The organism is Neobacillus citreus, from assembly GCF_018343545.2.
Classification (GTDB): domain Bacteria; phylum Bacillota; class Bacilli; order Bacillales; family Cytobacillaceae; genus Neobacillus; species Neobacillus citreus.
On sequence record NZ_JAGYPE020000040.1, the window covers coordinates 1 to 53,006 of the forward strand.

Below are 53,006 nucleotides of genomic sequence, written 5' to 3' on the forward strand. Positions count from 1 at the left end.
TAAGCTAACCACTACTACTGCCTTCGTGGCTCGGGACTTACACCCTAGAGACTGCACCCATGCCGGGCGCACAAACAGAACTGAAGCGTATGTCACGCTTTACTTCCTCAGGTTGAGGAGGTTATGAAAGAGTTTAGTCAAATTCATTGTGGGATTATTGATGCAGGTGAGGTAACAGACATAGCCGGGCACTTTAGTATTTTTACAGTACCGGTTCTCCTGTTATTTGTCGAAGGAAAAGAATCCTTGAGAGAAGCAAGAATTGTTCATCTAGATCTCTTTCGGGAGAAAATAAAAAGAATTTATGAGTCAGTCCTAAACTAAGCTACTCAGTCTTCACTTAGGTTCATCAACCGTAATTATCACCCCATTACAGCAAAAGGAGAAAAATAGATGCAAATGCTTTATCGCTTTATATAACTGAAGTATAACCTAATAATTCTTTGTTCTTCAACTAAAACTCCGTTAGCTCAGCATTATTTATGATCAAGTTTTTATTAGCTCAAATTTAATGTCAATCCAATGTAATGGGGATTCACTTTACCTTATTTATTTTTTATTCATGATTTCTTAATTCAACTCAAAATGACGTGTATTAGCACACGTCATTTTTGTTTGTATCTATTTTATTTTTAGCTATTATCTGCCATTTCCTTCGATTAGTTAGTTAATCATTAGACAATTCTTCCGGCTTGTTTAATTGCTGTTGACGGTCATTTATACTACGGTTTGAAAAACTTGGGAGCGGGTTCTCTTCTTTCCGGACTCGTCTCTTCTCTAGCCATTCCCGAATACGTCTGCGCAACCTTGACCTCTTTTTCAACATATATCTCCCCTATCACCTTCATTTTTCCTTCGGCAATCCACCGGGTTAGCATCATTTGGGTTTCACTAGTAGTATATGTTTTCATTTTAACAGGTTAAGGGCAAATTTGTTAAATTTATTTGTATCTTCTTGTACGGTTTGTAAACTGCATGCACCTTGGTTTAACCGTCTTCGCTTTTTATTCAACGCTACAGCAAGCACCCATTAAATACCCATTTCGCCACATTAACCATTTTAACGGGTGTCATCAAAATTATTATGGGTGCTATGAAGTTAGGTCGTTTAAAAACTTATTGATAAAATTGCCGTTCATAACAAGCCTGGTGGACTTGAGAAAGTTGCTGGTCATTAATCATGGTAAAGAACACACTCATTTTTGAAGTGTGTTTTTTTATCCTCGTAAGATTGTAAACTAATATACTAAAACTATTGAATGGCATTCTAAAGTTAACATAATAAAATTATTGTTTACTAATCTATTTTGAAACATGGTCATCAAATACCTTTTGGAAAATGAAAGATTACATATTTTCTAGTCCACATTTCACTTGAAACCATTATTTCCCCTTGTTCATTTTGAAAAACAAAGCCCGAACCTAGTTGTTCTTTAAAAAACCAGCCTTTATCTTCCATTAATCTTTTTAAATTTTCATACGCTCTCCCTTGTTTCATTTCTGATACATACCATTGGTAACTGTCTTCCTCTGTGATTTTAACAATATTTCCATTCGATTTATTCACCTTATTTATCACTTCGGATTTTGAAATTGATCTGATCGGAAGAGAAGGATAATAAACATCCTTCAGATATATCAATAGGACTCCGAATAAAATTAATACAATAGTACCTGTCCTAACCCATTTCCCCATGAGGAACACCTACCTTAATACTGAGAGATGACAACTGATTAGGCCTATTTTACAACAACCAATAAGGCATTACCAATCATTTCCACATGATGATATAAGAATTGGCTATTAATCTACCGGACCACTGATCGGCGGCTATTTTTTTCCGAACTTTCTACTTAGTACGGACATTTACTCGGTTTTTTCACCGTTTTTGTCCGTAGGAATCCTTCTTACGGACAGTTCCTCTGCTTTTTTCACCCGCTTTGTCCGAAGGTGGTCTGAAAGGTGATGCATGAGAACCGTCCCCATGCATCACCTTTCATCAATGAAGCAATTGTCGTAACTCCTGTGCGATTCTGCGGTTTGTATCGATCACTTCTTCGACGATGCGTTTGCTTTCTGGGTCCAGGTCTCCCTTTACGAGTTCTTCCGAATATTCAACACCATATTGCTCCATTCCCTTTAAAGCATCCTGGATTATCCCTTCAGTTTCATCTGGGACGATCATCTTATGCATGTAGCTTTTTAGCTTGCCTGAGACTCCTTCACTATCTGCAGGAACTCCATGTAAATTTTGAATCCGTTCGGCTAGAACTTCGGCCGATTGCTTCGCCTCTTGCTGCAGGGACTGAAACTTCTGCTTTATCGCTGTTTCCTCCAGCTTTTGGATATGATGTTCAAAAGCGTGAATTCCCATATAGGTTCCTCTTAATAATGTGTTTAATTCCTCAATGACTACCTCTTCTTTGTCCATTCGTTTCACATCCTCAAGGTTTATTATGAAGCGTGTGAGAGGTTTTATCCTATCTTTTGTTGTTTCGAATTAAACCATAAAAATATTATTATGTCAGCATAATTCCATGCTTGTCCATTTCACTCATATTCCTTCTATCATAGCATGTACTATCCCTTAGAGATAAGGAGGTGATTCATTTTGTCTGACGGATATGGAATGGGCACATCTTTTGCGTTAATCGTAGTGCTTTTCGTCCTCTTGATTATCGTTGGTACACAGTTTATGATGGGGTACTAAGCTTACAATCAAAATTGTAACGACTCATTTTATGGATAGAAGCGTCAAAAGGCGCTTCTATTTTCTATATATTAAAAAAGTGTCAACAAAATTCGATATACCTAAAAGCAGTTAGAAAAATGGGTTCTGCTCTCCGGTGTGTTAAGGCGTTAAATGACTAAAGGACTGACCTATAGATCATTAACATTATTGACTTTCCGTTCGAAACAGCACCGATTCCCTTCCTTGTCCCTTTAACAACACGCGATTCTCTGCTTCTATTAATTGTATTTGCTTAAAATAACAGATTTCCTCACAGAGTTTGCAGTCGACGCAATTTGCTGGTATTAGCTTGATCTGCGTGGCGCCATTTTCTGTTTCTTGGACAAGTGCGTTGGTAGGACAGAGAATGGAACAGGCTCCGCACAAAGTGCAATCAGACAAGATCATTGGCACCCGAACATTCTTTTCTGTTTGTAGGTCTTTATTCTTGATAAGTTGATTCAAAAACAAGTTTCGCTTCACCATATAGGGGTAGGTGGATTCTTTAAAAACTTTTTCCATCACACCGTTGGCTGCCACATTCCATTCTTTTCGAATGAGCGAAGCCGAATCGCTCTTGAGCTTTTCCTGGTACGGTTTAATTTCAGCGCAGCCGAGAGTTTCTTTCACTGCCAGCTTATGAACGTCCTTCCATTCCCTCCATATGGAATGAAATAAGGATCGCTTGCTCTTATCCAGCCCTTCTAATTCTGTTGACTTCTTCAAGGCCAAAGCCAAATCCATACACTTGCCGCTCATCCTTTCTGCAGCAGCCAATTCTCTTTGCCACAACTCTTCTCCCTGTTTTATTTCACACCTATCGCATCCCCCATCAGGAAGGTGAATCGACAGATTGTCACATTCCTCAAGAAAGGTAAGCCAGGCTTCTCGTGGTATGCTGCCGAGGCAGGGAACAGCGACTGCTGCCACACATTCCTCTTTAATGGAATGTCTTTGGCAATGCAAATAAACGTGTTCGCTTTCTTTGCATGTGTGCAAAACCGTTTCAACCAAATGGTGGAGAGAATGCCGATTGGAGGAAAGTGCGCTTGTTGGACAAACCGTTGTACATAATCCACATTCTAAACAGGAATCGGTAATCTCGAGTGTATCCTTCGTAAACGTGATGCAGTTTGTTGGACAAGAGTCAACACACTGCCGGCATGTACTTTTAGGCGATATCAATCGAGTACAAAGATTTGCTTCAATCATAAGCGTTGTTGTATTTTTCTCAATTGCCTTTGCCCAGGTCATCAGATTCATTCCAAACCAGCCTCCTCTCTAGCTTATAAAACAATCTAAACCTACAAGTGAACATGATGCATGAGAACCGTCCCCATGCATCACTTACCTACAAATGAACGGCCGTTTCGTAAAATTGAAAGCGGGCCAAGAACTCACTAATTAATAGGAGCAAAAACACCACGGAATAGGTGATGCCCGTCTGCTTTTGTTTGCCGATTGAGTTGATTGCAAGAATGGCAAACGCAATGACAAACGTGAACAGCCGCAGCCAAAAAATAAACTGACCTGTCATTAATCGCAGGCTCTCACCCGCTTGCGGCAGGCCGCCTTGAAGCCCCGAGAAATAGAGCAGCATCACAATTGCCGCTGCAATGAAGCCAAATAGGACAAATGTGGTGATCTTCATCGACAGCTCTCCACGAATCAGTAAAAACAACCCAACAAATAATGGTCCTAAAAGAATAGAAGTTAAAAAGAACATCATCATGGTCGTCATCCCGTTCCAAGCTGGAATCACTGGAATCATATAAATTTTGGCTGAAGAGAAAATCGCGATTCCGCCGAGGATTGCCGCGATTGCACCACTTATGCCGCGCCAGGTCGACACATCTTTAAACCAAAACCAGGTGTACAGGAGGCTTAGGCCAACAAAGGCACCGTAAAAGGTTACCTCACGGCTAAGCCATGAGACCTTGATATTTAAAATTGCCCGATAGGCTGCAAATGGATGGCCTAAATGAAACATAGAGACTAGGACTGCCACCCCGCCAATCACCACAAGTGAAAGCGAAATAAGCAATCCGGTTTTCCATTGGATCGTGTTCTTCCAGTCCATCCACCAAAGCGTCACAATCCCGCCGACGGCTAGTTGTGATAATACAGTAAAGATCACGAGTGGCAGCTCATGCATTACGATGACCTCCTTGTTTGTTTGCCTGGCTTTGGCAAAATAAACTGTGTCGTTGGATGGGTAATCGAAGGGTCGGCAAAGGTCGGCACGATGCTAACACCATTTGCCGGCTGGACCTCATTATAATCGACGATTTGAATCGCCTCCAACGGACATTTTTCTACACAGATGGGCAATTGGCCCACATCTAAACGTTCATGGCACATGCTGCATTTGTCCATTTTTCTTTTAACCGGATTGTACACAGGAACCTTATATGGACAGGCCTTGCCGCACATTTGGCAGCCAATGCACAGCTCCTGATTGTGGACGACAATTCCGTCCTCCCGCTTCGTATAGGCACCAACCGGGCAAGCCTTTTTACAGGCTGGGTCCTCACAGTGATTGCAGGCGGTGGACACAAATGCCCGGACAGGCGTACCGACAATGTCCTCCGGCAATTCCGTTACCCGGCGCCGCCGCATCTCCGGTTCAAGCTGATAAAAACTTTTACACGATATTTCACAAGCGTGACAGCCGATGCAGCGCTCAATATTTACTAAAAACCCTAGCTTTTTCGCCATGGTTGCTCCCCCTTACGCTTTTTCAATATTGACAAAGTTGTCGTGAAAGGCAATTCCGCGCTGCCCTTTTTGATATTCACCCATATCTTCCGCCAACGCCTTTACCGTAAAATTCTCCGTATAATTGACACCCTTCCACCAGCCTTCATACATGACAACCGTATCTGGCGGTACCATCTTTGTTATCTTAGCAGGCAATGTCATATGGCCAGTTTCGTTTATGATTTTGACAATATCGTCGTTCTGAATTCCCTTTTTCCTCGCCAATTCGGGATGGATCTCAAGGAATGGATGATCCTGAATCGCCATCAGCCAATCTTGATGCTGAAATTGGCTGTGAATCCCAAATTTCCAGTGCGGCGACATACAGCGAATCGGATATTCCTTGGGCGCTTTATACTCTTCTGTAAATACAGGAAGCGGGTGATGGCCATATTCAACTGCTTTTTTTGAAAAAAATTCATATTTGCCGGATGGTGTTCGAAACTTTAAGTCCTCCCAGGCTACCGTAATTTTTTCATTTGCTTTTGCCGTACCTCCTTTTTTCCTGAGGTCTTCCCAGCTGTCAATGTTAAACAGCTCTTTTATTTCATCATTGAACTCTTTTTCGACCCAATCCTTAGGGTCGCCGGAGGTTGGAAATGTACACGAGCCCGAACTTAACTGGTTTAATTTTTCCGATAGACCCATGGCAATTTCCAAGTCACTCTTTGCTTCATATAGTGGTTTGATCGCTTGTTCGTTGACATTCATCCAATAGTGCCAGTAGCTGACATTGATCCCGACCGACTCAAACGGGGTGGTGACCGGCAGGACGATGTCGGAATATTCAACGGTTTGCGTCATATATAAATCAGCGGTCACGATTAAATCCATTTGATCAAACGCTTTTTTCACTACGGTTGGTTCCGGATCTTGGGCTAACGGGTTGCGGCAGGCAATCCACATCATCTTAATCGGCGGATCATTGGCTGCTAAAACCTGGGCCCCGAAATTGTTCATATTCACATAACGGTCCTCTTCTCCGCCGCTTCCTTCTGGTGCACCAAAGCCCATCGTGTAGTAATTGAAACCCCATGTTTCTTCGCCAATATAGTTGACACCGCCGCCTCGTTTGCCAATGTTTCCGGTAATCGCAGCAAGGGCATCGATCGCCCGGACCATAGCGCCGCCATTGACGTGACGCTGCATCCCGAAACCAATCCAAATGTTGGCTGGTTTGGCTGTCGCATATTCACGTGCCAAGCGTTCAATCACTGGCTGTGGAACACCCGTTTTTTCCGCCGCCCATTCAACCGTAATATTCTTGTTTACATAAGCGAAGAATTCCGAGAAACCAATTGAATTCGCGGCAACCCACTCCTTATCATACAATTGATGATCGAAGATATAGCGGATCATACCAAGTGCCAGAGCCCCATCTGTACTTGCTTTCACCTGGATATACTCATCGGCTTTTGAGGCTGTTTGCGTAATCAGCGGGTCTATGACGACCAGCTTTGTCCCGCGCTCCTTCGCCTGTTCAATAAAATACATCGAATGCGCCGAAGTCCAGGCAGGGTTTGCTCCCCAAAGGATGATATAGTTCGCGTCGAGAAATTGCTCCGGATCATTGTTATAGGCAGCGCCCATATCAAAGCCTTGGGCATCCGAACCGGCTGGGTCACATGGAGTCCCTTGAGCCCGGGTTGTATAGCCGATACTCGACAGCATTCCTTCGGTTGCATAGTTTAAAATATTGAAGTTGCCTGAATATTTATTTAGACAAATAGGAAGTGTGCTGCCGTATTCCTTTTTTATTTCCAGAATCTTTTTGGCAATAATGGTGTAAGCTTCATCCCAGCTAATCCGTTCCCAATTGCCGCTGCCCCGGCCCTTTTGCCGCATCGGATATTTAATCCGGTCGGGTGAATAAACCACACGAGGATACGTATTTCCCTTAACACACAGCCTCCCTTTCGTATAACTGTTGTTTTCGTTTCCAGTGATAAAGGTAATTCTGCCGTCCTCAACGGTTGTTAAAATCGAACAAGTATCATAGCAGTTGCGCGGACAAGCATTATAGAATTGCTGGACTTTTCCGTTTGCTTTGGCTGCCGCTTTCGAAACCAGCCCATTTGGCGCCTGACTGCCGGCGGCACCTAGTCCCAAAAGGGCTGTTAATGAAGCGGACCCCTTTAAGAAATTTCGGCGTGTAATCGATTCCGTTAACATATGACGGCCCCCTCTTCTTCCATTAATAATTTTTCCTGCTGTAAAAATCCTTTCAATAAATAGGCAAACGCCAACGTAATCGGATTTCGGCTGTGCTCCTCAATTTTGCAGCAGTGTATCTCGCACCATTTCAAAAGGTGATTTTTCAAGAACAAGTGCAGGACTTCCTTCTTCTCCTCAAATCTGATTAAATACAGAATAAATTCCAATTCAAATTGGAGATGATCATCAGGCATCTGCCCCTCCATGTCCACCTGCAGTCCTTCATGATAATAAAAGTTGCGAACCTTCAATGTCTCAGCCTGCATTACTGTGCCTTCAATGTTAAGATAACTAGACTCATAGGGCGACGCTAATAGTTTGTTAGGACCGACAAAAAGCCGGTTATAATCGTATTCTAATGTTTCCAGAGTTTGTTCGTTGATGTCAGCTAGCAGGTTTAACGCTTTTGTTCCCCATTCATTTTTCCTTATGGCTGGCTTGCTTGAAAGACAAGCTGCAACTGTTTGCCATTCACCAAGGGTTAATTTCATTAAGTCCCCCCTATAGTAATGCCAACAAAGCTGGTATATCTCGACTCTTTCATCCTGCCTGTCGATCCATTTTTCATTCATCGGATTCGCCCTCTTTTGTGGACATGATTTCTTGTTTAAGCTTGTTGAATTCCGCTTTTTCCTCTTCGGTTAATTTCATTTCCTCTTTCACGACTGGATGCGGATTACCCTTATAATTTTCATTAGGAGAAGATTGGATTTTCGCTTTTAGATCCTCATTTGCCTGCTCGCCGCACCCGGTTAGTGAACTAGCGATCATGACAGTAAGGAGGAGAAATAGAAACTTTTTCATCATCGATTTAACTCCCTTCAGGATGTTGAATTCAGCATACCATGTTCAGGAGTGAGCAAATGTAGAAGTGTCTACAAGCTTTCGAAGACGCTGGTGTAAAAAGAATGAAACCGATGCTTTTGTCACACCTTGCTCATATTTTCACAATATTTCCGACACATTTTTATAAAAAAAGTATTTATGAATCCAGCAAGCTTATTTGCGATTTTACGAGTTTTAATTGCGAATCCTAATCTTTTAAAAAAGAGCCAAAAAAAGAAAAGTATGGAATTCGATTCAACTACTGTTCTACAGTAACTGAAATCATCCATACTTTTTCAAGTGAGTTTTTCGATATTAACGTACAGATCATTAAGCGCATTCCCGTTTCCACCGGTGACCATTTTTCCCATGTCAGCAGGAATAAAGTCAATCAGCTGATTGATCAAAGGATGATTGGGATGAATGACAAGTGTATGATTCTCTACATCCTCGGAGTATTTGGCACGAATGGTAACTTGTCCATGAGAATTGAACAGCTTAATCAGTGAATTTGATTGAATCCCTTTTTCCATTGCAAGTGCAGGATGCAGATAGATACAAGGCTCCGGATTTATTTGCTTATAGGAATTTAGGTTTTGAAATTGTGAATTAATCCGGAACGGTTCATGATTTAATAGTAAGAGATATGGATATTTACTTGTTTTTTGCTCGTTTAATAGCGCCATCCCAAATGGTGAAAGCTGTTCGTTTTCCGCCCTTGTTGAGAAAAGCTCCATTTTTCCTGACGGCGTTTTGAAATCTAAGCTTTCCCATGCTGTTTTCGGGAGATTCACCCTTCGTGGACCGTTCAATAATTCACGCCAATTTTGAATTTGCAACGCTTGGTAAAATTCATCCGTAAATTCCTGGTCAATAAATTCCTCATCCGTTAGGTCGGTTGGAAAAGCACTGAAATTCTGCTCGTACTCATTTAACCGTTTGGAAAGCATTCGGGCAATTTCCAACTCACTTTTGCTTTCATAGTAAGGACTGATTGCCGGCTGATTAATACTGATCCAATGATGCCAATAACTCGCAACCACATCCCACTCCTCAAATTGAGTGGTCGCCGGCAAAACAAGATCGGAAAAGGCCGCGGTCTCGGTTAAAAAATGATCAAGCGTCACGATTAACTCCAATTCTTGCAGCGATTGCTTCAGCTGTTCGATATTTCCGCTTTGGGTGAGTAAATTTCTGCTCGTAATCCAAAGAAGTTTCACAGGAGGATTTTGTTGCTTCTGCAATTCATTCGCGAAATCATTAAAATCGAGCGGCCGGACCCCGGTCGATCTTTTTTTGTCTTTCGGTTCAGCTTTGAGAATGTTGTAGCTAAATTTCCAGGTCGCCCGTTGTCCAAATTGAACACCGCTTCCCTTCCTACCCAGATTCCCTGTGATTGCGGCAAGGGCATTGATGGCGCGAATATTCTGTCCGCCATTTTGGTGGCGCTGCATGCCAAACCCCACCCAAAAATAGGCCGGTTTATTTTTCGAAAGCACTTCTGCCAAGTATTGGATTGCCTCTATTGTTTGCCCGCATTGCTTGAGCGCCTCCTCCATGGAACTGTGCCTTAGGTATTCTGTTAATTCCGTCCAACCATGCGTATGGCGGCTGATAAAGTCAGCATCATACAAGTCATGCTCAAAAATGTACTTGGCAATCGCGAGTGCCAGCGCTCCATCACTCCGCGGCTTAATTTGAATATAAGTATCTGATTTCTTCGCCGTCTCCGTGTAAACTGGGTCAATCGTAATCACCTTCGCCCCTCGCTGCTTAGCCCCAAGGATATATGGCATCGAATGAATCGAGGTCCAAACAGGATTAATTCCCCACAAGATAATCGTTTTCGCATGATGAATATCTACCATATCTGATGTGTGATGTTCGCCGAAATCATAATAAAGGGCATCCATACCGGGTGCCCAGCATGGATTACCGATTGCCCGTGAGGTTTTCCCCAGCCCGTTAAAGAAGCCCTCCATCGCATGATGCAGGATGCCCATATTCCCGGAATATTTATTTAAGGCTAACGAAAGGTGTGAATCATAGTGCTGATAGAGCTCAATGATTTTTTCCGCTATGAGGTCGATTGCCTGAGTCCAAGAAATCCGCTGCCAATTCCCGCTTCCCCGCGGCACTTGTCGCATTGGATATTTCAGCCGGTCGGGATGGTAAACATGCTGCAAATAATTATACCCTTTGGCGCATAAGAGCCCGTTTGTATAACCATGCTTAGGATCACCGGAAACCTTGGTTAAACGGCCATTGACCGTATACCCCAGCATGCTGCAGGAACTATAGCAATTACGGGGACAAATATGGCGGGTAATCGTGTACGTCTTGTCCATGGGCAATCTCCTTTCTCGATAAATTGTTAAAAACTTGTACCAAGTTCCGCAATTCCTCTGTAATAAAACTATTTATACTTAGTATAAAGGGAAAACTTAATTATTTGAGGTTAAAAAGGTGATCATTTTATGAAACAACTTGGTTTTCTTGTCCATATTGAAAAATGTCTGGGATGTCGTTCCTGTGAATTCTCCTGTAAAAATGAACATGGCTATGAAGATACTTTTCGGAGAAAAATCCATGCTGTTGCGGGAGATGGCATAAAAGGGCACAGTTTTCACCATTTTTCAATGGCGTGCAACCATTGTGAAAATCCTGCCTGTCTTCCTGTTTGCCCGGAAAGCTGCATCAAAAAGAAGCCGAATGGGATTGTTTTGATCGATCAAACCAAGTGTTCTGGCTGCGGTAAGTGTGTAACCGCCTGTCCATTTGATGCGATCACCATTAACCCGATTACGAAAAAAGCAGATAAATGCAATATGTGCTACGAGCGCCAGATGAAAAACAAGACGCCCATTTGCGTCTCGGCCTGTCCGGTTAAAGCGATTGAAATCATAGATATTAACGATCCAAAAAATGCCCATTGTGAAAAAGCCGTCCATGGTTTCGAAATGAAAAAAGTCACCAGCCCTTCCATTCGCTTTCAAACACGAAAGGAAGAAATTCAGCATTTTTTTGTAGCTGTCGATGAAGGAGGAATCTAACATGTTAATTTTTCAGGAAATTATAAGCTCGACTCCTTTTGACAATGCGGAAATACTGGCGGGATGGAAGGGAAAGGACAGATATATCCTGCAGGCTGCTGCACCAACCGACTTGTTGGAAGAACCAAGCCTGTTACTGTTGTCAAAGTCCGGCGACGCCCATTTACTGTTGGCAGATTATCTTGAACATCCAAACATCCAAGGGATTCTTCTGTACGGGGCAGAAAATATACATCTATCTCCCACGATATTACAAATGGCTGAAACCATTGGTAAGCCTTTATTAGATGTATCTGTGTCAAATCCATACAGTTTGCAAAAAGCCATCACCGATTTACAGCAGCTTAAATCGATGGGATTGTTTCATTTGGTTTGGGAGCGTACTACGAATTATTGGCTTCAACTCGGGCAAAGAAGCGGATTGAACGGTCTTTTGGCAAGATTGGGTTCCATCATCGGCGAAGGAATACAGATGTTAAATGAACATTTTTATATCCGAAAATGGAATGGTGATGCTGACCCGGAGGAACAAAGAAAAGACCTTCAAGCAAGCTACTATCAGCAAGTAAAGTCACGGTCAGATGTACTATTCATGCTTAACAACGGCGCCGATGAGTATCTCCTCATGCGGCTGCAATCTGGGGAAATTCTTTATGGCTTTATGTTCATCCAAGTACGGCCTGGCATGATGCTTGACGTAACGATTGAACAGCTGACACATGCGATACCTGCGATTATTTCCATGTTAAAAAGTGAAAAAGCTGTTCTTCGTGCACATCAATCATACAAAGAACAATTTTTAACAAATCTTTTATATAACAATATTGAATCTGAGCAGACGTTAATCAATTTGGGCGGGCAATGGGGCTGGGACTTCACGAAACCAACTCAGTTAATGGTATTGCGCATGGATGTGGCCACCAACTTCACTGGTGGTACCATTGACCAAAACGAGATTATTAGTCACATACGCTCGATCGTCCAGGCCAATTTTCTCAACCTGATCGCCTTTCCCATCCAAGGGTTCATTGTCCTGATTATCTTTGATTCCCCTGCTGTGACGGGAATCAATCGGAAAGAATTTATGGTTTCATTGGCTGGAAAAATCCACCACAGTCTCGCACACTCCTTTCCGGGCATCGACTTCCAGATTGGCCTTGGCCGGCAGCATCCATCAAATATGGAATGTTTTCGAAGCTTTTATGAAGCGAAAGTTGCACTCGAGCTCGGGAAGTATGAAACGAAGCACCGTGCTGTTCTTCATTTTGAGGACATCGGTATCGCGAGGCTGCTGGCCAACATCCATAATGATATTTTACATGACTATTATCAAGAAACATTGGGTAAATTGATCGGAATGGATCAAGAAGAAGATTTTTACCTTGAAACAATCGAAACCTTCTTCACGAATAATGCAGATATCAATGCAACGGCGGAACAGCTGTATATTCATCCAAACACATTACGAAAGCGGATCAAAAAAATTGAATCCCTGCTAAATGTAGATTTCAATCTCTTGGATGACCTTGTCAAAATCGATGTCGCCTTAAAAATTATGAAAATGCTGAAATGAGTTTATCTAACCAAAGAGCGTGACAGTCCATTTAGCACAAAAGTTATGAAAAATTGCTGGTTGCCTTTAGTATTTTTATAGGATCCTTCCATTGATGAAAATCAATGGAAGGAGGTGATATGCCGTTTGTTAAGAGGAACATGCATAATAATTTGGGTCCCCATTCCTATTTCACTCGCTGCACGGATTTTCCCGCCATGTAATTCAATAATCCACTTGGCAATGGAAAGTCCAAGACCTGTACCTTCATATTTTCTAGTCCTCGCTTTATCACCTCGATAAAAGCGGTCAAATATCAAAGGCAAGTCTTCTTTAGAGATCCCTTCCCCTGTATCAGCAATGACAATGTGGGCATTAAATCCTTTTACATTACATTGAACGGTAATTTGCCCGTTTGCGGGAGTGTATTTCAATGCATTATCTAAAATAATCATAAATAATTGATAAAGCCTTTCCCTGTCTCCTAGAATTTCCACTGGACTCTGGATTTTAGAGATCAGCTTTATACCTTTTAACCTGGCCAATTCCGAAAAATCTTGAACCACTTTATTTAATAAGGTATCTAATTGAACTTTATTAACGATTATCTCAAGCTGATTGGAATCAGATCGTGCTAACGTAAGAAGTTCGGAAATCATTTTCGTCATATACTTAATTTCACTGATTGACTGTGAGATATTTTCACTTTCTTCTTCAATACTGCTTTTAGGGTGCCGAAACAAACGTTCCAAATTCAGCTTCATAACAGCAAGAGGTGTCCGTAATTCATGTGAGGCATCTGCAACAAACTGAGATTGTTTGTTCCAAGCCAATTGTATTGGCACCAATGCTCGATTGGCTAAAAAGAAACCTGCTAGAATGGCGACAACAACGCTTATTACACTTCCAAATTCAATAAAGACTAAAAGATGTTCCAACATTTCCCTTTCACGTTCCAAATTATAAATTAATTGTATTCTTTCAACATATTTTGTACTGCCATTGATACTTATTGAATGATGAATTGGAATGTTAATCGTTCGATAATAGAAACTTGCAATATGAACGGTACTTGGCGACTTTGAATTTTTCTCTTCTAACAGTTTATCTTTAGCCTTTTCAGAAATAATATTTTTAGGGATTTCAGCCTGAAGGATATCGTTTCTTCCCCAAAAAAGGAAAATCGTCCGTTGATCATCTTCATTTTCATCTGGTTTAATAAATTTAGACATATCACTTTTGTGCTCTCGGGTAATATGTGTTTTAGCATGTTGTAATGTTTCATCTATCTCCCGATATAAACGATATTCCATATAAAAATAAAGGAATGTTCCAAAACTGCCTAATATGATTAAGAGTACAACTGAATTTAATAAGACTAATCGCTGCCTCGTCTTTTCAAACATTTTATTCCTCCGTAAGCATATAGCCTACACCTCGTATGGTACGAATGATATCGCCATATCCAAAAGGTGCTAATTTCTTTCGTAAATAGTGGATATACACATCCACAACCGACTCTCCCGCATCAGATTCAATCCCCCAAACACGATCGTAAATTTGGTCACGCATGAGAATCTTTTCCTGATTTTGTATTAAATAATAAAGTAATTCATATTCTTTTTTGGTTAACTTTAACGTATTCTCCCCAATTGAACATTGCATTAGGTTCGTATCCAAAGTGATTTCACCATAGATAATTTTGCCCTCAAGGCCAATTTTTCCTGCACGCCTAAGGACAGATCTTACTCTTGCTAAAAATTCCTCAGTAGCAAAAGGCTTTACCAAATAATCATCTGCTCCGACATCTAAACCCTTTACTTTATCTGCAACACTATCTTTTGCAGTTAAAATGAGGGTTGGAACGTTCATCCCCTTCGCATGGAGCTCTTTAATAAGTGAAATTCCATCTAAACCCGGCAACATGAGGTCAATAATAAGTAAGTCATACATCCCAGATTGGGACATGAATAACCCTTCTTTTCCGTCTGCAGATTGATCCACTTCGTAACCTTCTTCTTCTAAGATTGTTGATACGATTCTTCGAAGAGCCGAATCATCCTCTATGACTAAAATGCGCATAATCTCACCTTATTCCTTGTTCTTAAAATGAAAACAATGATTTTAACTATATATTTTATCAAAGAAAGATTTAATTTTTCTTAGAAAATTTCTCGTTTTATGACTTCCCTACAAAAATTTTTATTGGAAAGAATTTTCATCTTTCTAAGAGAATTTTAAGATTGCCTCATTATACTAATGTTAATCATTAAAAACCAAAAAGAAAAATTTAGGAGGACTTTTAATGGCTAAAATGGATCGAAAGTGGGTCGTTTTGTGTTCAGCGGCTGTTGCTGCTGTTTACGCCACCGGTTATTTTTCTACGGAAGCTGAAGCGACGAAAACGACATTGAGACAACATGCCCCTATCAATATTCAAACAAAAGCAGATAACCCAAGTGTGGCTGAATCCAAAAATCAGCCAAAAAAATCATTATATAAAAATGGTACCTTTACGGGCATGGGAGAGAATAGACGCGGTTCGATTGAAGTCGCAGTAACAATCCAAAACGATAAAATTACGGATGTTGAAATAAGCGATTTTGCTATGCATTATTCTGAAAGTGATGTCGTCAGACTGCCTAATGAAGTTTTACAAAATCAAAATGCACAAGTATCGAATGTTTCAGGGGCAACATACAGTACCCAAGCTTTTCAAGACGCCGTACAAGACGCACTCTATCAAGCCCAAAATAGTTAGGAGAATAAATGAAAAAAGCGAAATTATTTATGGATACAGTTGTAGAAATACAGGTAGTGATGAATGGAACAGCATCCAAAGAGCTGGTTGAAACAAAAGTGGACAGGGCTTTTGAAGCGTTCCGGAAAGTAGAACAGGCCTGCAGCCGATTTAGTCCTGACAGTGAATTAATGACTGCCTTCCGGGTTATTGAAAAACCGGTACAAATCAGCCCGTATTTATTTGAACCTCTGAAGTTCGCGTTAGAAATGGCCAAATGGACGGATGGTGAATTTGATCCTGCCATTGGAAAAGTCATGGAGGAGCAAGGATATAACCGACATTATTTAACCGGTAAGTCTATAGAAACGCCTGCTGCCGATTCCACAGCTACATTTAGGGATATTATTTTAGATGAACAGGACCATACATTATTTTTAAACAAACCTCTTGTCATCGATTTAGGTGCGGTTGCTAAAGGGTTTGCCATCGATTTGGCTGCTAACGAACTAAGAGATTTTGAAGGTTTCATGGTTAATGCAGGAGGGGACCTGTTTGCCGGCGGAATGGATTGGAATGGACGCCCATGGAAGGTAGGAATTCAACATCCCTTAAAAAAAGATCAAATCATCGATGTGATTGAAATCTCGAATGAAGCGGTTTGTACCTCTGGAAGTTATGAACGAAAGAATGCCAACATTCCCGGGATGCATCACATTATCAATCCAAAAACGGGATATTCACCTAATGATTGCGTCAGTTCCACCATTATTGCGCCTTTTGCCATGCTGGCGGATGCCTTTTCGACAACCGCGTTTTTGTTTGGCCGTGAAAAAGGAAAGATATTAATCGAAAGCGCTGGCTTAAGGGGACTTTTCATTACACCTGATTTACAAATTGTGAAAGTCGGAGGAACACAAAATGACAGCAAAGAAATGGCTTAAAACACCAAAAGGTTATGTGACCCTGGCAATGATTATTTACCTGTTGATCGCCTCAATTGGGTCTAAAGATATAATGGGTATTAAAAATGCTTTCGTGGCTGTTTTCGTTTCGGTCATCGTGGACATTCTTTGTCGTACAGTGAAAAAAAGCAAATGGAGCATGCCGGATAGTGCCATTATTACAGGGTTAATTATATCCTTGATCATAAGTACAACGTCATCTGTAGGAGTCATTGCAGCAACGGCTGTTATGGCCATCTTGTCCAAGTATCTTCTGGTCTATAAGAAAAAGCCAATCTTTAATCCTGCGGCCATTGGTTTGCTTTTATCTGTCCTTTTCTTCCATTCTGGACAAAGCTGGTGGGGGGCCTTCGGAGATCTTCCCGCTTGGACGATTGCGTTTCTTTTAATTGGAGGATACGCCATTACTAACCGAGTCAATAAATATCCTCAGATTTTCGCGTTTTTTGGTACAACTTTTTTACTATTGCTCCTTATCGGTTATTTCAATATTGGAGGTGAAACGGATGCCCTCCGTCCACCTTTTATCAACGCAACTCTTTTCTTTGGCTTTTTTATGCTTACAGATCCGCCTACATCGCCGGCAAAAGATAAAGATCAAGTGATATTCGGAATCCTTACGGCGGTTGCGGGAACGCTCATTTATGGACTTTTTGGAGGATTGACTTATTTGTATTTTGGGTTAGTTATCGGAAATTTCTATTCCTTCCTCAAAAAACGCTCGTCTTCAAAGGCCTCATTGAGCCGTTCTAATGTAATAAAGAATAGAGGTTTGCAAACTTACAGATAAAGTGAACTAAATTAGTGGGAATTGTATTACCCCCACACTGATCAATAGGAACTAAGTTTAAAGGGGCTTTTGGGAAGCCCCTACCTATAAAGAAGGCACAAGTTTGTTTAATAAGCACAACACTTTTATTCACTCTATTTGTTCGTTAATTCCTTCAATGCCTGCTCTACAAATTTGTTCTCAATTACTTTGGACGTATCCAGCTTTTTATTAATACCGCCAACGGAATATAAAAAGTCAGCTTGTTCTTGGTGTGCTTTGCTAAATTCAGCTGTAGCCGGAGACAAAATAGGATCACTTTTTTTCAAAACCGTTTCAATGATTTTCACGTCAACCTTTTGTGATTGCGCGATCTCCTTTGCTACCTCGTCAAGGTTTTCGACGTAGTGCCTGCGGACCTCTTCATATGTTTTTAAAAATAAGACGGTTAAATCGGGATGTTCTTCGGTAAATTTTGTTCTGGCAATCAGAAAGCTAGGTGCATTAATATTCAAGTCCTCTCCGGTCGCTAGTTCTTTTGCTCCCGTTTGAAACACAGCTGTCGTCACATAAGGCTCCCACACAGACCAAGCATCAATGGAGCCATTATCCAATGCCGGTCGCGCTTCATCCGGCTGGAGCTGAATAATCTCGATATCTTTATCTGTTAAGCCGGCACGATCCAATGCCATGTATAAAAAGTTATAAGCACTGCTGCCTTTTGCGACAGCTATTTTCTTATTTTTTAAATCCTTTAATTCTTTAATGGAGCTTCCTTTCGGTACTAAAATAGAATTCCCCTTTCTCCCATCAGCTGTAACACCAATGGCCTTAAAATCGACATTCCCTGACTGCCCGGCAATGACTGGTGTACCTCCCACAGACCCAAAATCCAGCCGGCCTGAAGCCAATGCCTCAAAATGCGGCGGTCCGCTTGCAAACTCATTCCAGGTCACTTTTACTCCCTCTTTTTCAAATGCCTTTTCAAAGTATTTATGATCTCTTGCATAAGTGAGAATTCCTGTTTTCCCTTGAACCCCTATGTTCACAACAATTTCCTTATTCGGTGCCTTTGACGAAGTTTCAGAATTTGAAGACGACGCTGCGCAGCCGCTTAGTAAAAGTAAAAAAATTACGGCTAGTAAGCTATAATATCGAACTAATTTTTTGGACATGTAATTACCTCCGTTTAAACATATATGATTAGTCGGATTAAAACCAAAGGTTCCCCGTTACCCCTTGAAATTATCCTGCCATTTTAATAGTCTTTTTTCGAATACCTTCACAATGGAATCTGAAACTTTACCAAATACAGCAAAAATGATAATCCCTACAAACACGATCGATGTTTGCGAGAATTGCCGTGCGTCCATGATGAGATAGCCGATCCCTTCACTGGAGCCCATTAATTCGGCCGCAACCAGCGCCAGCCACGCAACGCCTATGGACAATCGCAATCCTAATAATATGTTTGGCAGCGCTGAAGGTAAAATCAATCGTGTAATCAGCTGCCAGCGATTAAACTCCAATACTTTTGCCACATCAAACAATTTTGAGTCTACAGTTCTGATGCCTAAAAATGTGTTCACATAGAGCGGGAAGAATGCCCCTTTTGCAATCAACAATATTTTCGAAACCTCGCCAAATCCGAACCACAGAATGAACAATGGAATCACCGCCAGTGTAGGTATGGTTCTCAGCATTTGGATGGTCGGATCTACCGTTTGTTCAATATTCTTTTTAAAACCAACCGCCACTCCGACCAACAGTCCGAGGGTCCCGCCTAATATGAATCCACCTAAAGCTCTCCATAAGCTAATTTTAAAATGCTCTATTAAATTACCAGTTAAAACTAAATCAATAAAGGTTGTAAGGATCGCGCTGGGTCTTGGCAATAATATCGGGGATATCAGGCCCCAAGCCCCTGTCAGTTCCCAAATGACCAAAATGACAATTGGAAAAATAAATCCTTTTAACATGATGGTTACCTTGCCTAGGTCTCTCTTACTTTTTAAAACTCTCTTTTTTGAGGAGTTTACTTTATCCAAAGATATCGCTGATTGGTTACTCATTTTTGAACCTCCTTTAAATTCCGGCGCTATCGATTAACTCTAACTCTTCCACTTTTTCGAATTCCCCTAACACGAGCTGCCGGAACTCTTGAAAGGATTTGGTTGACTTTTTCCGTGGAATTGGCAAATCGATGTTGATTATGTTTTGAATCGTACCAGGCCGTGCACTCATAATAATGACTTTGTTTCCCAAATATATCGCTTCATCAATATCATGTGTCACAAAGACCATCGACGTTTTCTCTTCCTTCCAAATATCCAAGAGCGCATCCTGCATATGCGACCTGGTAAACGCATCTAATGCGCCAAAGGGTTCATCCAGCAGGAGAATCTTTGGTTTTCTCAGTAAGGCTCTCGCGATCGAAACTCGCTGCGCCATACCGCCTGATAGTTCCTTTGGATACGCTTTTTCAAATCCCTCCAGCCTTACAAGCTTGATTAGCTTATCTACATTCTCTTTTACTTCGCTATCCGATAATGGCAGGCTTGCTGCAATATTCCTTTCCACCGTCAGCCAAGGAAACAGTCGAGGTTCTTGAAAAATAACCCCTTGCTTGATGCTTGCACCGGTCACCCTTTCTCCATCTAATTTGATTTCACCTGAATACTCTATATCCAACCCCGCCATTGCTTTTAGGAGAGTACTTTTTCCGCAGCCGCTTGGCCCGATAATCGTAATAAATTCACCTTTTTTGACATGTAAATCAATGTTGTTTAAAACATGCGTCACATCCCTTCCTTTTACAAAGGTTTTATTTAATTGGTTAATTTCTAATAGTGTCATAGTAGTCTCCTTTTATTTTTTCAAAATGATTAGCTGGTCTTAATAGGCCAAGGTGATCTCGTAATGTTCGTCCCGTATATTCTTCTCTGAAGAGTCCCCTGTTCTGTAGTTCTGGAATGACCAAATCAACAAAATCCTCCAAACCGCCTGGCAAATACGGCGGCATAATATTGAAGCCATCCGCTGCACCATTTTCAAACCATTCCTGCAGCTGGTCCGCGATTTGAACAGGTGTTCCTTTAATTTCTCGATGACCCCTGGCACCCGCCACCCGCTGGTATAATTGACGGATTGTTAAATTCTCTCGATCTCCTAAATCCTTGATAAGTTGGAATCTTGTTTTTGCTCCGTTTATATCGTTGATACCCGGTAATTCTGGCAGCGGCTCATCTACTGGATAACCCGACAAATCAAAGCTAATAAGAGATGACAACAGCCCTACTCCTACTTTTTCCGGTATTAATTCAATCAGTTGTTGTTTCTTTTCATTTGCTTCTTTCTCTGTCCTTCCGATGACAGGAAACACACCTGGCATGATTTTCAAAGATTCTTCCGTTCGGCCATATTTCTTTAACCGGCCTTTTACGTCCCTATAAAAAGCTTGTGCCTCACCGATGGTCTGCCAGGCAGTAAAAATCACTTCTGCCGTCTTTGCCGCAAGTTCCTTCCCAGCTTCCGAAGAGCCTGCTTGAATTATTACCGAATGGCCTTGGACTGGTCTTGATATATTTAATGGTCCTTTTATGGAAAACCAATTCCCTTTATGGTTTAAGCGATGCACAAGATTGGGATCGGCAAATCTAGCCGATTCTTTGTTAATTTGTAGAGCATCGTCCTCCCAGCTATCCCAAAGCTTTCTGACCACGTCCACAAATTCTTCGGCTCGTTCGTATCTCAAACCATGCTGTAAATGATGTTCCTTACTAAAATTCAGTGCTTCTTCCTCACTTGAGGATGTCACCACATTCCAGGCTGAACGCCCGCCGCTAAGATGATCAATGGTGGCAAACTTTCGTGCGAGATGAAAGGGTTCATTATAGGTTGTCGATGCTGTGGCCGCCAAGCCAATATGCTTAGTTACGGCTGCTAGTGCGGCGAGCAAGGTTAACGGATCGGGTCTTACATTGACGCTCTGCTCAATGCCGACGCCATTTCGGTCATTTACCGCATAACCATCTGCGAAAAAGATCATGTCAAATTTGCCGCGTTCTGCTGTTTCTGCCAGTTTCCTATATAAATCAAAAGATAGAATCTGTTCTGTTGGACTTTCAGGATGCCTCCAAGAAGCTACATGATGGCCTGGAATCATAAAAAATGCCCCTAAATTCATTTGACGCTTTTGATTATTCATTACAATCGTCTCCCTTATGTTTTTTTATATAAAAAGGCCTACCTTTGAATTTGTATAAGGCAGGCCTTCGTTTGTACGATCGGCGGGTTTTGTTATTTGGGGCTCTTCGTTCGGACAGTTCCTCTTCATTTTTCACCGGTTTTGTCCGAAGCGACCCTTGGTTCGGACACTTCCTCTGCTTTTTTCATCAGTTTTGTCCGTAGGAACCCTTCTCATGATTTTTAATGAAGTCATTTAGTTTTTTCATTAGTCCTCCATGACCAAATCTTAAAAATTTAGTTGATTCGGTTTTATTTTCCTGGTAGGCAAAATCCAGAAATGCTAATATAAAAATCCTTCTAGGTGCAATCTGAACAATACCATACTCGAAAAACCAATCGTCAATCATGTTATATACTCCGCGATTAACACGGTATTGGTGGTTGCATTTTTGAAAGAAGTGTAGGTCTGGAAGATTTAAAAAATGGTTTGTTATTAAATTGTAATTCTCGGCTGACAAAGGTAACTCCAGATTGTTTATGCTGTTCTTTTGCATTTAAATACCTCCTATTCTCATCAAATCCAGCCTAAACCAAGCTTTTGGTGCTGATATTTAATATAGTGGCTTCGCCGTTTTTCGGGATGGTCTTTGTTGTTGCGTGTTGTTTAGTCCAGGTAATTAATAAAAATAAATACAGGATTAAGATGACTAAAATGAATTTGTTTAAGTGTGATTTCATTTGTATACCTCCAAGAAAGTCTTTTTGGGTATCCAAAAATTTGTATTAATTAATGGCCACTATCTTCTCCAGCAATTCCAGTACTGCTGATGCCAGCCGTTCTTCGAGCTGCGGATCGACAAATTTGATTTCATCACCTGTATAGCTAACCTGTGCGTCCACAATATAAACTCCTTGTAGAATTTCCCGTGCGCCCAGAACTGAAAATAAAGGTTTAAATGCATATTCAAGCGTTAATAAATGAGCAGGGGTTCCACCCGATGCAATCGGCAGCACTGTCTTTCCCGCAAGGCCTTTCTCGGGAATCAAATCAAAAAAGCTTTTTAAAATTCCTGGGTAACTTGCTTTATAGACCGGACTTACCACAATAAGTGCATCCGATTCCTCTACCAACTTTTGGGCCCGCTTGATTTCTGAATGGTTAAACTGTGCGTGAAGCAATGCTTCTGCTGGCAGATTCCTTACTGACAGGTGCTCCACCTTTGTTCCCTTTTCATCCAGGATATTTTTAATAAATGCAGCAACGGCAGCGGTACGTGAAACGCTTGTTGGACTGCCCGAAATAATTAAAATGTTTGTCATCTTTATCTGCTCCCTCTTTTTAAAAATTTAAAAATAAAAAGGCCCCTAACTCTAATAATAGTTAAGGACCTTCAGATGCCTGATCGGTCATATTTATTATGCCATTTGATTAACCCTAGATTCGTATGTGGATGGCAGGTTTGTATAAATCGCCTATATTCATTCTCCAATTCCGTAAGTGATAATTCAAAAAGATGTTTATCAGCTTTCTTATATACGTTAAATGCAATCAATTTATCAATTAAACTTTGACGTCTTTGTTCCACCGCTTTCCTAAGAAGGTTCCCCACTTAAAACACCCCTTATATTTAGTTAATGAAGACAAAAAGGCCCTGCAATGTTTAATCATGTGATTTCAACATTGCAAGGCCTTCAGTAGACTGATCGAACCTTTATTATTCCGATTGGTTAACTTTGAATTATAATTTATCAGCATTTTCCATCATTGTCAACAACAAATTGATGCACGTGGACGGTTCTCGTGTCCCAAAATGTTAAAACCATCCACGGCGAGCTTTTTAGTCTAAACTAAAACTTTTTTATCATTGATTTTCTCAATATATGTTTGTGAATTCTTAATGATTTCATCCTTGTCATAATCCATGGATGCCACATGGTAAGAATGATAAAGTGTCACCACATCTTTTTGTGTAGACCCAATATGATTGAATATATAATCCGTGCACTCGTGAGGAACTACATGATCCTCGAGCGATTTAAAGCAAAGGATAGGCTGTTTGACCGTTGGGATGATATCAGGCGTTTTCTTCATGAGCGCTTGGAGTTCATGAATGGACTGAAGTGGAACTTTGTTATAGGTTATTTCATGAACACCTTTTAATCTTATATCCGGCGAACCTTCAGGAAGAAATCGTGGTTTTGATTTTCCAACCAAATATTCATAGTCTGGTAAACTTAAAGCAGCGTTTATCGTAACAATTCCCTGTATATCCGCATATTTATTTGCCAGCCAAAGTGCTAATGCCCCTCCCATCGATTGACCAATGACAAAGATCGTGGAGCAGCGTTCCTTTAAAAACTTGTAACCTGCTTCCAGAGCTGAAAACCAGTCATGATGCGTAGTATTCTCTATGTCCCGATAATGTGTTCCATGACCTGTTAACCTTGGGGCATAAACCGTGTAACCCAGTTTGGAAAATTCTTGTCCCAAGTATTGCACACTTTGAGGAGTGCCCATAAATCCATGGGAAATTAAGATACCCGTATCGTTCCCTTCTATAAAAAATGACTCCGCTCCAGCCAAAACAGGATATTGTTCTTTCATCCCGCGTCCCCTCCTTAAACGACCATTTCCATTTTTCTAATTAACAGGATTATAATTCATATTATTCCTACCTGTCAACTATGAATTATTCGAAATATGGGGACGGTTCTCGGGTCCCAAGATCATTTAAGCAGCCTTCCATGTGGAGCAAATACTTTTATCGCAACGGCTGACTATTGATTTGGCTAATCATGGTGTACTTACCCTAACTGGCGTTTAAATTGTTTACTGGCGAAGAAGTAAGCGATGACCAGGATGCCGACGCACCAGGCAAGTGCGATCCAGATATCGTTGCCAACAGGCCCTTTATACAAGAGGGCACGAATCGCATTCACGATTGAAGTCACGGGCTGGTTCTCAGCGAACGCACGGACAGTTTTAGGCATGGTTTCGGTGGGGACAAAGGCCGAACTGATAAACGGAAGGAAAATCAGCGGGTACGAGTAGGCAGTCGCCCCTTCCAAGGATCCTGCTGTCAATCCGGGAATGACCGCCAGCCATGTCAGCGCCAGCGTAAACAGCCCGAGTATCCCAGCCACCGCGAGCCAATCCAGGATATCAGCGCTGGTACGGAAGCCCATCAAGAGCGCGACGAGGATCACCACCACGACAGTAAGCGCATTGGAAACAAGCGAGGTCAACACGTGAGCCCATAATACCGACGAGCGCTTGATGGGCATGGTAATGAAACGAGCCATCAGCCCGCTTTTTACATCCGTAAACAGCCGCACGGAAGTGTATGCCACACCGGATGCAATAGCCATCAGCAAGATTCCCGGCAATAAATAATTGACGTAGTTGTCCGTGCTTGACTCTATTGCGCCGCCAAATACGTAGACAAACAGTAGCATCATCATAATTGGCATAATCGCCACCGTGATAATCGTATCCGGGCTGCGCAAGATGTTGCGCATTAAACGCCCTAGTAATACCCCTGTTTTGCTTTTCATTTACATCTCCTCCTTTTTGCCGATGATCGCGAGGAAAATTTCCTCCAGTGTCGGCTGCTTCTCGATGTACTCCACTTTCGCTGGCGGGAACATCTCTTTGAGTTCGGTAAGGGTACCGGTCTTGATGATTTTTCCGCCATGCAGGATGGCGATACGGTCTGCCAGTTGTTCGGCTTCCTCCAGGTACTGGGTTGTCAGCAAGATGGTCGTGCCGCCACCGGCAAGCTGCTTGACGGTATTCCAGACTTCAATCCGCGCTTCGGGGTCCAGCCCTGTTGTCGGTTCGTCGAGAAAAATGACTGCTGGCGTCCCGATTAAGCTCATGGAAATGTCAAGCCTGCGTTTCATCCCGCCTGAATATTTGTCCGCCCGGAGGTTGGCCGCATCGGTCAGGCTAAATCTTGCCAGCAAATTGTTGGCGACTTGAGCGGGATTAGAAACTCCCCGCAAATTGGCGATCATCATCAGGTTTTCCCTTCCTGTGAGCATGCCGTCTAAAGCTGCGAACTGCCCTGTAAGGCTGATGCTTTGGCGAACATGTTCCGGTTGACGCTGGACGTCATAGCCGCAAATACTTACTTCGCCGCCGTCGGGCTTCATCAACGTAGAGAGGATGTTGACCGTCGTCGTCTTACCCGCTCCATTTGAGCCCAGCAGTGCGAAAATTTCGCCACGCCTCACCTCAAAATCCACCCCCTTTAAGACTTCCTTATCTTTAAAGGATTTTTTTAACCCTTTTACAGAAATAGCTGTATTGCTCATACTTTTTTCCCCCTTATAAAAGCGCAGCAAGGCACAAGAATGCCTATACTCCCCTACTTAGTCTGACTGATATTCAGTATTACTTACTACCGTGTTAAAAATATAACTGAATAGTGAAGGTGAACACATTACATTTGTAACCAGCTATTCAGTCGGTATGATCTATTGAATTTTCTTTTATCCCAATCGCTTCATGATACTCTGATTCAAATCTTCACGATACTTTTCAACATAGGTTTTAGCGTTTGCCGCTAGTTCTTCGACAAAGGAAGCCATGTCGTCATCAGTGACGGTTTGCGCCGTTAGTGTCGATGCTAGGAAAATCCACTAGGATTTCGCCGTTAGCCACGACCAATCGTATCGTTCAACTTCTTGCGATACTTATCCTTCCAAGTTTGCTCATCCTTCACTAGCTCGTCGCAGAAAGCCGCCACGTCCTCTCCCGTAAGGTCGGTGACTTTCTTGCCTTCCGCTGCTCCTTCCTCGAAGAGGTCGAGAATACCTATAAAGATACGGCTGCTGTCCTTCCAGTCGGTAGGGCCACCACCAGCTGTCCACATATATTTTTGAATAGCTTTGTAAGCGTTGTGGTATTCACTTGGAAGTGCCTTCGCACGTGTCTCCATCGCTCTCCATTCCCGCTTGTCATCCAGACTTCCGATAATTTTTTCAAAAATATTCATTTTACTTCTCTCCTCTTGATTTTGTTAGTTTTGAGTTCGTTAATTTTACCTGAGACGAATTCCCATTTTTTCCAAAATATTTTAAGTTGCTCTTGACCTGCTGCGTTGAGTGTGTAAAATTTTCTCGGCGGTCCCATAGTGGATGGCTTTTTCTCAATGTCCACTAGATTGTTTTTCTCAAGCCTTATTGTAATCGTATAAACTGTGCCTTCAACCACATCAGTGAAGCCAAGTTCTCGCAGCCGTTGCGTGATTTCATATCCGTAAGTTTCGCCACGGCTGATGATTTCAAGCACACACCCCTCAAGCACCCCTTTCAGCATTTCCGTGATATTTTCCAATTTGTTACCTCCATGTATATTTTACTTATATTTTTTTCAGTACTCTGTAACACAGGTATTTTGTGTTACTGACTACTAGTATATAGTATTACTGAATAGAGCCGTTTGTCAATAAAACTTTTCGTCAAAAAAGCCCGTTTTTACGACTTCAAAGGTGCTTTTATCAAATTTGACAGCTTAGAGTAGTCGCAGAAGCAGCCCCTTCTTTTCGGAGCAGTTACAACTATTCAAATAAGTTTTCTCTCGTTAAAATCACTTAGAATAATCTTTTTGTTACAATAATCATTTATTCTACTATCTTCGCTTTTCATGCATATACTTCATCCATTTTCTCTGTTTATAACTACAAATAAAATACCCGAAAAAAGACACGACGGTTACTCCACAGGACATCTGCCATATAAGAGAGCTAATTGTATAAATACCTACTACAATTCCTGTGAATCCGATTAGTGTTAATTGAAATAACTGCTTTTTATGATTTTCATAAATAGTAAACTGAAACTGTCTTCTTTGCTCAATCTCTTTTAACAATTCTAATTTTTGAGGTGCATCTAAAAATTCCATAACAGAATGGAATATTTTAAAAATCGGTTGTAATTGAATCCATTGCCACACAAAGGACCATTTATTCCCTTGTTTCCCCAGCCACTCAATAAACACAGGTTTCAATAAATCAATTAGTTCAGAATCTGCTGTCAAATTTCGAATAATCCCTTCAATCGTTACAAAAGATCGGCCTAAAAAGACAAATCTTGTTGGGACTTGTATTGGCAAGGCTTGGAGTAAATCATTCATTTCCATTTTTAAAGCAAATATGTCCATTTCTTTTAATTGAGATGGCTGTATAGCGATCAATTCAGCTAATAAACGCTCAATTGTTCTTGACTCAGCTTCAGGCAGCAAAAATCCTAAATGGATCAAACAATCAACAGCTTTCGGATAATTTTTCGAAAGAATGCTTTGGATTAACCCTTGAAAATAAGCTGCATCCTGTTTAGAAATCTCCCCCACCATTCCAAAATCAAGCAAGATAATCTTACCTTCCTTTGATATTAAAACATTACCTGGATGTGGATCTGCATGAAAAATACCTGGTTCAAGCCATTGAGGAAGGAATACTTTGAAAAGCCTCTTGGCAAGCTCCTCTCGGCTTTCTGTTAATAGATTTAACCCCTTCATATCAGTGAGCTTTATACCTTCAATCCATTCCATTACAAGGACATTTGGGGTGCTAAGTTCTGGGTATACCGAAGGAATCTGCACGACATTCATATCCTTAAATCGTTCTCTAAAAAAAAGAATTGTGTCTAATTCCTTTGAGTAATCAAGTTCACGCTCAATCACTTGTTTAAGTTCTTTAAACAGAACTTTAAAATTAATGAACCCTTTTGGCATGGGAACAAAGTGATCAGCAAACCAAATGATAATGCTTAAAGTACGGAAATCTGTTTGAATCACCGAATCAATATTAGGGCGTTTTACTTTAATGGCAACCTCTGTTCCATTTTGCAGCACCCCCTTATATACTTCTCCTATCGATGCAGAAGCAATTGCCGTTTTTTCGATTGAGATAAAATTTTTATTTAGTGAATTCCCCCATTCCTTTTCAAGGATTTCCTTAATTTCAATCCAGTTTGATGGAGGAACATGGTCCGTAAGATCTTCAATTTGATGAATAAAAGCACTGGGTAATAAATCAGCACGGGTACTTAAAAACTGTCCGATTTTGATTAGCAGTCCCTCTAATTCAAATAGGGTTTTTCTAAATCGTTCTCCAATTTCACCCCATAGTATTTCCCACTTGTCTTTAGGTTTTCTTCGAATTTTATACCAATAGATTTGAAGGAAGATAATAAAGGCCATAAAAAGCAACTTTCTTGTTCGAGTTAACTTGTTTCTCGTTTTCATTAGCACCCCTCTTTTCTTATAACTATTTTGTTTTGACTTTATAGAAAAAAGCCTGTAACAAAAGGACATAAAAAATCCTATGGTGACAGGCTCCTCCAGAAAACACGCTATTTTATTACTTAAACTATATCATAATTATTGTTTGGATTTTTCCTTTTTTTGAACTTTTTAACAATATCTCTTTAAGCTTTCCGGCAAAATTGGTTTTAATTTAAGATTAAATTTTAAATTTTTTCACAAGAAATTTTATAGGTGTTCCTTGTAATTAACTTAAAAATGGTTAGTACTGAAATTGGGTCCAATGGCTGACATTACAGCCCCCAAAATTAATATATCAGGAAAGTAGATAAATCCAAATGGAAATGAAAAAAGTCCTTATGCTTATTTACAGAAGGACTTTAAATATGTTTATAAATGATTCTTTTTTCTAACTAGTTCATCTCTATCCGAGGCCATTGGAGGCTGTTCCAACCATCCATTTTTTATCATAATATTAGCTCCATCTTCAGCAAACAACTGCACTTCTAAAGATAGCCTGTTATACATTGCACTAATATCACCTCTTGGACTTTGACTGACAGCTGTACCGTAATACCCTACGCTCAAAGTAACCAAACCAGATGTGTAGAACATCATAAGTTTATCAGAAAATGTATACGCTGTACTATTCGTTATTTCCGAATCCCATCCCATAGGTGCAGGGAGTTTACTTTCCTCTAACTTTCCTCTAAATAATTTCATATGTTTATTCCCAATTTCTAAACCTTTTAAAAAGAATTGGTTTACATCCTTATTTTGTGCAACCTGACTAAATCCAGTGAGTGCCGCAACTCCCAAAGCGTTTCTTTGGAGATTGGCAAATAAATTGTCTACTTCAGCAGCTGTTAATGGTCTTTTCTCTCCAAACACATCTAACATAAACCATTGCTTTTTCACAAATTCAACCTTTTCTAAATTAGGCAAGCTGGGAGACCTGATAAATAATCCTTTTGACAATAATAATTCCGTTGAATTATTATATAATTGCATTGTTTCGGCAAGGCATTCCATGTAATAGTTTTTAATGTCATTTCTTACAGATGCTGCTACACTGCCAGCATATGATGTGAGACCAATCTTAGACATTTGGTTTATAAAATTAAGTACAAAACTGTCAGAATAAAGTCTAGGAGCGGATAAATCTACATCCTCATTTATACTAAAACCATATGGAACTACATTTTTTTCCTCTGTTAAAATAGCTGTAATCTTTTGGATATGTGATTGAGATAAATCTAAAGCATATTTAATTAGAGGCTTAATTTCTTCATCTTCAGCTTTTTCTAAAAAAAACGAAAGAACACATATGCTTGAGCTATCATTTAAGTATTGTATCCAAAGTTGAGCAATCTCACCTGCTGTTAGCCTGATCTGGTTCCCTTTTTCCTCCATAAGTAACCTCCAAAAAAGATCTACTAAAAAATACCTTCCCCATAAATTACGTATAGTATGTATTAGTTACCTTATAACACTCAACCCTGTAAGCACCCCAAAAGTCAGAATTCAGCTCTAACTTTTGGGGTCAGTACAGAAGTGTAGCTCTTTTCTCTCATGCCCCCGTTTGTTTAATAAGAGCTTAACCCTCAAGATTTTCAATTTCTTTCAAAAAACCCTATTTTAGGAGTAGTTTTTTTAGTTAAGAAAAATACTATTAAATGAAAAAAGACCATCGTCATCGATGATCTTTATACTCGCTTTGCTCCAATATATCTAGGATGCCAATATGGGTTGCTTGTGTAGGTGATAATGACCCCTTTTGATGAGGATGCCATGATCATTTTCCCGTATCCTATATAGATAGCAACATGGGTTGGAGCACTTGCTTTGGATGGTCCATAGAAAAGTAAATCACCTATCTGCAAATTAGATGCTCGATATCCGTTTCCATAGTACATTTGGGCAGCAGTGCGATTAAGCGTTCTTCCCGCTTTTCCGTAAGAATATTTCACAAGACCTGAACAGTCAAATCCGCTTGGCGACATCCCGCCCCATCGGTAAGGAACTCCGATATTAGATTTTGCAATCGAAACCGCTGCTGTATGATAATTATAAGTTGCTGCTTCCGCGTTATCACCCTTGGCGGCGAACAAAGAGCCACAAGAAGCTAAAATGGTAAAGGCTACGATGAATTTCTTTAGCATGATTGTTTCCTCCTAGTGTGATTTGATAGCTTCACTATACTAGAAAGGTATAACAGACTCATCACAACAATATGATAATCTCATTACAAAGTTTTTCTAATATAATTAAAAAGCGCTAATTAATTATTTTTTACATGTTCAGAGCTGCTTTCTTTTTGCTATTAACCTGCCCTCTTTTGCTGAACAAGAAAAGCGATTGCTCTTATTGAACAATCGCACCCGTTTAAGTGTATTTTTTTACAATCTAGTTTTTTTAACAAGAAAAAAGGTGACTTATTAAAAGCATCGAACCTGTTTGTAAGTAAAATACTATTTATCTTTTAACTCTTTAAGAAATTCTGGGTCAACCCAAATACTTTTAATTTTGTAACCACTCAAATCATTATCTTCTTCAATGTTACCTGGTTGAATCATTTTCAAAAATTCATTGAAAGATGGTGCTATACTTGCTTCGTCATTAATCTACTTTTTGCTTTCTCAGCAGCTTCATATGGTGTACCGCCATGTTCGATAACAGCCTTTTTACCCATTCGAGCATAAACCTTAACTCTGTGTCTCACATTATAAACCCTAAAACAAATTCCATCCTCTTCATATGCAATTACAGCTGCCATTGGACTTTTCATACATTCACAACCTTTCCGATAATACAGAGTAATTCTGCATTTTTATGAATACTCCTTGTGAATGTTTTGTTACATTTATTCTTGCAGCCTATCATAAGTTTATTAAATAAAATTACCCGTTAGTTCAACAAGGGCGATTCAAATTAGTTGCTCATTATACACGCCAATCGGGTATATTTTCTCTTGTAATAAGTTATTAATTATTTGCTTTATTACACTGGGTTCTCGTAAGTCTTTATTTTCAAATGTTACAAGTTCATTTACTTTTATCCACTTGCTGTCAGAAATTACATCTTCTTCGAGATTTAGGGAACCTCCTGTAACCTCTCCAACAAAATGAAATAAAATAACTTGATTATTTGTATTACTAACAAAATTATATACACCAGTGGTACCAATTAGTTTTACATCAAACCCTGTTTCCTCTTTAACTTCCCTCTGAGCTGAATAGAGAATGTCCTCACCGTTTTCGACATGACCAATTGGAAAGTTCCACTTATCAATTGCAGTAGGTTTATTTTCTTTTATAATCAAGACTTTATCGTCATTAAAGATTGACACACTTGCTACTAAAACAATTCCATCTTGCGACATCTGAGTTCTCCCCAATTCCCTCTTAAAATTAATTTATCTCTATTATACCTGTTTAGCTTTTTTTCACTAACCTCCCAATAGCACAATAAGAAAAAGTGATCCTACGGTTATTGAAGCACCTAATAAGGCTCCTAAACTATTCAACAAAAATTTCTATCTAACATTTTCGTTAAACAATACTCAAATTTGTACCTGCACCCAGAAAACCAAATTTTATCAATCTAAACATCCATTAAATCCCCATTTCGTCACAAACCCTGGACGGCTCCAGATGTTAGCTTTGTTGCGTATGGCTAGCCGTTCATCGTCCTTAAATAAAGTTAGATATTTATAGGGAGGATTCATTACGTAAGCCACCCGCGCGAATCCTTCCTTCAGCAGGCTTTCTTGAACCGACTTTCCATCGACATACACATAGGCTAGCAACCGACCGTAAGAATCCCTTGTGTTCCCCTCTTCCCATTCCAAAGTCAAGACTCCTGACTTCACCAGCTCGTCATTCCTTGAAAAAGCTTCTTTCGCATAAGGCTGGGTGCACATTCCCGGCTTTTTCGATTCCGGGGTATCAATCAATAAATAGCGGACCGCTTCAACTTTTCCGTTCACTCTTGCACGGATTGTATCTCCATCGATGGTTTCTACTAGAACCGTCGGTACCCGCTTCTGTGTATAAAACGTAGACGCTATTGCAGGAGTCATTTCTCTATTCTGTTGAACGCTGCTCCATTTGTTTTGGAGGGATTCCGGCTGCAATGCCAGAAGGGCTGCTCCTGCGATAAGGGTCAAGCCGGCTATTTGCTTTTTCATTAAGCTTCCCCTCCCTGCCTGCTCCGGCAAATTCTAAACAATCATCGTCTCCTTGTTTTTTCACCCTTTATTTAGTCAAATGAATCGAAAAAGGACAGGGTCTGGTCGGGTAAAAAAACGATGCAAAAAAGTGTACCTTAATCATCCGGTACACTTTTACTAAAAAACTTTTTCAATAATGCTTTTAATACTATACCTATAACAACACCTGGAACCACGCATAACATTGGAAACCAAACTGTTCCCAAGGGAAACCCAAATATCTTTACCTTTGCTGAATACATAAGGCCCACAGTAACGAAAAAAGCACATAGAACAAAGGGTAAGAACGAATAAGGTTCTTTACCGCCACCTGCATCTTTAAATGAATCCCACATGGCAAAAAAATAGACACACGGATAAAACATTAGCCATTGGTATTCTGTCTTGTCAATGGCTCTTTCAATTTCACCGTTAAAACTAAGCAAGATTAATTCATTAAAATGAGATTGACCATTAATAAGAAATTCTAATGATATAAATATGATTCCTTTAAGGTATTTTCCATTCAGTAATTGACCAAATCCAGGGAGTGCGATACTCCATAACAATTTTTCTTTTGGATTCAAATCTTTCTAACCTTTTTCTTTTAGATTTTTTAGAACAAATTGTTAGGCCATGAGAATATGGGATGGTTACTCCTTTTTAGCTAACTTATTTCTTTCAACGGCATAGGGGGGCTGCTCCATCCAACCGTTCTCCACCATGATCTCTGCTGCATCTTCAACAAATGATGCAAGGCGCAATAATGACTTTGTGTACATAAGCCCTATATCATGTCTACCATTTACTGCCTCAGAATTTCCAAATGCCCTAATTTTCATAGAGAACATATCCATCTTATGAAACAACATTAATTTATCTGAAAATGGGGCAAAAGTTGATTTTGTAACCAAATGGTCAAGATAAGATGGCGTAGGCAAATCTTCTTTATGGAGTTTTTCCATGTAGGCTTCAACATGTTTATGAGTCATTTTCTTCCCGCGAATAAACAGCTCTCGAATCCTTTCCGATTTTACCACTTGGCTAAAAGCCATAATGAGTGCTTTACTTGTTACATTATTTTCAATATTGTCGTAAAGGTGAGTAATTTCTAATGCGTGTAATGGCCGTACATCTCCCAAAAAACCATTTAAAAATTCTTTTTGAACAAATTCCACTTTATCGGGTACTGGAATAATCGGGGGTTTGATAATAAGACCTTTACCCATTAATATCTCTTTGATTTGTTTCATCAAAGCAATGGTGGAATCCAAACAATAAATAAAGAACTCTTCTACATCCTTTCTATAAACAAGCGGTATTGCAATGTGATATATGCTCAACCCCGCTTTGGAAGCATATTTAAGATAATGAACATAGTATTCATCTTCAAATAAACGAGGAGCACCAACGTTTAGATCTTCTTCTACGGAAAAACCTTTCGGAATCGGGAAATTTTCCTTATTGAATATTGCTTCTGTTTTTTTCATAAAATCCGTGCTTAATTTTAATGCGTTCTCTAATAATGTCTTAATATCTTGATCCTCAACATGTTGAAGGAAATAGCGTAAAATGCATCCTGACATACTGTTACCCATATAGGTCGCCCAAAGTTTGCCCATTTCTGCTGAAGTAAGATTTTCAGTTAGGTCCGTTTTTTCTGAACTTATATTAATTGGCGTTAGCGGTTCCATTAAGAAAAATCTCCCTTTTCGAGTTTTGAGTTAGTATTCTCCTCCATTCAAATCATATTCGGGATAACTTAATCTAAATTGAGGCATGGGGACGGTTCTTTTGCCTCACTTTAGCCTAAAAAGTGAGGCATGAGAACCGTCCCCATGCATCCGACGTATATTTTTCTTATTTTCAAATTGGATAAACCATTAAATCGTTCTGAAAGAGCTTTTAGATTGCTATGTAGGCTTATGGATATATCTGGTCTGGTCATAACTCGATTCCTTTTTAATTTTTGTATGACCTGCTGTTTATAAAATTTGCTTATATAATGAATACTTCTTGTCTTATTTAACAGTCCTAACCATTTCAAATTAAATTAATAAAAACCAAGTGTCTCCACTTATTGTAGAAACGCCTGGTTTTTAGAGACATCATACTGGGTTTAATTTTTTTATATCAGCAATTGTTAATAATGGGGGTAATAATGGTGGTGAAATGGATATGGGTATGGATGGCCATATCCAATGCCTGGTCCGCCAAACCCAAGTCCAGGATAATAACCTAAACCTGAGCCTGGTCCGCCTAAACCAAGTCCTGGTGCGAAACCAACGCCCGAACCCGGACCACCTAAGCCCATACCTGGATAAAAACCAGGTCCAAATCCTGGTCCCCCAAAACCAAGTCCTGGTCCAAAACCTAACCCTGAGCCTGGTCCACCTAAACCAAGTCCTGGTGAAAAGCCTACCCCCGAGCCTGGTCCACCCAAACCTATTCTTTCATCAATTGGAATATGGACAATATAATTTATATGATTATACGGACTCACTTTCATCCTCCTCATTTCCTTTTCCATTAGAGCATATGCTTATTTGGGATAAATTCCTGGGTATTCGTCCTGAATCTTCAAATTATATATGACATATGCGGATGAGTATTTATTTTAGCTAACCTTCTCGTTCCTTGAATATACGGTTTCTGTAATATTGTGTTTAAATACAAAAAGGCAGGTTGCCCAAACAGGAACCTGCCTTCACACTTACTATTCGTTTTTCTTTAATACGTCAACAACAGTTTCCTTACTAACATTGCCAGCAGCATCTGTAGCCGTTACCGTTAAGAAATTCTTATGTTTTTGCTTTGGTATAGATACCATAAAATTACCGTTTGCATCTGCTGCAGCTGTGCCTAGCTCCACATTGCCCATCATGATCTTAACAATTGCACCGGCTTCTGTTGTACCTGTGACAACCGTATCATTATGAATGACAGGATCAACCTGTGGAGCATCTGGTGCAGTTACATCCTTAACTGTCACGACTGTCGCTTCACTCACATTGCCAGCTGAATCTGTTGCCGTAATAGCTAACTCGGTTCCAGCTGCTTGTTTCGCAATCTCGATGACAAAACTGCCGTCCTCCAAAGCCGTACTTGAACCAAGAATGGTTCCATCAACAGACACTTCTACCGTTGAACCTGCTTCGGCCTTGCCTGTTACTTTAGTCGATTGGTCAGAAACTTCGTTTACAAAAGGAGCCTCTGGAGCTACGGTGTCCGCAACTTCTTGCACGATTCTACCTTCAATCACTGGTGAAACCGGATTGAACTTTTCTAAATAGGAAGTAAACACTTCAAAGTCTACAATGTATAACTCTGTGATCCGTCCTTCGTCCTTAGCAGTTTTAAACATTCCGTATCCATCGCCACCGTCCGCAGTGAAGGCATTCGTCGCTATTCGATATGTTTTATCCAGTTGGAGTTCTTCATAACCATTAGCCGTTAAAGCCTCGACATACCAGACGCGTTCACCAACTGGTTTCGCTGGATCGTACTTGAACTTTAGTCCTGATACCTGCATGAATCCACCTGCACCAGGCGCGCTCACACTATGCTCTAAGGCAGCAAGAATTTCTTTTCCTGTTAGGTCAAGAGTGACTAGGCTGTTGCCGAAAGGCAGTACCGTTAACACTTCTCCTAATGTAATATCTCCTTGATCAATGGAGGCACGGATTCCGCCGCCATTTTGCATGGCGATATACGTTGGGATGAACTCATTGGCTTTAGCTGCCATTCCGTCTGCAATTAAGTTTCCTAGGTTCGTTTCCTTGCTGCGAACATCAGCACGTTCACCATTTAATGCTACAGATGTACTTCCTACCACCTGCTTTTGAAGTTCTGTTAATGGAGCTTTATACTCCTCCACCTTCGCTTTTGCAGCTGCATCCTCTGCATACTTACTTAAATCCTTTAGTTCACCGGCGTAATCAGAAATCACACCATTTTCGTCGAATGTTACATCCACAACACCAAGGTATTTTAAATACTCGTTGGCTTGGACAATTAGTGTCGGTTCCGCTTTTTCGACAACCACTGGAACATCTAGTTTTGTATGGGAATGCCCGCCAACAATGACGTCAATCCCGTCTACCTTTTTCGCTAAATCCAAATCTGGTTGATAGCCTAAGTGGGATAAAGCAATAATTTTGTTTACACCTTGTGCTTCAAGCCTTTCAACTGTCTCATTGGCTTTTTCGACTGCATTTTCAAAAACAATGTCGTCGCCAGGATTCGCCAGGAATGTTGTATCTTCTGTTGTTAATCCAAATATCCCTACCTCTTCTCCATCCACTTTTTTAATAATGGCCGGGAAGATTTCCCCTTGTTCATTCGTTCCACCGAGTGAGGTATTGAATAGCGGTCCTAATTCAGGATCTTTTGTCATGTTTACGTTGGAAGACACAATTGGGAACTCTGCCTGCTTGATAAAGTTCGCAAGAGTGGCCGAATCCTTATCAAACTCGTGATTTCCAAGAGTCATAGCATCAAAGCCTAGCTGATTCATAAAATACAAGTCTGCCAGACCTAGATACTGTCTGAAATATAAGGTTCCTGAAAACACATCCCCAGCGTTTAGCAACAGGTTATTTTCCTTCTGGAAACGCACTTCGTTCACAGCCGTAATTAGCCGTGGGAATTGCTCTACATAAGCATGTGTATCGTTTGTATGAAGAAGTGACAGCGTAAATGGTCCTTTTTCCACACTTAAATCTAATTGAGCAACCAATGCATCATGGTCACTAGCACGTCCATGCTCTTCCATATACGGAGAGTTAAAGTTCACGATATCAAGCTTTGCTGACTGAGCTAAGTTATTAGAGACTAAAATATGATCCAACACTTGTGCATTTCCTTGATAGTTGTATGTGTATCGCTCAGAAGCAGGCAGCGTTTCAACTAAGTTCGTTAGGTCATCACCTTTTAATGCTGCTAGTGGTGCTGAAAACTCAAAATCGTTTAAGTCGCCTAATACTACTACATTTGCGTCCTCGTTCTTTTCTTTTATGTTAGAGACAAAGTTATTTACGATCGTTGCAATTTGCACACGTTGTGCTTCACTTTCAAGGAACGGCGGTTGATTTTTTCCAAATAAAGGCTGATCTCCACCTTTTGAGTTGAAGTGATTGTTAATGACAATAACTTCTTCTCCTTGGAAAGTGAACTCCGCTGCAAGCGGCTTACGGCTGCTGTTAAATGCAGCATTAGTTGGATCAATGCGGCCAGGGTTTAATGTCAGAGAACCATTTTCGTAAGCGACTGCTGTTGTGGCATTTCCCTTAGGGGCATCGTTCAGCGTCACACGAGCAGGATTGTAAAGATATCCTACACGAATATTTCCTCCCGGTACTCCACCGTCTTTCCCGTCCACTGGTGCGATGTCTGTCCAAGCATAGGCTGGTCCGCCAAAGCCTTTGATTGCATCACTTAATGCCTTATAGTTTGCATCAGCTTTGACAACACCGTTATTCGTTTCCCCACTTTCGTCAAGTACCTCAACAAGACCAATGATATCGGGAGATCCTAAGTTCTCGACCATTGATTTTGCTAGCTTATCGCGCTTGGCAGTGTCTGTTGCTACAAAGTTTTCGATATTGTAACCAGCGATGGTTAGTTTGTCTTCTTCTTTTTGAATCGTCGTTACTTCATTCGTTCTTGGGCGTTCTACTAGGTTAGGTAGATTAGCTGCTTTTGTGAGAATCTTAAAGTTACTAAACGTATAACTGACCACTCCTGTGACAGTCCCATCAAAGGAATCCCCTGCTTTCGTTACATAGCTCCGGTCATCAAGCTGAAGAAGCATTTTCTCAGGATTTTGATTTTCTTTTGTTAAAAGAGGAGTTCCTTCTTTTGTATATGCTTTTCCATCCACATGACCAGTAATGACAGGTACTTCTCCATATTTCTGTGGTCCTGTTACAGTCGGATTTTCAATGGATACAAGCATTCCTTCTAAGCTTTCATAAAAATCAATGCCATCTTCTGCTGGGTCAAATGTACCAAATCGATCGTTGTCGATGACAGAAGTCGGCGGTATCGCGTCCCTACCAATTACGATTGGGGCCGGAAGCTGATTTCCACCAGAAACCTTTGTAACCTTGCCTGATTGGGCATTAATTTCTGTCATGGCTAAATCGGTTTGCAGTTTCTCTGCATAACCATCTAGTACCCACTCTTTAACAAGGCCTGAAACGGTTACGCTATCCCCCACTGCCACACCATGGGATGGCTTGTAGACAAGAACGCCTTCTGATGTATTAGAGTTGTTATCTGGGTTTGGATCCTGCATGTAAAAATTGCTGCCGTCTACTACGTAGGTAACGATCCCAGGTACATCTACGACATTTTTATCTTTATAAGGTGAAGTATGTGATTGACCTTGGATGTCGCGAATTTTTAAGCCTATTTCGCCAGTTCCGGGTTCATCAGGTGGTGGTGTTGTGCCATCAAACGAAATGGCCGTTGGAGATTTTAGGCCAGGTACTGAAAAATAAGCTTCAAGCGAACCCGTTACAAAAACCTTTTTACCTACAATCGAGGGATTCGTTAATAATCCATAAGTTGAGCGGAAACTACTAGGGATTTGAACAGGTAGTATTTTCGTTGCGTCTCTTTCCGTAGGGCTATCAGCAATGGCGAAGTTTGTATCATCTTTAAATGGAGCCTCAAAATCATATGTAGCTTTTCCACCACCGCCACCTGTTGTATAAGCTACAATATAACCTGTCACAGTGGCTGTCCCAGTATTATTCGCAATTGCCTGAGCAACCGTAATAGTTTCAGCCGCTTGTGCCCGATATGGGAGAACCATGCTGATTAACATGACAAACATAGTCGTTATAGCAAATAACTGTTTTCTAAGCCTCTCCACGTGTGTTCCTCCTTTAAATTTGTTTATTTATTACCCTCTATAAAATAGTACTTCCAAATAATCTTCTAAATCTATCAATATATCCTCCTTTCTCTTGTAGGAAGCACTAGAGGTATACTACTAATTTACCATTTTTTCTAGTTATTTCCTTTCGTTTAACTGAATTTTAACCCTCACAAAACAAGGCGTTAACAATTTTTACAAAAGAAAATATTGAATTTTTAACTTTAAACTTATTATAATATTTTCCAATTTCTTCTTAATGAGAACAAGTACCTAGACCTTACCTCTTATATCGACTATCTGCTAGCGTAATAATCATTGAAACATATTTTGCTCAAACAAAAAAATACGACGGTATAAGCCGTCGTATCAACCTAAATACCAGAAGAAATGGTATGGTGGTCAAAGATTCATATTGTTGGGGGGCAGCCAGGAAAATGGATGCCGTCCTTTCACTCATTATTATAGAGACTTGTTCGCCGTTTCCTTGGTTTTTAACAAAGCAATAAATGCTATTAAGGAAGCGGCTATTAAGTAGAAGGCAGGTGCAAATTTGTTGTTTGTTTGAAGAATGAGAAATGTAGCAATGAATGGTGCAGTTCCACCAAAAATGGCGTTTCCCAAGTTGAAAGACAATCCAAAGCACGTAAAGCGTACAGAGGTTGGGAACATCTCTGATAAGAACGTGGCGAGCACGCCATCATTTCCGGCCAATATGGCCCCAAGGAAGATCTGTGCAAACACGGCGTAAACTCCTCCCAAGGGTAGAAGCATGAAGGCCGGATAGGAAAATAAAATAAACAATAAACTGGCTCCAATCAGCACTGGCTTCCTACCTATGCGATCTGCAAGTGTACCAACAATAGGTAGAAAAATTACATAAGTTCCAAGTGAAGCGATGGTCGACAGTATTGATTTAACACTGTCAAAGCCCAACTCATTAGTAAGGTAGGTCGGCATGTAACTAAGAATAGTATAAAAACCAACGGCATTGAGGCAGATTACTCCGAAAGCAATGATGATCTTTCTCCAGTTCTGACGAATGCTCTCGAAAACTGGATCCTGCGGCTTTTCATGGTCCATCTCTTTAAAAGCAGGCGTTTCTTCAACTCTCGTCCGCAAATACAAGGCGATTAAACCTAGAGGACCTGATACAAGAAAGGGAATACGCCATCCCCAGCTGTGCAATGCATCCTGATTTAGAGAAAATTCAAGACCTGCAGCTGTTAAAGCCCCTAGTAACAGTCCTGCCGCGGTACTCGCCGGCACAACACTGACAAGAAGTCCCCGGCGTGAACTCGGGGCATATTCGGCAATAAACAAGGAAGCTCCAGCATATTCACCCGATGCCGAAAAACCTTGAACAAGACGGCAGAGAAGCAGTAACGCGGGTGCGGCCATTCCTATCGTAGCATAGCTGGGAATTAGCCCAATTAGAAATGTCCCAAGTGACATCATGATGATCGTAAGAGTCAAGATCCGCTTTCGCCCAAGCTTGTCACCAAAATGTCCCCAAACGATTCCCCCTATTGGCCTTGCGATGAAAGAGATGGCAAACACCCCGAATGTACCTAACAATGCGGCTCGTTCGTTCCCGGGGGCAAAGAAGACTGCAGCGATGACCGTAGCTAGATATCCGTATGAAGCGTAATCAAACCATTCAATCAAATTCCCCATACCTGCTCCAAAAACAACTTTCTTTACGTCCGAGTAACTGACTTTCTTCGTTTCTATCGTATTTTCGGCTATTTGTTGGACTTCCACCTAGTATTACCCCCTTGTTTTACAAATCTACTATCAAACAAACTATTCCCATAATTCAGATAATTTTAGTTATTTAAAGACCTTTGGAAACTAAATTCCAAAGGCAAACAAATAACAAAACGACGTTTTGTTTTACCTATATCGAAATCGCTTACAAGTAGAATAGCATAGTAATATTTTTACAACAATTGGTATCAAACGCTAAACTTATTGTTAAAATTCCGAATATTTTGTATTTATTGGACAAAGATACCAAACTTTGCAATCGACTATTTTATTGAGAAAGGTTTACTGTCGTATAATCTGCTGTTACTGTCTGAAAAACTAATAAATCCGAAATGGTACAAAGCCCTGATTCTAATGGCACATTTCTGTAGATTTTCAATAAATATTTATCCTATTTTATGATGTTTTTATTGCGTTTTAATGATAATTCCCAAAAAAAAGCATTCCTCATGACAAAGAAATGCTCCATAAAACCTAGCCTATTCACTTTTTCCTTGCACCAAGCACCCCATCTGGATCGACTAAGCCTGCAAAGGACCATGTCTTACCTTGATCCTGAGAGGTAAACTTTGCCAATACCTTCCCTCCCAAATAATCCCCTTCTGGACCTTGATTCACTAATAAAATTCCTTCATTTCCGTTAAAAGCAGGAATCTCTGCTATTGTGAAATAACCCTGATATTCTTCCGGTATCGGGACCTCGACGCGTTCCCAGTTGACTCCTCCGTCTGTAGTCCTATACAGGTTTGGCACTGGCGGCTGATCTTCAAAGCGATATTCCCCAAAGGAGATAAATCCTAATTGGTCGTTAATAAAACCCCCGTCCGTCACTAAAGAATAGACGTCTTTCGCCGGTCCAACGTTATACCATGACTGGCCGCCATCGTTGGTTTTAAAAATAAAGTGTGCCTCCCAACTCATCGTTTTATCACCTGTAACGATGAGATAACCATCCTTACCCGATGTGAATCCCAGTATTCGCAGCCTTAATGAAGGTAGCTGGTCTGAAACCAACACTTCATCCCAGGATTTCCCTTTATCCCTACTAATCAGAACCGTCAAGCCTTTGTTAAGTACAAACGCTGTTATCTCCGATGTAATCACATAGCTGCCATACAGCAATTTTTGATCCGTACTGCCTAATAAATCTTCAACCGCAACAGGAACTACCTTCCAACTTTTACCGCTATTATAAGTGACCCTTAGCTTATCATCCTTAATCTCATAATTTATTTTTTTCGATGGCTCTTCAATTCCGGCATTCTCTCGATATTCTTCCATCGTTTCAACAGGCGGCAGTCCGATTTGCGTATCGGTTGTTCTTTCAATATTTGTTAACGTGTACGTTAAATTTTCTTCCTTTTTGATGCTTAGTTTCCAAACGATATTTTGAACGAAACGATCATCCTGCATCTTTCCCCAACCGTAATCGATTTTTGGTGTTCCTTCAGGTAACTGAACTTGAAAAACGACCGCCGCAATAAAATAGTTCTCATCCCCCGATAACTTGGTAAATCTGGTAAAGCTCTTATTGGTAATCGCTCCTTCACTCACTAACTGATTCATGAAATCAAACCAGATTCGGTAAGCAATCGTTTCTGGTTTTTGATCACTTTCTTCTACCTGGACTGTGTAAGGGAGTTTACTGTTTATATCTACCTTTTTTACTTCAACTGGTTTCGTATTGGGATTTTCATGAACCCCATTAAACATTTGGAAGATAATGAAGATAACAATTAATATGGAACTAAAAAGGATTAATCTACTTTTCGTTTTTTTCAATGGAATTCATCCTTCATTCAAAATATAAAATTATTCTTCACGAAAAAATGGTTTATATATATACCGCTGTGGAGGAATCATATCCTCCTTGCCTGGAATGTATAAGGAGATGGTTGGTCCTGAGTTTCCTGGGTCAGCTATGGAAGGAATAGCCTTGCCTTTTTCATCTATATAGTGAATCCCATCCCTAGTAATCCCCCAGTTTCTTATTCCTTTATACAGTACAGCATAACGTCCTTCATTCCACCGTTTTACTTCCTCTTTAACGGGTATCCATTTCAGCATATTGATGACGATCGATAAATCGTTATTCGGATCATAAACCGTTGTTCCTTCCCCGTTCCAATCTTGTTTATGGATTTTTACCTTATTGTTCTTTTTTTTATCAAAATAAATTAAATATCCTGATTGCAATTTCTTGTCTTGGTCAAAGCCGTAAATATAAATATAAATTTCTGCGATTGTCCCATCCTTTTCAAAGTCTATCCTTAAATCATTGGTCATTAGATACGGTTCCAGCTTCATCTTCTCATTGACAGAATCGATTATCCCATCTAGCTTTGTTGTGTAAAAATTATCATTCTCAAGCTTGACCCGTGTCTCTGTTTTTAACTCCTGGATTTGCCAGGCTAAAGTTCCGTTAAAATTAACCGCATTAGATCCAACATAATATCCTCCAACCATCGTAACCAGTGAAAAGAGTATAACTGTCCATTTCCAAAAGTTTGGATGAACAGGCTTAGCGTTTATCTCTCTTTTCACTAGCTTACGATAGGTAACAAAAATATGGATAAACATAAATAATAGCAGAAAGCTGATTCCTATAAAAATCGGAATATTCGTTTTCAATTGTCCTATTTTTGTAATGGTGTAAAGAATTCTCCACCACATGATATATAGTAGAAGGATAAACAAACTGCTCTTACTTCCCAAAAATAAATCTCGCAACATCAGTCGTCGATATAATTTTTTTGTCAATTTATTTTCAACTACCATTCATATAACCCCTTTGAGTCAAATTGCATCCTGTTTCAAATTCTTCCACTAAACTATCATATTAAAATAATACCTATTCCAATATATAGAAGGCAAAATAAAAATACTGTATCCCAATATGGAAGACAGTATTTTTGAATTTAATGAATATAATCATTTAGTTACAGAGGCAATAATGCTCTTTTCCTCTCATGATAAAAATATCCCGGCAGAACCCCCTCTGTTGAACAAGAACTATTAAATCCACTTAGCAAACCAAGCTACATAGTATGCTGCAGGGATAAATAGTAGTTGAGCAACAATTGTCCCCAGGAATTTAGAGCTTATCATCGTCAGAGAATAGCTTTTTAAGTAAATGTAATCGGTTTGCTTTTTCATTACTCGATCAGCTAACACCGACGCTTTGGGGTCAATAAACAATGTCAAAAGAATCGTTGCTATACCATTAATAATTCCAGATGACATTAATGCTGCTTGAGCATAATCTTTAGGAACTAACATTGAAGCATAAATTGAAGATAGAACGCCAATCGTAAAAACAGCTGAAATGATGACATTAATCACAAAGAGCCGTTTTGGAATGGTTTTTAAGGTAATTCCCTTCAGATATGCAAATCTCGGCATCCTTAAACACATAAAAACTTTTCTTAAGCCATTTCGATTGAATTGATGAACAAACAGCGCAATGATTGAACCACGTTGATTTGAAAGTTGAACAATGGCTCTTGAAAAGATATTGATAAACGTTGGAAATAAAAGTATCCCCAACAAAACCCCTATGGAGGTCACAGCTATTAAGATCCTATATTGTTCCTCTATAAAGTGCAATTTGTTTACATCAGGTGCCTCTGCAATAAGTTTTGCTGTAAGAGGTTGTTGAATCATTGTGGAAAACCTTGAAACAATCACCAATGTACTAAACAAAGATAAAGCAGTGGCGATTAATCTTACTCTGGCTCCTGAAATTCTTGTTGAATAAGCTAATGTTTCAATCATGGTAATGATCAATAAAAACAGAGCGATAATTATAACTTTTCCTGAAATAAGTCCCATAAATAACCCCTAAAAAAATATGATAGCCGTATTATAAACTAAATTATTTTCTTTTGGAATGCCAATATAGGCCAGATTATTGAGTAACACGGATAGATATTAAAGCCAAACTAAAATCCAGTGAAGGAGAATCCATGTTTATCCATCTTTTTTTCGTAAAATGGGGTTTATGAAGTATGTTTAATCAAATTTTATTTTAAAACAACATCGCGCGAAAACAAGCTCAAGCTTCGAACTGACTGGCTGTTCACATCCTCTGCACGTCGGCCTGCCTATATTGATAAAAAATTCAAAAAACCTCTTGACATTGGAGTCAACTCAAATGATATTCTGAATTCATGGAAAAACTTTATTCTATTCAAGAGGTTTCGCAGATACTTGGGATTCCCAAGGATACACTTAGGTATTATGACCGGATCGGGATTGTCTCGCCGTCTCGGGATGACAATCGGTACCGCAGGTATTCGGGGGATGACCTCATAGACTTGATGAATATTCAGATCATGCAGTTTGCGGACTTCTCTCTTGATGAAATCAAGGAGAAACTTGGTTTACGAAAGATGGAAAATCTCAACTCCGCTTACTGTGAAGAGGCTGCTGCTTTCATCGATGCAAAGAACGCAGAAACGCGCATGAAGATTCACCATCTGGAAAAGGTCAGCCTGCTGCTTAGTATGGCAGCCGAAACGTTAAGAGATTTTAGTAACGAAAGCGACCAACGGTTGGCAGAATTCGTCCGCGAGCTTTACAAGGATATCCGAGGAAATAAACCGGTAATTTCTAAGGAGGGTTGTGATCATCATCAAGGTTAGGAATTTTTATTATCTGATTGCAGGTGTTCTTGCGATGCTGTTTGCTGTCACGCATGCATGGAACGGGCAAGCCGCTGTGCTGAAGACGCTCGACATTAAGACGATATCCATGGATACCCGAACGGTATTCACGTATGTTTGGCACATTATAACCGCGGAAAACCTGATCTTCGGCATCGCGTTCATTCTCATGTCTTTCCAAAGTGAGCGGTCGAAGATCCGTTTTGCCGCAGGGATGATAGCAGCAATCCTGATTGTCCGACTGATGGTCATCCTTGGCGTAACAGCATTACTTGACGTTACGGCTCTTACGGATACGCTTATAGATTCGATTGCCATCGTAATCTATGTTGCCTTGATCATACTGGGCACAACTGTGAAGAAAAAACAAGGACTACCGTAGCAGAGATTCCCGAATTGTCTTATAACTTGCAGAATCGCTCAAAGCTGTTTACCTTCAAGTGATATAAGGTACTGTTTTAAGTAAATGGTTATTCAAATAGAGGGCGTTTTTCTTGTGTATGGAGAGCGCCTTTTCTCAATAAGTTTCAGATTCCTTGTGAGTCTTTTAGAAAAGTTGTTAAATAATCAACATTGGTTATTTTTTTATTGCATTCTCTGCTATCGGCACAAATAAGATTTCCAATGGACTTGTAATAATCTGGGTTATTTGATTTTTTCGCTTTTGTTACGGTGGAAAAATAGGCAACCTCACCAAAGCAATTGCAGAAGGAACAAAGATTTTTTTTACTAGTCAGTGCAAATTCGCATTCAATGCCGACCAATTTCCCATCAAGTTCATATACTATAAATTTTTTATTGGATCTTAGGTCGTTCCAGCTTAAATAAGTCAACTTGTTGTGGTCGATAATTGATAAATCAGGCATTTTTAATTTTTTATGTTTCGGAAACATTTTTTTCAATTGCTGTTCGGTGATTCTTGGAAAGGGCAGCAAATAGTCTGAAAGATGCTGGATATATTGCTCATACTCTTTATCTGTTTTTAGTCTCGAAAGATCCAACATTTCTTGTTGTTCCGAAGAGGCATTTGGAAATAGATCGGAGATTTTGGCATTGGCTAAGTCAATCACAGCAGTCAAAACGTTTTGAGGTACGTTCTTTTTGGTGCTGTCCTTAATGACAGCAATCTGTTTTTTTATAAAATTTAATTGTTCATTTTTAATAAACTTTTCGGTCATCTCTTCTATCTCCATTCATTTTGCTGAAGTCTCTTTACACTTATTTTAAAAAATATATCAACCTTAAAAAATGGAAAAAATGATTTAGAATCGTTTTTTACATAAAAACAGCACTGATGAAGGATTTTCACCAGTGCTGCTCCCCTACTTTTTATGTGAATAAACAATTTTCTTAATCGTTTCAGGTGAAAGATAATACTCCTCAGCCAGTTGCTGGATGCTGCTGCCACTTATAAAAGAATTTCTAATGGCAGTATTTCGGCGGTCAAGCAGCCGTCTTCCTCCACTTGAAGTTCCCCATTTCCGATACTCCGTTTCCTGTTTAGGGATATAAAGGGTTTCACCCTGAATATACTTTTGGATTTCCACAATTAGCTTTTCGGGTAAAACTATGCTTGCATTCATATACTTCAATTTTGCTCGCCCCTTATTTGATTTTGAATAAAATAAGGTGCAAAGCCAAAATATTAGAAAAGCTTATTCAGCGATAAAATTAAATGTTTCGCCCCATGCAAAGTATCGCCTTTCTAATAATTGGCTTTGCATGAGTGAAAGAAGTACCAGACAATCTAACGTGATTCTCCATCTGTACGCACCCCCTTTAAAATTTAATTATAGCGCAATTCAATGAACTCATCTCACCTTTTTTAATTCCCATCTTAACATATCATTCACAGTTCCAATTTTATTCATCTTCAACTTTTCTAACACTCTAATGGATGGAATATTATCATGTAGGCACTCAGCAACTACTTTATCTACATGATCATTCGTAAATGCCCATTTAATAATTTTATTTACGGCTTCAGTTGCATAACCTTTGTTTCGTGCTGAAGGGATCATTCCATATCCTACTTCAACCGTATTTTCTGAATTAGGTTTACCTTTAAATCCAATATCACCAATAATCGTATTGTTTTCTTTATTGATAACTAGCCAAACACCCCAACCAAATTGAGTAGAATCCTCTTTAAGTTTCTCCAAAAACATCTTTATATGAGGGCCTATTTTGTAATCTTCTGGTGTAATTGTTGATAATAATTCATCTGTGCAAGGTACGATTTTTAGTCTTTCAGTCTGTAATTCCATCTTCATACTCCTCGTATATTATAATAAGAAAGGGATTTTTCTTAATATTTTTCTATAAAACTCCTAAAATCCCCTTAAATTCTCGAGATTATATTTAATTCTTTTTTCACTAAACTCCAGTAGTGGCGTAAGTGAATTTAACGGTTAACTAAATCTATTAAGTTTCATTCTGTCACTTTTGGTCCATATTATTGAACCTAAATTTTTAAAAAAATTCTTTTGACGGAAAAAAAATAAAAAACTCCACCAACCATCCAGTATGGTTCCCAAAAGAATAGTCTCCAAAAGGTAGCATATGGGCCCAGGTTAAATTCCAGAATATGAAATGCATTTAATAGAATTGTGATGAAATTGAGAAACCCATACAAGAACAAAAATGCACCACCAATTTTTGCCGTGTAATAAAGCATTCTGTTCATGATTTGTTTTTTCCAACGAATAATCAGCATTAAAAGGAAGATGACACCGAGTAATTTAATGAAACCTGTAAGCCAAACGATGGCCACAAATGAACGGGAAGGATTTAATGACATTTCGTAAATGGAACCCCCTAGAGATTTAATTCCCATTAAGCCGCCCATTGCCCAATAAAAGCTCATTCCTGCAAAAATAAGTGTCCAAATTATTCCCAGAACGATACACCAAGAATTCCTTTTCATTAAAAACATGTGACCATCCACCTTCTCCCCTGTCAGAGATGCTATAAGTTTCTAAATCTTTAATCTTTCCCTAACGCTATTAAATTCATGAAAAAACATTTTTATACCTACTATCAAAAACTATTCCTGAAGCGCTTCTTTATGCAAAATTTGAGTTAACAATAAAGTCAACATTAATCTTTAATAAAGCGATAAAATTAAAAAAGTGCATGAATTCACTACATACACTTTTTTACTAGTTATTAAAAATAGTTTTTAATTCACACAACTATTGTTTCAAAATATATAAGCAGCTTTTTTCATAAATGGAGTAGCCTACTCCTTTTTAGATGGCATTTGTCAGCCTCCTTCTATGCAAGTTGCAGTGGAACTTCCGACAACCTTATTTAATTCAGTTAATAAAATTTTGATAGTGTTTTCTGTAACTAATACCTGTAATGCCTTTTCGGTAATTGGAACATTGTATTTTTGAAAAACCTCCACTGTTTCTTTCCACACTTCGGCTATAGCTTTTGAAGCCATGTTTGGTTGAATCACTATAAAAATAACCCTCCTTGCATCTTCATCATCCCACTTTTTGTAAATTATTTTTTTATGTAATGTAGCATAGCAAGCTGACCTAATTTTTCTACTTTCGTTAATGTGTATTTTTGAGTAATGTCATCTCCGGTATATAGGGAGATCCCTTTTCCTAAAATAATCGGTGCAATGGCTAATTGAATTTCATCAATTAAATTTTCTTTAAAAAATTCACCAGCTAAATTTCCTCCACCAACTAACCATATATCTTTTCCAGGCTTTTGTTTTATATTTTTAATGAAAGTTTTGACCTCTTCATTAATAAATGAGGCATATTCATCTGACCCACTAACAGATTTAGAAAATACATAATTTTCATAACCGCTATAAGGGTAATCCATATCAAATCCTCGAATGACATCATAGGTTCCTTTTCCCATAACAATCGTGTCAATTCTTTCAAGGAGTGCATTGTAGCCAGAATCCCCTTCTACTTCTGTTGATTCTAACCATTCTAATGTACCATCCTCATTTGCAATATAGCCATCAATTGAAGTCCCAATGTATAAAATAATGTTTCGCTGTTTTTTCACGTGAATCCCCCATATTTTATTTCAGTTGATAAAAATAGTATACAAATTAATTATTTAAGTTGAATTAATCGAACCTTTTATTATTAAACGAATAACAAAAGGGTCCCAAAAATACTGTACCCCTTTAAGGCGTACAGTATTTTTGAATTTAATGAATATAATCATAAATATTTTTCGCCAGCAATAAGCAGGTAACGACAATAAACAGCGCACGAACATAGCCGCTTCCTCTTTTGATCGCAAATTTTGAGCCGCAAATGGCACCAGCAAGCTGTGCCACTCCCATGATTAATCCATACGTGTAATTTACTTGTCCTAGAAACATGAACATGAACAATGCGGCAATATTACTGCCAAAGTTTAAAAATTTAGCATTCCCCGCAGCTTTTAAAAAATCGAAGCCAACCAATAAAAAGGAAAAAATTAAAAATGAGCCTGTCCCAGGACCAAGAAATCCATCATAGAAACCAATTGCAAAAATGGCCATCGTAAACATAATAAAATGTTGGAAGGACAGTTTCTTTGGACTTGAAAAAATGCTGCCCCAATCTTTCTTGAAAATCGTATAAATAGCAACTGCCGCTAGCATGACCAGCATCAATGGCTTAAGCACTTCAGGATTTATCAAATGAACAGTCCACGCACCGAGCATCGAACCAATAAAAGTGAGCGGAAATAATTTATAAACTGACTTAATATCTAGTTTACCTGACCGATAAAACATAAATGTACTCGTTAAAGAACCTATAGTCGAGGCTAGTTTATTGGTCGCTACTGCTCCTGCCGGATTCAGCCCTGTAAATAATAGTGTAGGTAATGCGATCAAGCCGCCGCCACCGACAACCGAATCAATAAATGCTGCTAAAAATCCGAAAAGAATCAAAATCATTAATAATGTTGGGTCTAAGTCAAAATGCATGTCATTCAGCCTTTCATGTAGTTACTACTAAAATAGTAACTAATGAATTGCTTATTGTAAATAGGTATTGTAAATTGGAAATATAGGAAATAAATTGGAGGACGGAAAAAGTGGTCGACATCGTGCAACGTCTCAAAAAATTAGGTTTTAACGAATACGAAGCTAAATCTTATTTATCTCTTGTTAAACAAGGTCCTGTCACAGCCTACCAAGTTAGTAAGGAGTCAGGTGTCCCAAGAGCACGAATTTATGATGTGTTAAGTACTCTTGTTGATAAAGGGATTGTCTTGAAAGAAGAAATTAATGACACCACTCGTTATTCCCCTTTGCCCGTTGAAATTTTTTTGCAGAAGGCTCAATCAGAGTGGCAATCGACTTATACGGGAATAAGTGATTCATTAAGAAGTTTAGAAGCTTCTGCGGAAAAAACAGACAATCGAGTGATTACTTTAAAGGACTATCAAACCATCATTAGCTATTGTCAGACTTTAATAAAAAAAGCAAACAGCCGTATTGTTATTTCGATGTGGGACGATATGTATGAGGTGTTGAAAGACGAACTGGCTGAGGCTGCGGCTGATAACGTCACTCTACAAGGTATTACCATACATGTTGAAAATCCTATTAAAAATCTAGAAGTACATCGCATCACAACTTTTACTGAAACTCCTTCTACAGAGCGTTGGTTTATTTTATCCATAGATTCTAAAGAGATGATTTACGGACCATCTATTGAGGAGCGTAGTGTTGCTTTTTATACAGATGACCCTGTCCATATTTATTTATTAGAGGATTATGTGTGGCACGATGTGCTAGTAAACCGACTTGTCCGACGCAGCCAAGACGATCTGGACAATTGGATTACCAATGAGCGGAAAACATTCTTTAAGGAAAAATAAAAATGGGGAATGCCCCTTTCCTCAAAGAAATAGGCGATCAATCACTTATCATGCATATACTAACATATCCTGGGGGTGATGGATTTGTTTATAAATTTTTTTATAAAGGTCCCATTAAGGATGCGGTAAAAATCGTCGATAGTCTACAATATGTTGAATAAGCATTATTAAGTATGACAGCTCTGTTAACAGAGTTGCTTTTTTATAGAGGCTTTACCTATCCAAATCCACAGATACTCTTTTTTATTTGTAAAATACCAATTTGTTGCATATAATAAAGATATACAGCATAGCATAAAAAAGGGATACTAGCGCCAACTAGCATCCCTAATATACAGCCACACTGCATGAAGTGCAGTGACCGCCAAGCTATATTATGAGCAAAGAAGTAACCATTACCCTTTTACACTGGCAGGTGCGGGGGGAAGGTTACTTCTTTTTGAAGAGAGCGATTAACACTGAGATAAATGTTAGAATAAACATTCCAAATCCAAACATCAGAGTCATTGCTTCAACAAAAGTAACCATCAGCGGCCTCACCCCCCTTCAGAGGAA

At 39.6% G+C, this 53,006-nt stretch carries 57 protein-coding genes and 1 pseudogene; 10 read left to right on the forward strand and 48 right to left on the reverse strand.

Features of this window, described 5'->3' with window-relative positions; genetic code table 11:
* Positions 1 to 102: 102 nt before the first annotated feature.
* A pseudogene (locus tag KHB02_RS19140) lies at positions 103 to 324 on the forward strand (thioredoxin family protein); the annotation flags it as partial.
* A 398-nt stretch (positions 325 to 722) separates the two neighbouring features.
* Here the strand turns inward: KHB02_RS19140 and KHB02_RS19145 are convergent.
* From KHB02_RS19145 to KHB02_RS19155, 3 genes are all read right to left on the reverse strand, one after another.
* The gene (locus KHB02_RS19145) at positions 723 to 881 is read right to left on the reverse strand and encodes a hypothetical protein (protein ID WP_241113968.1); all 159 of its coding nucleotides are present in this window, start codon (positions 879 to 881) and stop codon (positions 723 to 725) included.
* Between the two features lie 440 nt (positions 882 to 1,321).
* Positions 1,322 to 1,567 carry a hypothetical protein gene (locus KHB02_RS19150; RefSeq protein ID WP_241113969.1) on the reverse strand — a complete coding sequence of 82 codons (246 nt, stop codon included), beginning with the start codon at positions 1,565 to 1,567 and terminating at the stop codon, positions 1,322 to 1,324.
* A gap of 433 nt (positions 1,568 to 2,000) precedes the next feature.
* On the reverse strand, positions 2,001 to 2,432 hold the full coding sequence (locus tag KHB02_RS19155; RefSeq protein WP_213145702.1) for a DUF2383 domain-containing protein: 432 nt from the start codon (positions 2,430 to 2,432) through the stop codon (positions 2,001 to 2,003).
* Between the two features lie 198 nt (positions 2,433 to 2,630).
* Between KHB02_RS19155 and KHB02_RS19160 the strand changes: the two genes are divergently transcribed.
* Positions 2,631 to 2,711, forward strand: a complete 81-nt coding sequence (locus KHB02_RS19160; RefSeq protein WP_213146060.1) for a YjcZ family sporulation protein — start codon at positions 2,631 to 2,633, stop codon at positions 2,709 to 2,711.
* A 186-nt stretch (positions 2,712 to 2,897) separates the two neighbouring features.
* Here the strand turns inward: KHB02_RS19160 and KHB02_RS19165 are convergent, their stop codons facing one another.
* The 7 genes from KHB02_RS19165 to KHB02_RS19195 all read right to left on the reverse strand — a co-directional run bounded on the left by KHB02_RS19165 (position 2,898) and on the right by KHB02_RS19195 (position 10,879).
* The gene (locus tag KHB02_RS19165; RefSeq protein WP_213145701.1) at positions 2,898 to 3,995 is read right to left on the reverse strand and encodes a 4Fe-4S binding protein; all 1,098 of its coding nucleotides are present in this window, start codon (positions 3,993 to 3,995) and stop codon (positions 2,898 to 2,900) included.
* 88 nt (positions 3,996 to 4,083) lie between these two features.
* On the reverse strand, positions 4,084 to 4,887 hold the full coding sequence (locus KHB02_RS19170; RefSeq protein WP_213145700.1) for a dimethyl sulfoxide reductase anchor subunit family protein: 804 nt from the start codon (positions 4,885 to 4,887) through the stop codon (positions 4,084 to 4,086).
* Positions 4,887 to 5,450, reverse strand: coding sequence for a 4Fe-4S dicluster domain-containing protein (locus KHB02_RS19175; protein WP_213145699.1), 564 nt, complete (start codon positions 5,448 to 5,450; stop codon positions 4,887 to 4,889). The genes KHB02_RS19170 and KHB02_RS19175 overlap by 1 nt, the downstream gene beginning before the upstream one ends.
* Positions 5,451 to 5,462: 12 nt before the next feature.
* A complete protein-coding gene (locus KHB02_RS19180; protein WP_213145698.1) occupies positions 5,463 to 7,664 on the reverse strand; it encodes a molybdopterin-dependent oxidoreductase in 2,202 nt (733 codons plus the stop codon).
* Positions 7,658 to 8,278, reverse strand: coding sequence for a TorD/DmsD family molecular chaperone (locus tag KHB02_RS19185; RefSeq protein ID WP_213145697.1), 621 nt, complete (start codon positions 8,276 to 8,278; stop codon positions 7,658 to 7,660). The genes KHB02_RS19180 and KHB02_RS19185 overlap by 7 nt, the downstream gene beginning before the upstream one ends.
* Positions 8,271 to 8,513: a hypothetical protein gene (locus KHB02_RS19190; protein WP_213145696.1), complete on the reverse strand. Its 243-nt coding sequence runs from the start codon at positions 8,511 to 8,513 to the stop codon at positions 8,271 to 8,273. The genes KHB02_RS19185 and KHB02_RS19190 overlap by 8 nt, the downstream gene beginning before the upstream one ends.
* 314 nt (positions 8,514 to 8,827) lie before the next feature.
* Positions 8,828 to 10,879 (reverse strand): molybdopterin-dependent oxidoreductase, encoded by a 2,052-nt coding sequence (locus KHB02_RS19195; RefSeq protein ID WP_213145695.1) that lies wholly within the window; start codon positions 10,877 to 10,879, stop codon positions 8,828 to 8,830.
* 129 nt (positions 10,880 to 11,008) lie between these two features.
* Here KHB02_RS19195 and KHB02_RS19200 point away from each other — a divergent pair, with 129 nt between their 5' ends.
* Positions 11,009 to 11,584 carry a 4Fe-4S dicluster domain-containing protein gene (locus KHB02_RS19200; RefSeq protein ID WP_213145694.1) on the forward strand — a complete coding sequence of 192 codons (576 nt, stop codon included), beginning with the start codon at positions 11,009 to 11,011 and terminating at the stop codon, positions 11,582 to 11,584.
* Between the two features lies 1 nt (position 11,585).
* Entirely contained in the window at positions 11,586 to 13,157 is a 1,572-nt protein-coding gene (locus KHB02_RS19205) for a PucR family transcriptional regulator (protein ID WP_213145693.1), read from the forward strand.
* A 101-nt stretch (positions 13,158 to 13,258) separates the two neighbouring features.
* Here the strand turns inward: KHB02_RS19205 and KHB02_RS19210 are convergent, their stop codons facing one another.
* Both KHB02_RS19210 and KHB02_RS19215 read right to left on the reverse strand, forming a co-directional pair.
* Positions 13,259 to 14,542: a sensor histidine kinase gene (locus tag KHB02_RS19210; RefSeq protein ID WP_213145692.1), complete on the reverse strand. Its 1,284-nt coding sequence runs from the start codon at positions 14,540 to 14,542 to the stop codon at positions 13,259 to 13,261.
* 1 nt (position 14,543) lies between these two features.
* Positions 14,544 to 15,218: a response regulator transcription factor gene (locus KHB02_RS19215; protein ID WP_213145691.1), complete on the reverse strand. Its 675-nt coding sequence runs from the start codon at positions 15,216 to 15,218 to the stop codon at positions 14,544 to 14,546.
* Between the two features lie 223 nt (positions 15,219 to 15,441).
* On the opposite strand from KHB02_RS19215, the gene KHB02_RS19220 reads away from it, so the two are divergent.
* From KHB02_RS19220 to KHB02_RS19230, 3 genes are read left to right on the forward strand one after another with little or no spacing between them, the layout of a single operon-like run.
* Entirely contained in the window at positions 15,442 to 15,897 is a 456-nt protein-coding gene (locus KHB02_RS19220; protein ID WP_213145690.1) for an FMN-binding protein, read from the forward strand.
* Positions 15,898 to 15,905: 8 nt separating this feature from the next.
* The gene (locus KHB02_RS19225; protein ID WP_213145689.1) at positions 15,906 to 16,820 is read left to right on the forward strand and encodes an FAD:protein FMN transferase; all 915 of its coding nucleotides are present in this window, start codon (positions 15,906 to 15,908) and stop codon (positions 16,818 to 16,820) included.
* Entirely contained in the window at positions 16,798 to 17,631 is an 834-nt protein-coding gene (locus KHB02_RS19230) for an RnfABCDGE type electron transport complex subunit D (protein WP_213145688.1), read from the forward strand. The genes KHB02_RS19225 and KHB02_RS19230 overlap by 23 nt, the downstream gene beginning before the upstream one ends.
* 134 nt (positions 17,632 to 17,765) lie before the next feature.
* Here the strand turns inward: KHB02_RS19230 and KHB02_RS19235 are convergent, their stop codons facing one another.
* The 28 genes from KHB02_RS19235 to KHB02_RS19370 form a co-directional block, all read right to left on the reverse strand.
* Entirely contained in the window at positions 17,766 to 18,785 is a 1,020-nt protein-coding gene (locus KHB02_RS19235) for an aliphatic sulfonate ABC transporter substrate-binding protein (protein WP_213145687.1), read from the reverse strand.
* A 57-nt stretch (positions 18,786 to 18,842) separates the two neighbouring features.
* Complete coding sequence (locus KHB02_RS19240) at positions 18,843 to 19,682, reverse strand: ABC transporter permease (RefSeq protein WP_213145686.1); 840 nt, start codon at positions 19,680 to 19,682, stop codon at positions 18,843 to 18,845.
* A 13-nt stretch (positions 19,683 to 19,695) separates the two neighbouring features.
* Positions 19,696 to 20,466, reverse strand: coding sequence for an ABC transporter ATP-binding protein (locus KHB02_RS19245; protein ID WP_213145685.1), 771 nt, complete (start codon positions 20,464 to 20,466; stop codon positions 19,696 to 19,698).
* Positions 20,447 to 21,817 carry an LLM class flavin-dependent oxidoreductase gene (locus KHB02_RS19250; RefSeq protein WP_213145684.1) on the reverse strand — a complete coding sequence of 457 codons (1,371 nt, stop codon included), beginning with the start codon at positions 21,815 to 21,817 and terminating at the stop codon, positions 20,447 to 20,449. The genes KHB02_RS19245 and KHB02_RS19250 overlap by 20 nt, the downstream gene beginning before the upstream one ends.
* A gap of 187 nt (positions 21,818 to 22,004) precedes the next feature.
* Positions 22,005 to 22,352 carry a hypothetical protein gene (locus KHB02_RS19255; protein WP_241113970.1) on the reverse strand — a complete coding sequence of 116 codons (348 nt, stop codon included), beginning with the start codon at positions 22,350 to 22,352 and terminating at the stop codon, positions 22,005 to 22,007.
* A gap of 31 nt (positions 22,353 to 22,383) precedes the next feature.
* Complete coding sequence (locus tag KHB02_RS19260) at positions 22,384 to 22,536, reverse strand: hypothetical protein (RefSeq protein WP_241113971.1); 153 nt, start codon at positions 22,534 to 22,536, stop codon at positions 22,384 to 22,386.
* A 45-nt stretch (positions 22,537 to 22,581) separates the two neighbouring features.
* Positions 22,582 to 23,118 (reverse strand): NADPH-dependent FMN reductase, encoded by a 537-nt coding sequence (gene ssuE / locus KHB02_RS19265; RefSeq protein ID WP_213145683.1) that lies wholly within the window; start codon positions 23,116 to 23,118, stop codon positions 22,582 to 22,584.
* Positions 23,119 to 23,189: 71 nt separating this feature from the next.
* Entirely contained in the window at positions 23,190 to 23,408 is a 219-nt protein-coding gene (locus tag KHB02_RS19270) for a Fur-regulated basic protein FbpA (protein ID WP_213145682.1), read from the reverse strand.
* A 233-nt stretch (positions 23,409 to 23,641) separates the two neighbouring features.
* Positions 23,642 to 24,403, reverse strand: coding sequence for an alpha/beta hydrolase (locus KHB02_RS19275; protein WP_213145681.1), 762 nt, complete (start codon positions 24,401 to 24,403; stop codon positions 23,642 to 23,644).
* A gap of 200 nt (positions 24,404 to 24,603) precedes the next feature.
* Entirely contained in the window at positions 24,604 to 25,353 is a 750-nt protein-coding gene (locus KHB02_RS19280; RefSeq protein ID WP_213145680.1) for an ABC transporter permease, read from the reverse strand.
* Complete coding sequence (locus tag KHB02_RS19285) at positions 25,354 to 26,115, reverse strand: ABC transporter ATP-binding protein (RefSeq protein WP_213145679.1); 762 nt, start codon at positions 26,113 to 26,115, stop codon at positions 25,354 to 25,356.
* Between the two features lie 177 nt (positions 26,116 to 26,292).
* Positions 26,293 to 26,391: a hypothetical protein gene (locus KHB02_RS19290; protein WP_420848099.1), complete on the reverse strand. Its 99-nt coding sequence runs from the start codon at positions 26,389 to 26,391 to the stop codon at positions 26,293 to 26,295.
* 65 nt (positions 26,392 to 26,456) lie between these two features.
* Complete coding sequence (locus KHB02_RS19295) at positions 26,457 to 26,798, reverse strand: DUF1048 domain-containing protein (protein WP_213145678.1); 342 nt, start codon at positions 26,796 to 26,798, stop codon at positions 26,457 to 26,459.
* The gene (locus tag KHB02_RS19300) at positions 26,795 to 27,139 is read right to left on the reverse strand and encodes a PadR family transcriptional regulator (RefSeq protein ID WP_213145677.1); all 345 of its coding nucleotides are present in this window, start codon (positions 27,137 to 27,139) and stop codon (positions 26,795 to 26,797) included. Before KHB02_RS19300 ends, KHB02_RS19295 begins: the two co-directional genes overlap by 4 nt.
* A 294-nt stretch (positions 27,140 to 27,433) precedes the next feature.
* Complete coding sequence (locus KHB02_RS19305) at positions 27,434 to 29,050, reverse strand: ABC1 kinase family protein (RefSeq protein ID WP_213145676.1); 1,617 nt, start codon at positions 29,048 to 29,050, stop codon at positions 27,434 to 27,436.
* Between the two features lie 408 nt (positions 29,051 to 29,458).
* Positions 29,459 to 30,481, reverse strand: coding sequence for a DUF3231 family protein (locus KHB02_RS19310; protein WP_213145675.1), 1,023 nt, complete (start codon positions 30,479 to 30,481; stop codon positions 29,459 to 29,461).
* Positions 30,482 to 30,774: 293 nt separating this feature from the next.
* Complete coding sequence (locus tag KHB02_RS19315; RefSeq protein ID WP_213145674.1) at positions 30,775 to 31,230, reverse strand: C40 family peptidase; 456 nt, start codon at positions 31,228 to 31,230, stop codon at positions 30,775 to 30,777.
* Positions 31,231 to 31,670: 440 nt separating this feature from the next.
* Positions 31,671 to 31,856, reverse strand: coding sequence for a hypothetical protein (locus tag KHB02_RS19320; RefSeq protein WP_213145673.1), 186 nt, complete (start codon positions 31,854 to 31,856; stop codon positions 31,671 to 31,673).
* Between the two features lie 138 nt (positions 31,857 to 31,994).
* On the reverse strand, positions 31,995 to 32,450 hold the full coding sequence (locus KHB02_RS19325) for an NUDIX hydrolase (RefSeq protein ID WP_213145672.1): 456 nt from the start codon (positions 32,448 to 32,450) through the stop codon (positions 31,995 to 31,997).
* Between the two features lie 216 nt (positions 32,451 to 32,666).
* Positions 32,667 to 33,257: a thermonuclease family protein gene (locus KHB02_RS19330; RefSeq protein ID WP_213145671.1), complete on the reverse strand. Its 591-nt coding sequence runs from the start codon at positions 33,255 to 33,257 to the stop codon at positions 32,667 to 32,669.
* Between the two features lie 137 nt (positions 33,258 to 33,394).
* The gene (locus tag KHB02_RS19335) at positions 33,395 to 33,865 is read right to left on the reverse strand and encodes a hypothetical protein (RefSeq protein ID WP_213145670.1); all 471 of its coding nucleotides are present in this window, start codon (positions 33,863 to 33,865) and stop codon (positions 33,395 to 33,397) included.
* 66 nt (positions 33,866 to 33,931) lie between these two features.
* A complete protein-coding gene (locus KHB02_RS19340) occupies positions 33,932 to 34,972 on the reverse strand; it encodes a DUF3231 family protein (RefSeq protein ID WP_213145669.1) in 1,041 nt (346 codons plus the stop codon).
* Positions 34,973 to 35,421: 449 nt separating this feature from the next.
* On the reverse strand, positions 35,422 to 35,781 hold the full coding sequence (locus KHB02_RS19345) for a hypothetical protein (protein ID WP_213145668.1): 360 nt from the start codon (positions 35,779 to 35,781) through the stop codon (positions 35,422 to 35,424).
* Positions 35,782 to 35,994: 213 nt separating this feature from the next.
* Positions 35,995 to 40,158, reverse strand: coding sequence for a 5'-nucleotidase C-terminal domain-containing protein (locus KHB02_RS19350; protein WP_241113972.1), 4,164 nt, complete (start codon positions 40,156 to 40,158; stop codon positions 35,995 to 35,997).
* Positions 40,159 to 40,623: 465 nt separating this feature from the next.
* Positions 40,624 to 41,925 (reverse strand): MFS transporter, encoded by a 1,302-nt coding sequence (locus KHB02_RS19355; protein WP_213145667.1) that lies wholly within the window; start codon positions 41,923 to 41,925, stop codon positions 40,624 to 40,626.
* 489 nt (positions 41,926 to 42,414) lie between these two features.
* Positions 42,415 to 43,713 carry a WD40/YVTN/BNR-like repeat-containing protein gene (locus KHB02_RS19360; RefSeq protein WP_213145666.1) on the reverse strand — a complete coding sequence of 433 codons (1,299 nt, stop codon included), beginning with the start codon at positions 43,711 to 43,713 and terminating at the stop codon, positions 42,415 to 42,417.
* A gap of 30 nt (positions 43,714 to 43,743) precedes the next feature.
* The gene (locus KHB02_RS19365; protein WP_213145665.1) at positions 43,744 to 44,709 is read right to left on the reverse strand and encodes a hypothetical protein; all 966 of its coding nucleotides are present in this window, start codon (positions 44,707 to 44,709) and stop codon (positions 43,744 to 43,746) included.
* A gap of 237 nt (positions 44,710 to 44,946) precedes the next feature.
* A complete protein-coding gene (locus KHB02_RS19370; protein WP_213119301.1) occupies positions 44,947 to 45,762 on the reverse strand; it encodes a lipid II flippase Amj family protein in 816 nt (271 codons plus the stop codon).
* 338 nt (positions 45,763 to 46,100) lie between these two features.
* On the opposite strand from KHB02_RS19370, the gene KHB02_RS19375 reads away from it, so the two are divergent.
* Together KHB02_RS19375 and KHB02_RS19380 are read left to right on the forward strand one after the other, a co-directional pair.
* A complete protein-coding gene (locus tag KHB02_RS19375) occupies positions 46,101 to 46,574 on the forward strand; it encodes a MerR family transcriptional regulator (RefSeq protein WP_213145664.1) in 474 nt (157 codons plus the stop codon).
* Positions 46,555 to 46,977: a hypothetical protein gene (locus tag KHB02_RS19380; protein ID WP_213145663.1), complete on the forward strand. Its 423-nt coding sequence runs from the start codon at positions 46,555 to 46,557 to the stop codon at positions 46,975 to 46,977. Before KHB02_RS19375 ends, KHB02_RS19380 begins: the two co-directional genes overlap by 20 nt.
* Before the next feature lie 145 nt (positions 46,978 to 47,122).
* Here KHB02_RS19380 and KHB02_RS19385 read toward each other — a convergent pair whose 3' ends face one another.
* From KHB02_RS19385 to KHB02_RS19415, 7 genes are all read right to left on the reverse strand, one after another.
* On the reverse strand, positions 47,123 to 47,773 hold the full coding sequence (locus tag KHB02_RS19385; RefSeq protein ID WP_213145662.1) for a FusB/FusC family EF-G-binding protein: 651 nt from the start codon (positions 47,771 to 47,773) through the stop codon (positions 47,123 to 47,125).
* Positions 47,774 to 47,917: 144 nt separating this feature from the next.
* Positions 47,918 to 48,187, reverse strand: coding sequence for a CD3324 family protein (locus KHB02_RS19390; RefSeq protein ID WP_213145661.1), 270 nt, complete (start codon positions 48,185 to 48,187; stop codon positions 47,918 to 47,920).
* A 219-nt stretch (positions 48,188 to 48,406) separates the two neighbouring features.
* Complete coding sequence (locus KHB02_RS19395) at positions 48,407 to 48,862, reverse strand: GNAT family N-acetyltransferase (RefSeq protein WP_213145660.1); 456 nt, start codon at positions 48,860 to 48,862, stop codon at positions 48,407 to 48,409.
* A 197-nt stretch (positions 48,863 to 49,059) separates the two neighbouring features.
* Positions 49,060 to 49,530 carry a DUF3995 domain-containing protein gene (locus KHB02_RS19400; RefSeq protein WP_241113973.1) on the reverse strand — a complete coding sequence of 157 codons (471 nt, stop codon included), beginning with the start codon at positions 49,528 to 49,530 and terminating at the stop codon, positions 49,060 to 49,062.
* A gap of 330 nt (positions 49,531 to 49,860) precedes the next feature.
* Positions 49,861 to 50,058: a hypothetical protein gene (locus KHB02_RS19405; RefSeq protein ID WP_338088308.1), complete on the reverse strand. Its 198-nt coding sequence runs from the start codon at positions 50,056 to 50,058 to the stop codon at positions 49,861 to 49,863.
* Between the two features lie 47 nt (positions 50,059 to 50,105).
* Entirely contained in the window at positions 50,106 to 50,633 is a 528-nt protein-coding gene (locus KHB02_RS19410) for a dihydrofolate reductase family protein (RefSeq protein ID WP_213145659.1), read from the reverse strand.
* 148 nt (positions 50,634 to 50,781) lie between these two features.
* Positions 50,782 to 51,552, reverse strand: coding sequence for a TSUP family transporter (locus tag KHB02_RS19415; RefSeq protein WP_213145658.1), 771 nt, complete (start codon positions 51,550 to 51,552; stop codon positions 50,782 to 50,784).
* A gap of 110 nt (positions 51,553 to 51,662) precedes the next feature.
* On the opposite strand from KHB02_RS19415, the gene KHB02_RS19420 reads away from it, so the two are divergent.
* On the forward strand, positions 51,663 to 52,451 hold the full coding sequence (locus tag KHB02_RS19420; RefSeq protein ID WP_241113974.1) for a TrmB family transcriptional regulator: 789 nt from the start codon (positions 51,663 to 51,665) through the stop codon (positions 52,449 to 52,451).
* 429 nt (positions 52,452 to 52,880) lie between these two features.
* Here the strand turns inward: KHB02_RS19420 and KHB02_RS30070 are convergent, their stop codons facing one another.
* On the reverse strand, positions 52,881 to 52,979 hold the full coding sequence (locus KHB02_RS30070) for a putative holin-like toxin (RefSeq protein ID WP_378582383.1): 99 nt from the start codon (positions 52,977 to 52,979) through the stop codon (positions 52,881 to 52,883).
* Positions 52,980 to 53,006 lie beyond the last annotated feature (27 nt).

Bases quoted from the DNA above. Each gene is read 5' to 3' on its own strand.
- KHB02_RS19145 (WP_241113968.1), bottom strand. From the start codon at position 881: ATGATGCTAACCCGGTGGATTGCCGAAGGAAAAATGAAGGTGATAGGG.
- KHB02_RS19155 (WP_213145702.1), bottom strand. From the start codon at position 2,432: ATGGACAAAGAAGAGGTAGTCATTGAGGAATTAAACACATTATTAAGA.
- KHB02_RS19160 (WP_213146060.1), top strand. From the start codon at position 2,631: ATGGGCACATCTTTTGCGTTAATCGTAGTGCTTTTCGTCCTCTTGATT.
- KHB02_RS19165 (WP_213145701.1), bottom strand. From the start codon at position 3,995: ATGAATCTGATGACCTGGGCAAAGGCAATTGAGAAAAATACAACAACG.
- KHB02_RS19170 (WP_213145700.1), bottom strand. From the start codon at position 4,887: ATGCATGAGCTGCCACTCGTGATCTTTACTGTATTATCACAACTAGCC.
- KHB02_RS19175 (WP_213145699.1), bottom strand. From the start codon at position 5,450: ATGGCGAAAAAGCTAGGGTTTTTAGTAAATATTGAGCGCTGCATCGGC.
- KHB02_RS19180 (WP_213145698.1), bottom strand. From the start codon at position 7,664: ATGTTAACGGAATCGATTACACGCCGAAATTTCTTAAAGGGGTCCGCT.
- KHB02_RS19185 (WP_213145697.1), bottom strand. From the start codon at position 8,278: ATGAATGAAAAATGGATCGACAGGCAGGATGAAAGAGTCGAGATATAC.
- KHB02_RS19190 (WP_213145696.1), bottom strand. From the start codon at position 8,513: ATGATGAAAAAGTTTCTATTTCTCCTCCTTACTGTCATGATCGCTAGT.
- KHB02_RS19195 (WP_213145695.1), bottom strand. From the start codon at position 10,879: ATGGACAAGACGTACACGATTACCCGCCATATTTGTCCCCGTAATTGC.
- KHB02_RS19200 (WP_213145694.1), top strand. From the start codon at position 11,009: ATGAAACAACTTGGTTTTCTTGTCCATATTGAAAAATGTCTGGGATGT.
- KHB02_RS19205 (WP_213145693.1), top strand. From the start codon at position 11,586: ATGTTAATTTTTCAGGAAATTATAAGCTCGACTCCTTTTGACAATGCG.
- KHB02_RS19210 (WP_213145692.1), bottom strand. From the start codon at position 14,542: ATGTTTGAAAAGACGAGGCAGCGATTAGTCTTATTAAATTCAGTTGTA.
- KHB02_RS19215 (WP_213145691.1), bottom strand. From the start codon at position 15,218: ATGCGCATTTTAGTCATAGAGGATGATTCGGCTCTTCGAAGAATCGTA.
- KHB02_RS19220 (WP_213145690.1), top strand. From the start codon at position 15,442: ATGGCTAAAATGGATCGAAAGTGGGTCGTTTTGTGTTCAGCGGCTGTT.
- KHB02_RS19225 (WP_213145689.1), top strand. From the start codon at position 15,906: ATGAAAAAAGCGAAATTATTTATGGATACAGTTGTAGAAATACAGGTA.
- KHB02_RS19230 (WP_213145688.1), top strand. From the start codon at position 16,798: ATGACAGCAAAGAAATGGCTTAAAACACCAAAAGGTTATGTGACCCTG.
- KHB02_RS19235 (WP_213145687.1), bottom strand. From the start codon at position 18,785: ATGTCCAAAAAATTAGTTCGATATTATAGCTTACTAGCCGTAATTTTT.
- KHB02_RS19240 (WP_213145686.1), bottom strand. From the start codon at position 19,682: ATGAGTAACCAATCAGCGATATCTTTGGATAAAGTAAACTCCTCAAAA.
- KHB02_RS19245 (WP_213145685.1), bottom strand. From the start codon at position 20,466: ATGACACTATTAGAAATTAACCAATTAAATAAAACCTTTGTAAAAGGA.
- KHB02_RS19250 (WP_213145684.1), bottom strand. From the start codon at position 21,817: ATGAATAATCAAAAGCGTCAAATGAATTTAGGGGCATTTTTTATGATT.
- KHB02_RS19255 (WP_241113970.1), bottom strand. From the start codon at position 22,352: ATGCAAAAGAACAGCATAAACAATCTGGAGTTACCTTTGTCAGCCGAG.
- KHB02_RS19260 (WP_241113971.1), bottom strand. From the start codon at position 22,536: ATGAAATCACACTTAAACAAATTCATTTTAGTCATCTTAATCCTGTAT.
- ssuE (WP_213145683.1), bottom strand. From the start codon at position 23,118: ATGACAAACATTTTAATTATTTCGGGCAGTCCAACAAGCGTTTCACGT.
- KHB02_RS19275 (WP_213145681.1), bottom strand. From the start codon at position 24,403: ATGAAAGAACAATATCCTGTTTTGGCTGGAGCGGAGTCATTTTTTATA.
- KHB02_RS19280 (WP_213145680.1), bottom strand. From the start codon at position 25,353: ATGAAAAGCAAAACAGGGGTATTACTAGGGCGTTTAATGCGCAACATC.
- KHB02_RS19285 (WP_213145679.1), bottom strand. From the start codon at position 26,115: ATGAGCAATACAGCTATTTCTGTAAAAGGGTTAAAAAAATCCTTTAAA.
- KHB02_RS19290 (WP_420848099.1), bottom strand. From the start codon at position 26,391: ATGGCTTCCTTTGTCGAAGAACTAGCGGCAAACGCTAAAACCTATGTT.
- KHB02_RS19295 (WP_213145678.1), bottom strand. From the start codon at position 26,798: ATGAATATTTTTGAAAAAATTATCGGAAGTCTGGATGACAAGCGGGAA.
- KHB02_RS19305 (WP_213145676.1), bottom strand. From the start codon at position 29,050: ATGAAAACGAGAAACAAGTTAACTCGAACAAGAAAGTTGCTTTTTATG.
- KHB02_RS19310 (WP_213145675.1), bottom strand. From the start codon at position 30,481: ATGGAGGAAAAAGGGAACCAGATCAGGCTAACAGCAGGTGAGATTGCT.
- KHB02_RS19315 (WP_213145674.1), bottom strand. From the start codon at position 31,230: ATGCTAAAGAAATTCATCGTAGCCTTTACCATTTTAGCTTCTTGTGGC.
- KHB02_RS19320 (WP_213145673.1), bottom strand. From the start codon at position 31,856: ATGAAAAGTCCAATGGCAGCTGTAATTGCATATGAAGAGGATGGAATT.
- KHB02_RS19325 (WP_213145672.1), bottom strand. From the start codon at position 32,450: ATGTCGCAAGATGGAATTGTTTTAGTAGCAAGTGTGTCAATCTTTAAT.
- KHB02_RS19330 (WP_213145671.1), bottom strand. From the start codon at position 33,257: ATGAAAAAGCAAATAGCCGGCTTGACCCTTATCGCAGGAGCAGCCCTT.
- KHB02_RS19340 (WP_213145669.1), bottom strand. From the start codon at position 34,972: ATGGAACCGCTAACGCCAATTAATATAAGTTCAGAAAAAACGGACCTA.
- KHB02_RS19365 (WP_213145665.1), bottom strand. From the start codon at position 44,709: ATGGTAGTTGAAAATAAATTGACAAAAAAATTATATCGACGACTGATG.
- KHB02_RS19370 (WP_213119301.1), bottom strand. From the start codon at position 45,762: ATGGGACTTATTTCAGGAAAAGTTATAATTATCGCTCTGTTTTTATTG.
- KHB02_RS19375 (WP_213145664.1), top strand. From the start codon at position 46,101: ATGGAAAAACTTTATTCTATTCAAGAGGTTTCGCAGATACTTGGGATT.
- KHB02_RS19385 (WP_213145662.1), bottom strand. From the start codon at position 47,773: ATGACCGAAAAGTTTATTAAAAATGAACAATTAAATTTTATAAAAAAA.
- KHB02_RS19395 (WP_213145660.1), bottom strand. From the start codon at position 48,862: ATGGAATTACAGACTGAAAGACTAAAAATCGTACCTTGCACAGATGAA.
- KHB02_RS19400 (WP_241113973.1), bottom strand. From the start codon at position 49,530: ATGTTTTTAATGAAAAGGAATTCTTGGTGTATCGTTCTGGGAATAATT.
- KHB02_RS19415 (WP_213145658.1), bottom strand. From the start codon at position 51,552: ATGCATTTTGACTTAGACCCAACATTATTAATGATTTTGATTCTTTTC.
- KHB02_RS30070 (WP_378582383.1), bottom strand. From the start codon at position 52,979: ATGGTTACTTTTGTTGAAGCAATGACTCTGATGTTTGGATTTGGAATG.